Source organism: Methanosarcina acetivorans C2A (assembly GCF_000007345.1).
GTDB classification, from domain to species: Archaea; Halobacteriota; Methanosarcinia; order Methanosarcinales; family Methanosarcinaceae; genus Methanosarcina; species Methanosarcina acetivorans.
Genome location: NC_003552.1, coordinates 3863988 through 3921658, shown reverse-complemented (window position 1 = coordinate 3921658; position 57671 = coordinate 3863988). Strand labels below are relative to the sequence as shown.

The 57671-nt window shown below is 41.4% G+C and carries 52 protein-coding genes and 3 tRNA genes (1 of these 55 only partly in view); 29 read left to right on the top strand and 26 right to left on the bottom strand.

Annotated features, from left to right (window positions below):
- The first annotated feature begins 20 nt into the window (after positions 1–20).
- The 7 genes from MA_RS16530 to MA_RS16505 all read left to right on the top strand — a co-directional run bounded on the left by MA_RS16530 (position 21) and on the right by MA_RS16505 (position 4027).
- Complete coding sequence (locus MA_RS16530; protein WP_048065624.1) at positions 21–365, top strand: CGGC domain-containing protein; 345 nt, start codon at positions 21–23, stop codon at positions 363–365.
- 234 nt (positions 366–599) lie between these two features.
- Positions 600–1055 carry a hypothetical protein gene (locus tag MA_RS16525; protein WP_048065623.1) on the top strand — a complete coding sequence of 152 codons (456 nt, stop codon included), beginning with the start codon at positions 600–602 and terminating at the stop codon, positions 1053–1055.
- Between the two features lie 147 nt (positions 1056–1202).
- Entirely contained in the window at positions 1203–1571 is a 369-nt protein-coding gene (locus tag MA_RS16520) for an ATP-binding protein (protein WP_011023097.1), read from the top strand.
- 305 nt (positions 1572–1876) lie between these two features.
- Complete coding sequence (locus tag MA_RS28880) at positions 1877–2017, top strand: restriction endonuclease subunit S (RefSeq protein WP_011023096.1); 141 nt, start codon at positions 1877–1879, stop codon at positions 2015–2017.
- A gap of 224 nt (positions 2018–2241) precedes the next feature.
- Complete coding sequence (locus MA_RS16515) at positions 2242–3159, top strand: IS481-like element ISMac4 family transposase (protein WP_011020628.1); 918 nt, start codon at positions 2242–2244, stop codon at positions 3157–3159.
- Positions 3156–3422, top strand: a complete 267-nt coding sequence (locus tag MA_RS16510; protein ID WP_048065622.1) for a hypothetical protein — start codon at positions 3156–3158, stop codon at positions 3420–3422. The genes MA_RS16515 and MA_RS16510 overlap by 4 nt, the downstream gene beginning before the upstream one ends.
- An 80-nt stretch (positions 3423–3502) precedes the next feature.
- A complete protein-coding gene (locus MA_RS16505; protein ID WP_048065621.1) occupies positions 3503–4027 on the top strand; it encodes a hypothetical protein in 525 nt (174 codons plus the stop codon).
- A 450-nt stretch (positions 4028–4477) separates the two neighbouring features.
- On the opposite strand, the gene MA_RS16500 is transcribed toward MA_RS16505, so the two are convergent.
- From MA_RS16500 to MA_RS16490, 3 genes are all read right to left on the bottom strand, one after another.
- Positions 4478–5236, bottom strand: coding sequence for a hypothetical protein (locus MA_RS16500; RefSeq protein ID WP_011023093.1), 759 nt, complete (start codon positions 5234–5236; stop codon positions 4478–4480).
- Between the two features lie 52 nt (positions 5237–5288).
- Positions 5289–6152 carry a DUF488 domain-containing protein gene (locus MA_RS16495; RefSeq protein ID WP_011023092.1) on the bottom strand — a complete coding sequence of 288 codons (864 nt, stop codon included), beginning with the start codon at positions 6150–6152 and terminating at the stop codon, positions 5289–5291.
- A 209-nt stretch (positions 6153–6361) separates the two neighbouring features.
- Positions 6362–7699: an ATP-binding protein gene (locus MA_RS16490; protein ID WP_011023091.1), complete on the bottom strand. Its 1338-nt coding sequence runs from the start codon at positions 7697–7699 to the stop codon at positions 6362–6364.
- Positions 7700–8198: 499 nt separating this feature from the next.
- Here MA_RS16490 and MA_RS16485 point away from each other — a divergent pair, with 499 nt between their 5' ends.
- The 8 genes from MA_RS16485 to MA_RS16450 all read left to right on the top strand — a co-directional run bounded on the left by MA_RS16485 (position 8199) and on the right by MA_RS16450 (position 18577).
- Positions 8199–8546 (top strand): carboxymuconolactone decarboxylase family protein, encoded by a 348-nt coding sequence (locus MA_RS16485; protein ID WP_011023090.1) that lies wholly within the window; start codon positions 8199–8201, stop codon positions 8544–8546.
- 153 nt (positions 8547–8699) lie between these two features.
- Positions 8700–9572: a TrmB family transcriptional regulator gene (locus MA_RS16480; protein WP_011023089.1), complete on the top strand. Its 873-nt coding sequence runs from the start codon at positions 8700–8702 to the stop codon at positions 9570–9572.
- Between the two features lie 172 nt (positions 9573–9744).
- Positions 9745–10701, top strand: coding sequence for a prephenate dehydratase (gene pheA / locus MA_RS16475; RefSeq protein WP_048066451.1), 957 nt, complete (start codon positions 9745–9747; stop codon positions 10699–10701).
- Positions 10702–11007: 306 nt separating this feature from the next.
- Positions 11008–11901 (top strand): DUF7502 family protein, encoded by an 894-nt coding sequence (locus tag MA_RS16470; RefSeq protein ID WP_157860288.1) that lies wholly within the window; start codon positions 11008–11010, stop codon positions 11899–11901.
- Positions 11902–12184: 283 nt separating this feature from the next.
- Positions 12185–13159 carry an AAA family ATPase gene (locus tag MA_RS16465; RefSeq protein WP_011023086.1) on the top strand — a complete coding sequence of 325 codons (975 nt, stop codon included), beginning with the start codon at positions 12185–12187 and terminating at the stop codon, positions 13157–13159.
- Between the two features lie 178 nt (positions 13160–13337).
- Positions 13338–14219, top strand: a complete 882-nt coding sequence (locus MA_RS16460) for a DUF58 domain-containing protein (protein WP_011023085.1) — start codon at positions 13338–13340, stop codon at positions 14217–14219.
- A 3-nt stretch (positions 14220–14222) separates the two neighbouring features.
- A complete protein-coding gene (locus tag MA_RS16455) occupies positions 14223–16100 on the top strand; it encodes a vWA domain-containing protein (RefSeq protein WP_011023084.1) in 1878 nt (625 codons plus the stop codon).
- A complete protein-coding gene (locus tag MA_RS16450) occupies positions 16097–18577 on the top strand; it encodes a VWA domain-containing protein (protein WP_011023083.1) in 2481 nt (826 codons plus the stop codon). Before MA_RS16455 ends, MA_RS16450 begins: the two co-directional genes overlap by 4 nt.
- Positions 18578–19197: 620 nt before the next feature.
- On the opposite strand, the gene MA_RS16440 is transcribed toward MA_RS16450, so the two are convergent.
- The 9 genes from MA_RS16440 to MA_RS16400 all read right to left on the bottom strand — a co-directional run bounded on the left by MA_RS16440 (position 19198) and on the right by MA_RS16400 (position 26977).
- The gene (locus tag MA_RS16440) at positions 19198–19794 is read right to left on the bottom strand and encodes a diacylglycerol/polyprenol kinase family protein (RefSeq protein ID WP_011023081.1); all 597 of its coding nucleotides are present in this window, start codon (positions 19792–19794) and stop codon (positions 19198–19200) included.
- Between the two features lie 103 nt (positions 19795–19897).
- Positions 19898–20953 (bottom strand): lysylphosphatidylglycerol synthase transmembrane domain-containing protein, encoded by a 1056-nt coding sequence (locus MA_RS16435; RefSeq protein WP_011023080.1) that lies wholly within the window; start codon positions 20951–20953, stop codon positions 19898–19900.
- Between the two features lie 701 nt (positions 20954–21654).
- Positions 21655–22833, bottom strand: a complete 1179-nt coding sequence (locus tag MA_RS16430; RefSeq protein ID WP_011023078.1) for a nucleotidyltransferase family protein — start codon at positions 22831–22833, stop codon at positions 21655–21657.
- 139 nt (positions 22834–22972) lie between these two features.
- Entirely contained in the window at positions 22973–23371 is a 399-nt protein-coding gene (locus MA_RS16425; protein WP_048065620.1) for an OB-fold nucleic acid binding domain-containing protein, read from the bottom strand.
- A gap of 196 nt (positions 23372–23567) precedes the next feature.
- Complete coding sequence (locus MA_RS16420; RefSeq protein WP_011023076.1) at positions 23568–24056, bottom strand: FKBP-type peptidyl-prolyl cis-trans isomerase; 489 nt, start codon at positions 24054–24056, stop codon at positions 23568–23570.
- A 144-nt stretch (positions 24057–24200) separates the two neighbouring features.
- A complete protein-coding gene (locus MA_RS16415) occupies positions 24201–24746 on the bottom strand; it encodes an FKBP-type peptidyl-prolyl cis-trans isomerase (RefSeq protein WP_011023075.1) in 546 nt (181 codons plus the stop codon).
- A gap of 3 nt (positions 24747–24749) precedes the next feature.
- On the bottom strand, positions 24750–25232 hold the full coding sequence (locus tag MA_RS16410; RefSeq protein WP_011023074.1) for an FKBP-type peptidyl-prolyl cis-trans isomerase: 483 nt from the start codon (positions 25230–25232) through the stop codon (positions 24750–24752).
- 180 nt (positions 25233–25412) lie between these two features.
- The gene (locus MA_RS16405) at positions 25413–26075 is read right to left on the bottom strand and encodes an SdpI family protein (RefSeq protein WP_048065619.1); all 663 of its coding nucleotides are present in this window, start codon (positions 26073–26075) and stop codon (positions 25413–25415) included.
- 332 nt (positions 26076–26407) lie between these two features.
- The gene (locus MA_RS16400; protein ID WP_048065618.1) at positions 26408–26977 is read right to left on the bottom strand and encodes an HdeD family acid-resistance protein; all 570 of its coding nucleotides are present in this window, start codon (positions 26975–26977) and stop codon (positions 26408–26410) included.
- Between the two features lie 726 nt (positions 26978–27703).
- Between MA_RS16400 and MA_RS28875 the strand changes: the two genes are divergently transcribed.
- Complete coding sequence (locus MA_RS28875) at positions 27704–30574, top strand: PGF-pre-PGF domain-containing protein (protein ID WP_226990888.1); 2871 nt, start codon at positions 27704–27706, stop codon at positions 30572–30574.
- A 57-nt stretch (positions 30575–30631) separates the two neighbouring features.
- Here MA_RS28875 and MA_RS16390 read toward each other — a convergent pair whose 3' ends face one another.
- Complete coding sequence (locus MA_RS16390) at positions 30632–31126, bottom strand: hypothetical protein (protein WP_011023070.1); 495 nt, start codon at positions 31124–31126, stop codon at positions 30632–30634.
- Positions 31127–31237: 111 nt separating this feature from the next.
- Positions 31238–31309, bottom strand: a tRNA-Ala gene (locus MA_RS16385).
- A gap of 227 nt (positions 31310–31536) precedes the next feature.
- Here MA_RS16385 and MA_RS16380 point away from each other — a divergent pair.
- A tRNA-Ile gene (locus tag MA_RS16380) sits at positions 31537–31613 on the top strand.
- A 61-nt stretch (positions 31614–31674) separates the two neighbouring features.
- A tRNA-Ile gene (locus tag MA_RS16375) sits at positions 31675–31751 on the top strand.
- Between the two features lie 110 nt (positions 31752–31861).
- Here the strand turns inward: MA_RS16375 and MA_RS27325 are convergent.
- From MA_RS27325 to MA_RS16360, 3 genes are all read right to left on the bottom strand, one after another.
- Positions 31862–32032 (bottom strand): hypothetical protein, encoded by a 171-nt coding sequence (locus MA_RS27325; protein ID WP_157860287.1) that lies wholly within the window; start codon positions 32030–32032, stop codon positions 31862–31864.
- Between the two features lie 274 nt (positions 32033–32306).
- Positions 32307–32717, bottom strand: coding sequence for a transcriptional regulator (locus tag MA_RS16370; protein ID WP_011023068.1), 411 nt, complete (start codon positions 32715–32717; stop codon positions 32307–32309).
- Between the two features lie 722 nt (positions 32718–33439).
- Positions 33440–33841, bottom strand: a complete 402-nt coding sequence (locus MA_RS16360; RefSeq protein WP_011023067.1) for a transcriptional regulator — start codon at positions 33839–33841, stop codon at positions 33440–33442.
- Positions 33842–34432: 591 nt separating this feature from the next.
- On the opposite strand from MA_RS16360, the gene hdrA reads away from it, so the two are divergent.
- Genes hdrA through hdrB form a run of 3 tightly spaced genes read left to right on the top strand, consistent with a single transcriptional unit; the run spans position 34433 to position 38488 of the window.
- On the top strand, positions 34433–36850 hold the full coding sequence (hdrA, locus tag MA_RS16355) for a ferredoxin:CoB-CoM heterodisulfide reductase subunit HdrA (RefSeq protein ID WP_048065616.1): 2418 nt from the start codon (positions 34433–34435) through the stop codon (positions 36848–36850).
- Complete coding sequence (gene hdrC, locus MA_RS16350) at positions 36847–37590, top strand: ferredoxin:CoB-CoM heterodisulfide reductase subunit HdrC (RefSeq protein ID WP_011023065.1); 744 nt, start codon at positions 36847–36849, stop codon at positions 37588–37590. The genes hdrA and hdrC overlap by 4 nt, the downstream gene beginning before the upstream one ends.
- Complete coding sequence (gene hdrB / locus MA_RS16345; RefSeq protein ID WP_011023064.1) at positions 37544–38488, top strand: ferredoxin:CoB-CoM heterodisulfide reductase subunit HdrB; 945 nt, start codon at positions 37544–37546, stop codon at positions 38486–38488. Before hdrC ends, hdrB begins: the two co-directional genes overlap by 47 nt.
- Positions 38489–38582: 94 nt before the next feature.
- On the opposite strand, the gene MA_RS16340 is transcribed toward hdrB, so the two are convergent.
- Complete coding sequence (locus MA_RS16340) at positions 38583–39050, bottom strand: UPF0228 family protein (protein ID WP_226990632.1); 468 nt, start codon at positions 39048–39050, stop codon at positions 38583–38585.
- A 307-nt stretch (positions 39051–39357) separates the two neighbouring features.
- Here MA_RS16340 and istA point away from each other — a divergent pair, with 307 nt between their 5' ends.
- Complete coding sequence (istA, locus tag MA_RS16335) at positions 39358–40602, top strand: IS21-like element ISMac9 family transposase (RefSeq protein ID WP_011023062.1); 1245 nt, start codon at positions 39358–39360, stop codon at positions 40600–40602.
- Positions 40599–41372 (top strand): IS21-like element ISMac9 family helper ATPase IstB, encoded by a 774-nt coding sequence (gene istB, locus MA_RS16330; RefSeq protein ID WP_011023061.1) that lies wholly within the window; start codon positions 40599–40601, stop codon positions 41370–41372. Before istA ends, istB begins: the two co-directional genes overlap by 4 nt.
- Before the next feature lie 151 nt (positions 41373–41523).
- Here istB and MA_RS16325 read toward each other — a convergent pair whose 3' ends face one another.
- The 7 genes from MA_RS16325 to MA_RS16295 all read right to left on the bottom strand — a co-directional run bounded on the left by MA_RS16325 (position 41524) and on the right by MA_RS16295 (position 51912).
- A complete protein-coding gene (locus tag MA_RS16325) occupies positions 41524–42783 on the bottom strand; it encodes a beta-propeller fold lactonase family protein (protein ID WP_048066448.1) in 1260 nt (419 codons plus the stop codon).
- A 493-nt stretch (positions 42784–43276) separates the two neighbouring features.
- Complete coding sequence (locus MA_RS16320; RefSeq protein ID WP_011023059.1) at positions 43277–44494, bottom strand: C39 family peptidase; 1218 nt, start codon at positions 44492–44494, stop codon at positions 43277–43279.
- A gap of 725 nt (positions 44495–45219) precedes the next feature.
- Complete coding sequence (locus MA_RS16315; protein ID WP_085984853.1) at positions 45220–46671, bottom strand: beta-propeller fold lactonase family protein; 1452 nt, start codon at positions 46669–46671, stop codon at positions 45220–45222.
- Positions 46672–46844: 173 nt separating this feature from the next.
- A complete protein-coding gene (locus MA_RS16310; RefSeq protein WP_226990631.1) occupies positions 46845–47525 on the bottom strand; it encodes a UPF0228 family protein in 681 nt (226 codons plus the stop codon).
- A gap of 315 nt (positions 47526–47840) precedes the next feature.
- The gene (locus MA_RS16305; protein ID WP_048065615.1) at positions 47841–48863 is read right to left on the bottom strand and encodes a beta-propeller fold lactonase family protein; all 1023 of its coding nucleotides are present in this window, start codon (positions 48861–48863) and stop codon (positions 47841–47843) included.
- A 289-nt stretch (positions 48864–49152) separates the two neighbouring features.
- Positions 49153–49689, bottom strand: coding sequence for a UPF0228 family protein (locus MA_RS16300; protein ID WP_048066446.1), 537 nt, complete (start codon positions 49687–49689; stop codon positions 49153–49155).
- Between the two features lie 936 nt (positions 49690–50625).
- Positions 50626–51912, bottom strand: coding sequence for a transposase (locus tag MA_RS16295; RefSeq protein ID WP_011021898.1), 1287 nt, complete (start codon positions 51910–51912; stop codon positions 50626–50628).
- Positions 51913–52050: 138 nt separating this feature from the next.
- Between MA_RS16295 and MA_RS16290 the strand changes: the two genes are divergently transcribed.
- Entirely contained in the window at positions 52051–52551 is a 501-nt protein-coding gene (locus MA_RS16290) for a GNAT family N-acetyltransferase (RefSeq protein ID WP_011023053.1), read from the top strand.
- 115 nt (positions 52552–52666) lie between these two features.
- Here MA_RS16290 and MA_RS16285 read toward each other — a convergent pair whose 3' ends face one another.
- Positions 52667–53086, bottom strand: coding sequence for a pyridoxamine 5'-phosphate oxidase family protein (locus tag MA_RS16285; protein WP_011023052.1), 420 nt, complete (start codon positions 53084–53086; stop codon positions 52667–52669).
- Between the two features lie 283 nt (positions 53087–53369).
- Here MA_RS16285 and MA_RS16275 point away from each other — a divergent pair, with 283 nt between their 5' ends.
- From MA_RS16275 to MA_RS16260, 5 genes are all read left to right on the top strand, one after another.
- Entirely contained in the window at positions 53370–53849 is a 480-nt protein-coding gene (locus tag MA_RS16275) for a metal-dependent hydrolase (RefSeq protein WP_157860286.1), read from the top strand.
- 100 nt (positions 53850–53949) lie between these two features.
- Positions 53950–54204 (top strand): hypothetical protein, encoded by a 255-nt coding sequence (locus tag MA_RS16270; protein ID WP_011023049.1) that lies wholly within the window; start codon positions 53950–53952, stop codon positions 54202–54204.
- Positions 54205–54854: 650 nt separating this feature from the next.
- Positions 54855–56444 (top strand): hypothetical protein, encoded by a 1590-nt coding sequence (locus tag MA_RS16265; protein ID WP_048065614.1) that lies wholly within the window; start codon positions 54855–54857, stop codon positions 56442–56444.
- A 24-nt stretch (positions 56445–56468) separates the two neighbouring features.
- Positions 56469–56600 (top strand): hypothetical protein, encoded by a 132-nt coding sequence (locus MA_RS29495; protein WP_281085521.1) that lies wholly within the window; start codon positions 56469–56471, stop codon positions 56598–56600.
- A gap of 195 nt (positions 56601–56795) precedes the next feature.
- On the top strand, positions 56796–57671 hold the beginning of the coding sequence (locus MA_RS16260; protein WP_011023047.1) for a cation:proton antiporter. It continues 1110 nt past the right edge of the window; 876 of the gene's 1986 nt are visible here — the first part of the coding sequence; it begins with the start codon at positions 56796–56798; the stop codon falls past the right edge of the window.

Sequence of the window (57671 nt, the reverse complement as noted above, 5' to 3'; positions counted from 1 at the left end):
TGTGAGCAGGACTGTTAATCTTGACTGACGAAACAAAACCCACAAAAATCGCAGTTGTCCGATGCGATATCGTCTCTGAAACCTGTCCTGGAGTGGGCTGCTTCAAAGCCTTCAATGAGAGGAAGTCCCACTTTGAGGCATACGGTAAAGATGCGCAGATAATTGCTTTCTTCACATGCGGCGGCTGCTCTGGCAGGAGGGTTTACAGGCTGCTAAAAGCTCTGAAACAGTATGAGCTTGATGCAGTACACCTCAGTTCCTGCATGCTCATGGAGGACAGCTATCCGAAATGCCCTCATCTGGATACCATCCGAAAGACGATTCGGGACGCTGGAATAAAGGTAGTCGAAGGCACACACCACTGAAAAACTCAATGCAGATTCAAACCCAATGCTGAGTACGAAAGACAAGCAATTACAGAAAAACGGACAATTCCGAAAAAGAAACTAGTTCGGAAAAAGAGACTAGTTCGGAAAAAAGACCAGTTCGGAAAAAAGGTAACTTATTACTAAAATCTGAAGGAGGTTTCAGATTACAACTTCACTGGCTAAAATTCGATTTGTAGAACATTTGGTTTGCAAATATAGCAGGTGATAAAAATGGATCACGATACAACCCGGGACAAAGATACGGAAGAAAACGAAATCTATGAAGGTGCGCATCCTGAGCTTCAGGATCTTCCCCTTCCTGCAACCGATAACATGCTGTACTCGATTTTGAACTCTTTAAATCAGAATATAGCAGACTTTCATGCGTACCTGAAATTCAAGAACTATATCTCTGATGAGACTTTAAAGACGGAGCTCCTGAAAAGAAGCATGGGTATTCACAGGGACTTTTCTGCTCTTTTTTTGCACACTAAAGAAGAACTGGTATTTATCCATCCGGAACTTCTTGAGAAGGCGGAAAGAATCCTGTTCAAAGGGGAAGCAGGTACGGATTTTATAAAGTATACCTGTAAAATGGGCAAGTTAATAGATGATTATAAAACAACGCTCTACAGGGAAGGGTACTTGCCGGATTTCAAATGGAACTTTATGTCCTCCGATATCTGATCTCTTCCTGGTCATGCACTCTGGCAAATTGGCCATTTCAACGTCAGTCTACCAGATCAACCAGTCTGACAGGCCAGATGCTTCTACAAATAAAATAATATCTTTCCAGAAAAGGAATAAGACCTAAAGGGAAGGGGTTTAATCTTCATGGTAAAACGAACAATTATAAAAATTGATGAGGAAAAATGCACAGGCTGCGGAAAATGTGTCGCACCCTGTGCTGAAGGTGCTATTCAAATCATTAACGGCAAAGCAAAAGTCGTATCCGAAGAACTCTGCGACGGTATGGGCTTCTGTATAGGGGTCTGCCCCGAAGGTGCCCTTTCCATTGAAGAAAGGCACACAGTCGAATTTAACAGGGAAAAAACCGAAGCCCAGCCTAAAAAGAAAGACATCTCAATTCGCTGCTTCCAATGCGGAGCCGGAGAAGACACCCACTACCTCCTTCCCCTCAGACACAAAATGGAGAGTATCTGGGTCTGTACTCGCTGTTTGCCCAGATTGATCCACGGTTAATTTCCATCCTTTACCAAAAATTCGTCCTCCTGAGTGAAGTGAAAAGGCTGCGTACTGTTGAGATTACATCGCAACTCCCATGAAATCCCCGATTTCCTGCGATTCCGAGGCGCAATTCGGGATGGAAAGCATCTGGGTCCGTACTCCCTGTCTTCCCTTCATCAGAATCATATAATTAAAATACGTTTTTCTTACGATATTTATAACAAGTATGTACTTTATTGGCTTTTATCGTCTATTGGAAGAGAAAATATAACTTTATCATCTAGTTAACATCGGGGCTAAATACACTAAGTATTTCAAAAGTGGGTAATTTACCAATCCCTCTTCCTCCACTCCCCGAACAGCAAGAAATTATCCGGCGTGTTGATGCCCTCTGTGCCTTTGCTGACTCGATTGAAGCAAAAGTTGCAGCGGCAAGAGAAAAAACAGAAAAACTCAGGTAGTCCATTCTTGCAAAGGCATTTTCCTGTCAACTTGTTTAGACAGAGGCTGAGATTGCAAGAAGGAAGGGAGGGATTATGAGACGGCAGAGGTTTTGATTGAGAGGATAAAGAGGGAAAAAGGTGAGAATAAACAATAATTATTACATTTTAGAGATCAATATCTTTTCTGTTTTATCCCGAAATTATTTCGCGCTAAATATGTCGGTTGTAATCCCTTATCTTTTGTGAAACTTAATGGAAAAAAGATACGTTGGATCATTGCTCAAAAATCGAAAGGTGAATCTACCTCGACGATAGCTGAGATCCAGGGGATCTCAGCCCGTCGAGTTCAGCAGATCTACAAAGAATACGTTGAAACTGGTCAGCTTCCTCAAGTTGGCATTAATCTTGGAAGACCAAAGAACCCCTTATCCTCCTCTGATCAGGAATTGATTGACCAAACTTACTCTGATTATAAGTTTGGAGCCTGTTACCTTGAGATTCTCATCGAAGGCAAATATAATCGTAAGATATCTCATAACAGAATCCATAACTACCTACTTAGCATGGACCTTGCCAAGGAAAACCGAAAAAAGAAACAGAGAAGAAAATGGTGTAGATACGAACGCGAACACAGCATGTCTGCTGCACACATCGATTGGCATGAGAATCCCCTGTTAGGACTGCAAGTCTGTGCCATTCTTGATGATTCATCAAGAATGATAATTGCAGGTGGAGAGTACGTTCATTGCAACACGGAGAACACCATTAAAGTGATTGATGAACTTGTCAAAGAGTACTGGGACATATACCCTTTAAGAGAGCTCATTATGGATCATGGAAGTGAATTCGGGGCTCACAGGATTAATAAGGATGGTTCATGGGATAGTGACTTTAAAAGATGCATTGAAGAACTTGGAATCAAACCAATACTTGCAAGGGTAAGACATCCTCAGACAAACGGAAAAATAGAGAAATGGTTCGATACATATCAAAGGTTTAGAGGAGAGTTTGAATCATTTGAAGAATTCGTACAGTGGTATAACAAGAGGCCACATGGAGCTTTGAAACTTGAACAGTTAGAATCGCCACAGGAAGCATTCTGGAATAGATTACCAGTTGAGGCAAAGTTCAGAATAGGAGTGAGATTGTTTGGGTGGTGAAAACATGGACAAGAGGAAAAAAGTTTCAAAACGAAATTATTTCAGGACAAAACAGATCAATATCTTTTCTTTTGGAGATATATATGATAAATATCGACGTTGAAAGAGAAGTTGTTGCGGAAGTCGAGAAATCTATCTTATGTAAAAATTATGAAGATATTTGCTATGAGATTGGTAAATTCATTGAGAATATTACAAGTGATATTTATATGATAATACTAACTCTCAGCCAAAGAATGCAAAGATTGCAATTGATTTTTTAATCAACAAAGAAATTATTTCACGTCCCTTAGGTTTCAAGCTACATGTTGTTCGTGAGTTAAGAAATGTAGTGGTACATAATTTGCCGTACAAAATTACGTTAATAGATGCAAGAGCATCTGTCGATACTCTTAACCAAACAATAGAATGGTTACATCAAGGATATTTAGCTCAGAAATGGTATATGATTGTTAAACGATTTGATGAAGCTGAAAAACTGCTTCTTTCAGACAATTCTAACTCTGATGAGAATCAAATACATCCTAATATTAATAATGCGATTATAATGGTTTATAGTGCATTGGAGGAAGCTTTGAGTCTAAAGAAAATAAGTCTCAACTTGCAGAGCAATGATTGTGAGAATGTTTTTTCCAATGTAGAGTTACTAGCAGCGCACGGAATAAACGTTAGGAGCAATGCTTGGGAAAAATTGACAAGTATGAGAAATCGTATGGTTCATGGAACCAATTTAGGAAATACTAATACTAAAATTGAATCTCTAAACTTCTTGTTACCAGATTTACGAACTGTTCTAAAAATGCTCAATCCATTAGATTTAGAAATAGAAGAGATAAGTTACGCTAAAGTTTCTATTGACGTAGTATAAAAATCGTAATATCAATTTAATTTCATTGGTCATCGGTTAAGGATTTATTTCCTTCTCTTGTTACTCTTTTTTGAGTCCAATCTATCACTTTTTATTCAAACCATTCTTCTCTGAACCTTTCTCTGTTTACATGTGTATCTACCCAGAGTCGGGACAAGGGAGAAAAAGATTTGGAACTTTGAATCGTCATATTGGATATAAGGGGTGAAGTTGAGAATATCTTCAATAATTTTTTTCTCTAGCCAACCCCTTCAGATGAGGAAAAATTCTGTTGCTGCTTTTTGAATTCAAGCTCTTTTTCTTTTTTATTTTTCGGGAAAGATCGGCCTCCTTCGTCGGCCGGTGAGAACGCCGGTACCCCAACTCAAAAATCGTCTATCCTTATTTAAACAAGAAAAATGCGTAGGTGTGGTTCTTAAGGCCACTATCAGAATAGAAAAGCCCGCAATTTTAAAAATCAAAAATATTCTTTTGCTTCTCATCTTTCTTCTTTAAGTAGAAAATTCCTATAATCATCCAGGTTTTGAAACGGAAGTGAGTTCCCATTACAAAATAGAGGTCTCTTTCCTGCATGGAATCAAAAAATTTATACCTGATCTTTTCTTCTATGGATGCCGGATCTGTGTCTATCCGCATAACATTTCTTGCAAGCTCGTTAAGTTCCCAGTCGAGCAGAATAATCTGATGTCCTTTGCAGGCAGGATCATTTTTGCACCTGAAATGATATCTCAGTTCGACAGGCATTTTGACTTTTTCTCTTTTCTCGACCAGATAATCGCCCATCAAGTTGAAGTACTGCTGCTTGTCGTATATTTCAGTGCTATTTATGTCGATCTTTACGTCTAAAAGTTCAGGCTTTACTACTCCAAGACTTGCATTTTCTTCAGTTAGTTTTTCTATTGAACTTACTTTCGACCGGAGTAAATTTCTTAGCTCTTCGTCCTCAACAGGGGAATGCAGGTTCTTGTAACGGATTTGCTTTCTGCTTTCTCTTCTTTGATCGTTGTCCGGTTCTGTCAGGACAACTTCTATCCGGTCTTTCTTCTTAAAATTGATTAACTTTTCCCCATAGCTAAATTCGAAAGGATAAACTCTCCTGAATTCTCCCTCCTCATTTATTCCGGCAACACATACAAGATATCCATGCTTTTTACTTTCCTCTGGTGTAGCCCTCACCAGAACTACGATTTTCTCGGTTTCCTGTCTCAATCAGGAATACCTCCAAAAAATAAAACAATAGTTTACATGGCTTTTATGTGTTTCAGATATTTAAAACTTCCACATTTTCTTTCTGAACTATATTTCTTGCAATAACTCCACGATGGCACATGTTTACATCGGCTTCGAAACACATTAGAGCAACACGGTGGCTTCGGCTTAATTCCGCAATATTATCTAAAAGCCTGGGATTGTCTTTTATTGTCGTTTTTTCGTATTCTTCAAAGAGTTTTTCGTAATCTTTGAGTGTGCGAAGGTCTTTTCTTTTTTCCCCTTTTATACCAAGTTCGGGGATGTGGAGATATCGAATCTCCGAGTTTTCGAGATAATTTTTAAGGCTATTTTTTGTGAAATCGAATTTCATGCTGAAAGGATTTTTCCTGACATCAACAAGAACATCTATGGAATTCTGAATTAAAATATTAAGGAAAAGGTCAATGTCTCTTCCTTCGTAACCGATAGTGAAAAGGCCAGGCTCTTGTATTATCACTTCCTGGCAGGGGAGAAGTTTACTTTTTATCGTATAATCAGGAAACTTTCGGTATACGTATTCCATAATTTCTTTTTCAGAATTAAATTTCTTCACAACTCTATTTATCTTCAAAGTTGCTTTTGGATCAATCCCTTTTAAAGCTATTTTCCCTTTTTCGATTAATTCAAACTTTTTTTCTTTTTCGATAATATAACCTTCTTTTTGTAACCTGGAAATATCAGTATAATAAGCGTTGGAAAAAGGGCCGTAGTGGTGAGGGAAAAAATGATAGAATTTAATTAATCTGTCTATTTTTTCTACTTGAGATGACAAAAAAAGACTCTTCACTATCATGAGTCTCGAAGATAAGTCCCTCTCATGGAGTTTGTCTATGGTGTAAAGAAGAGCTCTTTGTCTATGATTCAGATTTTTCATTCAATTACCATCTATCAAGTGTGTTTATGTTCAAAATATTTCCGTTTAGCGATTTTACATGATTTCTTAAATGGCATATCTTTATGAGCTTTGATAGGACGAATTTAAAATTACTTTATTTATTAAATAGGATTCTACTGGAACTATAAATCTTTACATTGGGATTAAATTTTAGAATGTTCAACAGGATTTAATGTCCATATCATTGATCATATTGAATAATCATTCATCATATTGAATTCACCCTCAAGCAGCCAGTACCACAAAGGCACATACCTTATCTTCTTCCCGTCAACGACCTCCTCGTCAAAAAGATCTGATGTGATAATCGTCCCTTCTTTCATTTTAAAGTTCTTCATCCCGGCCAGTAGTCCGTTCACTTCGCGTTCTTTTGTTTTCGGGTCGGAAAAATCCGAGCAGACCTGCATCAATCGGGAGGGCTCAAGTCCTTTCTTTGTTACAAAATCGACCTCAAGGCCCTTCCGGTCCTGCCAGTAGTAGATCTCGTTTCCGGAACGTAAGAGCTGGATGAAGACGAGGTTCTCGTATAATCTCCCGGTATCGGAGGATAGCTTGAAGGAAACGGCATTGATCATGCCTGTATCGATACAATATAATTTCCTGGGTTTGTTTATCTGTTGTTTTAGGGATTCATCGTAATGGTTGACGCTGAAGAGCAGGAGTGCATCCTCAAGGTATGCAATGTAATTGATTATCGCATCCGTGCTGAGGGAAGAGTAATTGGCAAACAGCCTTCGGAGAGAGTTATAGGTGTGCGGTTTTGCGATGTTCGATATGCAGAATAGCGCCAGGTCCTTGAATATCAGGGGATTGCGTATTCCGTGCCTTGAAATAATATCCCGGTAGATGATGTCGTCAAAGTATGACTGCAATGTTTCCCGATGCTGCACCGACGGATAGACTATGGTCTCGGGAAATCCTCCTTTTTCCAGGTATTCGTTGAATCTGCGTTTGACAACTGGCCTGTCTTCCGAGTAAGGGAGTGTTTTCACATCAAAGGTTATCGAATGATAATCCAGGAGTTCCGCAAAACTGAAAGGGAACATCCTGGTGCTCAGATGTCTGCCTGTTAATAAGGTGGAAATTTCCTGTGAAAGCAGGGATGCATTCGAGCCGCTTATTACTAACTTCACATTCTGTTTTCTATCGTAGATGCCTTTAACCCATCGTTCCCATGAAGGGAAGTTCTGGATTTCGTCAAGGAAAAGATACAAACGGTCTTCTGCGGATACCTCCTGAATTTCCCTGAAAGCTTCTACCAGTAGCTGCAGTTCGTCCCCATTTAACGGCTGCAAGCGGTCATCATCAAGGTTCAGGTACAATATATTGCTCTTTGGCACGCCCCTCTCAAGCAGTTCTGATATCAGTTGATACATATAGTATGTTTTGCCGCATCTCCTCACACCCACTATGTCATTTATGTGCGGAGCATCGATGTTCGCCTCATAGCTACGCTTCTGCAATGGTGGTAATGCTCTTCCCTGCCATTCGATAATGGCACTTTTCAGTTTCTCCCTTGTCTCCACAAAGAATAATCAGGAATTTCTTATTTATATACTTATCTAGTATAATCGATAAAATTTATTAATTTTGTCGTGTATAGACGATAAATTTATGAGATTACATTTTAGATGTAAGTAGCGACAGCTAAACAGGAAATAAAAATTGTTGGCTTCATAAAGTAAATCAATAAATTTCATAGCAAAAATGCAGGACGTTTCGTTTCTATAGGCAAGAGGAAGAGTCGGCCAGTGTTCTTATATAATCAAAATTGAGCTGTACACCATGCTGCAATTTTCGTCGTGTTTTAAACCTCCTTAAAGTACAGAAAACATTATACTGTGCAAGTAAAAATTTAATTCAATATATAGTCAAGTTTATGAAGTAAGCTATTTTTGAGAAAGTTATTGGAAAATACAATCCCATAAACTGGTCAAGGGGAATAAATTTTGGGTTTAGCAAACCTTAATATTAATAATATGCAATCTAATTAACAATAATTATACAAAAATTGGGGTTAGCTATATGGGAGAACATGAAGAGTTAATCGAAAAAATGAGTGAGAAGCTGGGTTTTACCCCGCAGATTCTGGAAACCCTTGGGGAATTGGACCCGGAGTTCCTGCACAAATACAAGAGATGTGACCACAAACTGCTTTCAGATGGGGCCCTGCCTGCAAAGGTCAAGATCATGATAGCTCTTGCAGTCGTTGCATCCAAACAGTGTGAAAGGTGTACTGTAGTACAGATGCAGAGTGCCCTCAAGAACGGCGCTACCAAAGAGGAAATAATGGAAGTTATGGATGTCATATTCATAACCTCGGGTGCGCCTGCCGTAGCAGCCTGCAGAGATGCCCTTAAATTGCTCAAATAAAGTCGAAATTCAGGTAAATTTTTCAGGTCACGAATATTTTTTCTGGTACTTTCCAATACCAGAAACCTTTTTTGCATTAAATATCGGTATTTTTCAGGTATCACCCTGCAGATTTTCGAAACTGCTTTAAGAGATTAAAGCCCAAATTTCGGCATGCCGAATGAAAGGTTCCTGCAGGATGTCGGTCTTAATGCCTATGAAGCAGCTGTCTATCTTTCTTTGTTGAAACTGGGTGTTTCAGAGGCAAGCGCCATCTATAGGGATGCGGAGGTGCCCTATGGAAAAATCTACTCCGTCCTTGAGTCCCTGGCCGGGAAAGGGTTTGTGGAAGTCCAGGCTTCAAGGCCAAAAAAATATCGGGCAGTAGATCCTGAGATCTCTCTTGACGCTATTTTTGAACGGAGAAAAGCAGAAGTTGAAAGGGAGATCGCGGTTTTGAAAGGCTCTATCGAAGAAGCAAAGCAGGTCCTGAAAGCTATCCCCAATCAAAAAAGAAAGGATGAAATCTTCTGGACGACCGCTATCACCGAATCCGAAATCAAAAAATTTGCCGTATCCGTTTATAGTGAAGTAAAAAAATCGGTCTGCATCATTCCTCCAGTCTTCGGAGTCTACATTGTTTTCCACGCGCTTCCGGAAATAACAAAGGCTATTGACAGGGGAGTCCATATTCGGTTGCTGGCTTCCCCGCGTTTCAAAGCTCTTACTTCCATACTCTCCAATCAGGAAGAAGAAGTTCTTGAAAAAATGAAAAAAAGCCTTGATATCAGGCTGGTCCAGAATTTTTATTCCTGTTTCGGAATAGTTGACGACACCATAGTTGTCCTTTTCCAGCCCCATCCCATAGACCGGGATCGTGTCCTTTCAGTCGTAAAAATCCGGGACACCGGGTTTGCAAAAAACCTCAAAGAAGAATTTGAACTCCTCTGGAACACAGGAGAAAAGCTTGACCTTCAAGAAGAACTGGAAAGAACAGAAAACCCGGGAAGTTTTTATCTCAGAAAAAGTCCTTTTGAAATAAATTAACTTAGATTGCTCAAATTAGCCCTCTTTAACGAAACTAATTGTTAAAACCCTAAATTAGTCCGCTTGAGCGAGCAAAGCGAGTGAAACGGACAGCGCACTGTAGAGCCGCAACTCTGCTGGCCCAGCTATGCCATCAAAACTTTTTATTACCTTCCCTCCAATTAAGCTTCAGATGATCATAGGTGTAATGGGGCCGGAAGGCTCGTATTCGGAAAGGGCTGCAAAGCTGTGGATTCAGAAAAATAGCTTGAAGGATGCCGAGTTTCGGTATTTTGGAGACATAGAGGATGCTTTCCTGGCTGCAGTTAAAGGAAACGCAGACGTCTCTGTAATTCCTGTGGAAAACTCCATAGAAGGTTCCGTAGGAGTTACCCTCGACCTCCTACTTGAAAATGAGGCTGTTATTATCGGGGAAATTGTTGTTAAAATCGAGCACTGCCTGCTCTCTAAAGGCGGGCCTGATAAGATCCGGGTCATTCTTTCCCATCCTCAGGGGCTTGCCCAGTGCAGGCATTTCCTGAAAAGGCATTTTCCTGAAGCGGAACTCAGGAGCACGGGCAGCACTTCCCACGCGGCCAGGCTGGCAGGGGAATTTGAGGAAATGGCAGCAATAGCGTCCCCAGAGGCAGCAGAGCGTTACGGGCTCAAAATCCTGCTCTCAAATATCCAGGACAGAAAGGAAAACCACACCCGTTTTATTATTATCCGGGCAGGGCAAAAGACTTCATCGGAGCAGACCATGGACGCCGCGGGTGTTGAAGGCAAATCTATCCCTGAGCCCTGCCGGAGGGAAGAGCCTGAGTTCCATCCCGAAACCTCAAGGGAAAAGGTCAGCCATTCGGCCTGTAAGACATCTCTTATCGTATACCTGGAAAAAGACCGCCCTGGGGCATTATACGAACTTCTGGGAGCTTTTGCAAAAAGGGGAATCAACCTTACTAAAATCGAGTCGAGGCCTTCCAAAAAGGAACTTGGAGATTACTACTTCTACATCGACTTCGAAGGCTGTACAAGCGATGCACTTATAAAAGGTGCCTTAGAAGATATAAAATCAAAAGCTGGTACAAAGTCAAAAGCGAATACTCTAAAAGTACTGGGTTCCTATCCTGCCTTCAGGAATTTCGTATAAGCAGAAGCCTGCAGGTTCGGAAAAAGGCTTTCGGGTTCAGAAAAGAATTCCGGGTTCAGAACATTCAGAATGTAGTTCTTACATGGGTGTATTTCCGGTAAGAGCATACGGAAGGAACTTGCGAAGCGACTTACAGGAGGACGTACAGAAAGAATTTGCAGCTGGAACGTGTATCTTTATATAGTACCTTTATATAGTATCTTTCTATAATATCTCCCTATAGTATCTTTATCTGTCTTTGTGCATCTTTATATAACATTCTTAAGAATAATTACACCGGGATCTCCGGTTGCAGAAGGGAGCGGGATGGCTCTGGAGCTTGAAAAAATCATAAACAAACACGAATCGGTTCTGAAAAAATATAGAGGGCTCTATGCTTTTGCAGACCTGCTTGCAACGTTTCTGGTTCTCTATGCCCTTTTTGTGCTCTTCAACATGAGAGATATATTTTTAATGTTCCCCGCTTTCGAGCCCTATACCGGTTCCAAATATAGTATTCTTGGTTCTGAAATTGTCTTTGAGACACTGGGGCTGATTGTTCTTTCCTTTGCCCTCTCGCTTATTCTCACGGCAGTCAGGTATTACAGGGCTGAAAAGAAAGATGCCATTACCCTGATTGAAGAAAAGTATCCTGTACTCAGGGAGAGGATGAGGACAGCCTATGACAACCGGGATATGGATAATATAATCGTCCGCGACCTTATAGGCAGTGTCGTAATCGATTCTAAGCCTGTGCAGTCTTCTGCTTTCCTTAACAGGAAAAAGCTTGCAAAAGATGTCCTGCTAACCGTGTTCGCTGTTGCGGTTCTGGCATATGTCGTCCATACCGGGTATCAGTCAACTATCAGTCCTACCGACCTGGATGAAGTAATCGATAACATTCCCTTTCCGGGTGGTTCGGACCTTGTTTCCCTGGAGGAAAACGGCGGGACGTCGGGAGAACAGCAGAGCAATGAAGATCTTCTTGGAGAGCCGGCCGTTATCATAATTGAAGGCACGGAAGTGGACTTGCAGATCCCTCCTGGTGCAGGGGAGGGTTTTACGAGCCAGGAAGAAGGGGAAGAGAGGAGCAACGAATCATTCATTCAGTCGGATATCTACAACCCGGAAGCCATTGCTTCTCAGTCTTATTATGAGAACCTGCCCGAAGGGTACAGGAGTGTCATCCAGACTTACTTTGAACAACTTGCAGAAGAATAATATGAAAAATTTACACTACGATCATGAAACATTTATATCAAAATTGATATCAAGATTGTAAAATATTCATATTAAGTTGGACTTAGCCATATTCGGTTTAATCGAAGGTTATTGAGCACAGTTTTGGAAATTACAGGATTTAATTACAGGCTGTATTAGACTTACAGACTATATTTGGAACAACAGGCTGTTTTGAATGACATTCTGTTGCAGAAACGGATAATGTTAGCAGGAAAGGGCATCGGAACCCGTGAAAAACAGCGATTCAAAGGGTGTATCAAATATGACTGAGGACAATATCGATTCAGGGCAGGCCGGCACGACCTACCAGAACGCGGGCAGGATTTTTAAAAGTTTCTTTGAAGAAATAGGGAATGTCATAGTGGGCCAGAACAGGGTAGTAGAACAGATTATAATTTCAATTCTCTGTGAAGGGCATGCCCTCGTGGAAAGCAACCCCGGGCTTGGAAAGACCCTTATGATCTCCACGATTGCAAAGGCGATGAACCTGAAGTTCAGCAGAATTCAGTGTACCCCTGACCTGATGCCCTCTGACATCACAGGAACCAACGTGATTGAAGAGAAGGGCGACAAAAAAGAATTCAGGTTTGAACCCGGGCCTGTTTTTGCAAACATCGTGCTTGCAGATGAGATCAACCGTGCATCCCCCAAAACCCAGTCCGCCCTGCTCGAAGCCATGCAGGAAAAACAGGTAACGGTCGGAAACGATACTTTTCTGCTTGACCGCCCCTTCTTTATCCTTGCTACCCAGAACCCAATTGAAATGGAAGGTACATACCCTCTTCCCGAAGCCCAGCTGGACCGTTTCCTCTTAAAGATCCTTGTAGACTATCCCTCCTTTGAAGAGGAAATGGAGATCATCAACCGTTATACAAAGTCCGAAACCCCACAGATCACAAGGGGCCTGGAAAAGTCTACACTTCTTGATTTACAGAAGCTTACCCGGCAGGTTCCGATCTCTGAAGAACTCCAGCAGCGCGTCCTTTCTATTGTGTCAATGACCCGCAAAGATAAGGAACACATCGAATACGGGGCATCTCCCCGTGCATCCATCGGCCTTATCCTTGCAGCAAAGGCAAGAGCCCTGATCCAGGGCAGGAACTTCGTGAGTAAGGAGGACATCGATTACATGGCTTACCCGGTTCTCCGCCACAGACTGATCCTGACTTTCGAAGCCGAAAGAAGCGGAATGACCCCGGATGAAGCCGTTGAGGAAATTCTAAAAAAGGTCAAATGAAAAGAGTAGCGATTCGACAAGTAGATTCGATAAATGAAATCCGAAAGGCCTGTAACCGGGCAGGTCCTGAGGACTGAGTTGTGTGAAATGTAATATGAGGTTAAAATCCCCCTGAGGTTAAAACCTTACCAGGCTTTTCAGGTTCGGCAGAACCGGGCTTTTCAGTTGAAGATCAGGAATGACTCGCACAAATCAAAAAATCGAAACGGATTTTTTCAGGCAGCTTGACCGCTTTACCTTTTCGGTCCGGAAAAGGGTATCGACGGTCTATGCCGGGAACCGTCCATCAACCCGAAGCGGACACGGTATCGATACTATCGGGTTCAGGGAGTATGACTCAAGCGACGCTTTGAAAGATGTAGATTGGAAGGCTTATGCGAGGACTGAAAAGCTCTATGTGAGGCAGTTTGAGGAAGAAAAGACACTTACAACCCACATCCTTCTGGACGCCAGCAAAAGCATGGACTACCCCGAAAAGGGGACCTCGAAGTTTGAGTATTCTGCCATGCTTGCTGCAGGTTTTGCTTACATGGTAACAAAATATAACGACAGGTTTGCCATATCCACTTTTACGGAAGAAATTGATATCAATAGACCCCGCAGAGGCAGGAAGAACCTTATGCGGACAATCGACAGGCTCAGCGCACTTGAACTCTCAGGGGGCACTTCCATAAGTGAAGCCGTTATGAAGTACAGCCAGGTGATCAAGTCAAGGTCTCTTGTAATCCTTATTTCCGACTTCATGCAGGACCCGAAGGCAATAGAAACAGCTCTGTACAGGCTCTCCGACCATGACCTTATCGTTATACAGGTGCTTGACCCCACGGAAAAAGTACTCCCCCTCCAGGGAAATAGCAAGCTTATAGACCTTGAAACAGGGGAAGATATAAGGACATATATCAGTGAAAAGTTCAAGGAACGCTATACTCAGAAGCTGGACGACCACACTGCAAGTATTAAAAAAACCTGCATGAAGGTCGGAGCCGAGTTTTACACCTTCACAACCGACACCCCTATCTTTAATGCTTTTTACCATACGATCAGGAGAAGGAGACGCTGAAAAATGCCTTTTGAAAACCCCCTTGCTCTTGCCGCCCTCCTGAGTATCATTCCGCTTATAATCATTTACATGCTCCGCCCGAAACCAGCGGTGCTTTCGATTCCCTCCCTGATGTTTGTCCTCAAACTTGAAAGGGAACGAAAAAGGGTTTATGCTTCGCTTACGAAAATTGTGCGAGATCCCCTTTTCCTGATCCAGCTCCTTATGCTGATCCTGCTCTCCATCGGGGCTGCAGGCTATTATTACACCTCAAACGAGCCTCTCAGTGGAGAGCATACGGTGCTCATCCTTGATACTTCGGCAAGCATGCAGGTTGAGTCCCGTTTTGAGGATGCGGTCGAAATTGCTGAAGGCTATGTGAGTAAGAAGAACAGCATAATCCTTGCTTCCAGCACTCCCCTGCTTACCCTTGAGGGTGAAAGCGCGTCAGCTGCCGGAGAAATCCTCGGAAAAGTTAAACCGGGAGCCAGCACTGCCGACCTCTCTGCGGCCATTTCCACAGGTATGCGCCTCCTCGCTGATGAAGGGGGCAGGATCATTGTTATATCGGATTTTACAAACTGGAACGGAGACGACCCCGTAGCTTCCAAGAACCTGGCGGAGTCCTACGGGCTTGAGGTCAATTTCGTAAAGGTCGGAAAACCGGCGGATAATATAGGAATTATTAACGGCTGGATTGAAGCCACGGACGGGGAATACAGCTACACAGGCGTGGTCAAGAACTACGAAAGTGAAAGTGCAAATATTGAGATTGGGACCGGGAGAGGAATTTCGGGAAACACTTCAAAGTCTTTCACTCTCTCTGTTCCTGCAGGCGGTACGAACCAGTTCACACTGGAAAACCTGAACCCCGGAATTACCACGATCAGTCTCAATGTTAAAGACGACCTGTCCGTTGACAATAAGGCTTACATCTCAATTCCGGATACCTCCGGGCAGCAGATCCTCTATGTCACGGATAACGGAAAGCTGCCTTCTAAAACAGCGCTTTCCCTGCTCCCCAACAGTGACCTGAAAATCCGGGATTCCTTGCCAGCTTCTCTTGACAACTATACGCTTGTCGTGCTTGCCCAGAAAGAAACTCCGATTGCCAACGGTTCGGTGGATAATATTGAAAATTACGTGCGAAACGGAGGAAATGCGGTTTTCATTGCAAGCGAAGCCCTTGAACCCAATAAAACCGAGGTCGACCTTGTTAAGCTCCTGCCTGTAAAACCTCTCGGAGTTGAGGTAGCAGAAGACGGGCTCGAGGTTGAAGAAGTCCTTCAGAGCAGCATCACGGAAGACGTGAAGACCGACGAGATCTCTGTCCGCAAATACCTGAACGCAACTGAAAGGACGGGTTCCACAACCCTCGTAGCCACGGAAGACGGGATTCCTATGCTCAGCTACTGGCAGGTAGGGAAAGGCACTATCTTCTATATGGGTCTTAACGACGAGCTCGGGGAAGGAGCCTGGAACAATTTCCACAACCTGCCTGAGTACCCGGTGTTCTGGATAAAACTCGTTGAATGGCTCGGAGGCATAGGGGACATTTCGGAATATAACCTTGAAACCGGAACCCTGACTTCCCTGGCAAAGACCGAAGAAGTCCAGACGCCGTCAAAAACCCTGACAACAAGCCGTTTGCTCTTTGACGAGGTGGGGATATACAGGGTTTCGGACAAGGAGATTGCAGTTAACCTCTATGATGACCGGGAATCGAATACTACAATAGACGCCTCGGAACTTATCAGCCGGGCAGTCGAAAAAGACGGCTCAAGGCTTGTCCGGTCTGACACCTATATCGCAAAAAACGATATTACCAACTACCTTATAGGAGTCATGTTCCTGCTTATGCTGCTCGAGATTCTGATCGTCCGCGGGAGGGGTGAACTGTGAACATAGCCCTTGAGAGCCCTGAGATGCTCCTTCTCATTATTCCCGTAATTATTGCGGGTTTTTATCTCCTGCGGAAGACAAAAACAAAACTTGTGGAATGGAGAATGCTTGTTGCTTTCCTCCTTGTCCTTGCCCTGGCTGCCCCCTATACAACGGTTACCCAGACCATCAATGAAGAAGATCCTTCACTTGTGCTTGTCCAGGACATGACCACAAGTATGGGCCTTTTCCCCGAAGACACAGGGACAGGCCTGTATGAAGCCCTTACTGCTGATACTCCTACCACTCTCGTGCAGCTGACCGGGGAGAAGACCTCGCTCGGGGATGCCGTGGTCCAGTATTCCGGGCTTGGCAATCAGATCGTGCTTGTTACCGATGGAAACAATAATGCAGGAAAGGATCTTACGGAAGCTCTGAGGTTTGCAAAGGACGCAAACACTCCTGTCTATCTTGTCCAGCCCGAGCTTGAGACAAACGACCTCAGCGTCGAGATGCTCGGGGACAAGACAGTGGTCGTGGACAACCAGAACGAGTTTGATATCGTCGTCCGCCAGGCTTCGGAACAGAGTGTCAGTTATTTCCTTGAAGTTTATGTGGACGGGGAAATTTCTCAGAGCAGGCAGTTCTCTCAGGATACCCGGAATAATACCATTTCGATTAATCAGGCTTTTACCACGCTCGGCGCCCACAATCTGAGTGTAAAGATTACTCCGTCCGACGAGGACTTCAATAAATCAAATAACGAGTTTTACAAGTCTCTTTACGTAATCCCCAAGCCAAAAATCACACTTGTTACCGCTGACTCCAGTTCTCCTCTCGCCAGTATTCTGAGAAACCTCTATGAGGTTTCGGTTGTAAATGACTATTCCGGAGCAGGGAATATTACGGAGAGTAAGGCTCTTGTGCTTGACAACCAGATCATAGGCAATTTTTCCGAGGCTGAGATGAAGGAAATCAAAAATTATGTCAGCAACGGGGGGGGGCTTATTGTCGTCGGAGGAGATAAGGCCTATAACTATGGAAAATACCTTAATTCCTCCCTGGAAGATGTCTTGCCTGTAATTTCAAAACCTTCCGAGTTTCAAGGGGGGAGAAATCTGGTCCTGGTCCTTGATATCTCTCCAAGCACGGCTGCTCACGGTACTCTGGGAGATATCCTGTCAAATGCCATCTCTATCCTCAGGAATGATAACCTGAAAGATGCAAACGTTGGAGTAATCGCATTCGGAAGTGTTGGATATGATGTTTCGGGCGGGTTTTTGTACATGGGGCTCCCGCAGAACCTTGCCCTTCTGGAAGATAAAATCTCGCAGCTGACCCCCAGCGAAGAGTCCGAAACCTCTCTGGACCAGGGGCTTGCTGTCACAAAGGAGATGCTGGAAGGCGAAGACGGTGAGCTTGATGCTATTATTATCTCCGACGGAGGGATTGAGGACTCGTATGACGCAAGCCTGGAGGCCGCAAAAGAACTGCAGGATATGGGTGTAAACCTGTATTTTGTCCATATCCGATCTTCAGCTCCTTCCCAGGCCGATCAGACCAGAACCCTTTATGCCGAGAAGCTGATGCAGGAACTGGGACTTCAAAACAACTATAAACATATCGATATGGGAGAGCGGGCAAACATCGAGTTTGAAGATACGGTTGTGACTCCTGAGGATGAAGAAGATGAACCGGAGGATCTCGGTACCTACCTGCTTCTTGAGTACTCCCCGGACCACTTCATCACGAAGAGTGTGAACCTTACCTCCACCAGTATCACAGGATATAACCAGGTTACTCCAAAAGCCGGAGCTGAACGTCTGGTCATTACGGTTACAGGGCAGCCTGTGCTCACCACCTGGCGCTTCGGGCTCGGGCGCGTTGCAGCCTTTTCCACGGATAACGGAGACGGAGCTACTCGCTGGGCTTCGGCTGTTTACAACGGGTCAAACAGCAGACTTATTTCAGGCATGGCTAACTGGGCAATTGCAAATCCCCAGGCCGAAGAAGGAGCTGTAGTTGAAGCTCTGGATACATGGCTTGGTACCCCTTCCGACCTCACCCTGATAATGTACGATGAAGGAATCCCGCAGCTCAAACTGGACGGAACCCAGATTGACCTTGCTCTTACGGGCAGGAACACTTATGAAGCAAGTGTAAATCCGGATGAAATAGGAATTCACAATATTTCCGGTTACCCGCTAGCTGTAAACTACCCGCTTGAGTACCGTGACGTCGGGCTTAATAATGATATCAACCCCCTTATTCTTGCAACCGGAGGGGAAATTTATACTGAAAAGGAAGCAAGAGCCTTTCTCCTGAAGGACGCAAGGCAGAATTCCGAAAGGGAAGCAACCGAGCCAGTGAGCCTGAAAGTTTATGTGCTTCTTGCAGCCCTTGTCCTTTACCTCGGAGAAGTCCTGGTCAGGCGTATAAGGGAGATGAGAAGGCTTAAGCAGGCCCAGGGTGAAACCGGAGCAGAAGAGGCAGCCTAATTGTCTGCCTCCTTTTTCTCTTTAGGAATTTCACTTGCTTCTTTTACTGCGTTTTTGTTATCCTTCTATTTTTTTCGCTGGCTATTTTTTCAACTTCATTTTCTCTTTTCTGACCGCCTACCTATAGGTTTTTGATTTTTTTAGTTCAAATGTTGTTTTCTGGCTCTAAGTTTGGTTTCTAACCTGCACAATCATATTCACTATACCGAGTCGTTCCTGTCCCGCTCGACGCAGGAGAGCGGTCTTTCCTGTGAAAATGAAGAAAAATATCGAATAAAAACGCAGAATAAAGTAGGGAAATTAGCTAGAACTGCCGTAATAACAAACAAAATGGAATTGCTTTACCTGAAAAATAACCTTTCAAAATCTCCTCTTTCACAAGTTTCTTCTGTCTTTTTCTGCCTTCCTCTTCGTCTTCGTTTTGGAAACGGCCGCCAGAAAAGCTGGCGGGGATGTCTGATATTTCCCCGGAATTCAAATACGGTTTCCGGGGTCAATAAAAACATTTCTCCAACCGGCAACTGGCTACAATATTTTGTGGCGCAGTGAATATTGAAAAATACTTTTTTGTGTCCCGGGACGGATCAACCGATTGAAAGGGCATCTTTTTTCGATTTGCATTATAAATAAACCAATAGAAAGAGGGTTATCTGCCCGAAAAAGCCGGAAAAAATCGGGATTACGAGGTTATCGTCTATCTGGTTTACTGCGGTTTCCGTAAGAGTTGCAAAAAAGGCCATGACGAGAGCTACAAAAGGATCTCCGACTATTACGAGTCCGATCAGCAGGTCAATAATGAATTCGGAAGCTGAGCCTTCGAGGGATTTATCATTTTTGAAGATTTGTTTGAAAATTCTTTTTTTTCCGTAGAATTTACCTATGAGGGCTGCAGCCAGATCTCCGAAGGTGGTCATAAGAATTGCAGCGTAGGCGATTTCCTTGTTGAAGAGGGAAATTGCTGCAATTGCGCCCAGGGCAAAGTAGATGTGCCCTCCGCAGCTATCGGCTTCGTGTTCCCTGTACATCATATAGAAAAAGGGAATTTTCATGCCCTGCTCGAGCCGGAAGTATTCAAGGATAAGGACGGTTACAAGGAAAAGCATGAGCACCCAGAGGATCGCCTCTTTTCCGTAAAATTCGTAGATAAGTACTATCAGGACTGAGACCAGATGTACACTTTTTCTGAGGACTTCAAAGATGACGTCTCTGGAAGGCATAGCATAAGTTTTGTGAGAATTGAATATAAATTTATACTGGTCTGCAGGTTTTCTTTCTGGATTTCCTCTGCTGTAGATATGTTTTGCCCCGTTCAGGAGCTTTTCAGGCGCTGCGTCGGGGCTCGGCAGTGTCTCCTATCCATTTTTGTACTATTTCGGTATCCTTGATCACTTTCAGGCTCATGAGCCCACCTACTAAAAGGTTCAGGTGGTAGGTCAGGGCTCTCCAGGCAAGCACGGTAATTCCCAGAATGGACGAATCTACAAAAATAGAGAAGATGGATGCTGCTCCCAGTTCGGCAACTCCGCTTGCACCGGGAGTTGCGGGTATTATCATTATAACAGCCAGGAGTACCTGGGCTGCAAAGGCGGTGATGATTGACGGTGTCCTCGAAAGGCCCATCAGGATCAGAATGAGCAGTGAAAAGTCTACGATCCAGAAAATAAAAGTATAGACGATTCCCCAGAGGAGCCCTTTTCTTCCTTCCGAAAAGAAGACCCGGACACTGTCGTGAAAATGGTCTATTTCCCCGTCGATCTGTTCCATGAGGTGTAAAACTGCAGCATCGGTCTTTTTACCTATGTAAGGGGCAAGCCGGTCTGTCAGCTTACGCATTAAGTATTTTACTTTTTCGGGTCTCCAGACCCCATAAACAAAGCAGAAGAGGAGTACAAAGACCAGGGAATTTGCTACTAAAAAAGCTGCGTCAAATTCATAATTCGAAACAATATCCCCAAGGACATAAAGGGCAAAAGGAAGGCAGGAAAAGATAAATATGGCATCAAGCAGGCGTTCTCCTACAACGATTGCTGTAGCTCTGCCCAGAGGAATTTTGTTCCTGTTCAGGCTGTGTACTCTCAAAAACTCCCCTCCTGCGGAAGAAGGCGTAATTCCTGCCACAAAACTGCTTGAGATGACTATCTCTGTCACCTTCAGGATACCTATCCTGTGCCCCAGGGCTTTGCAGAGAACCCGGGTCCGCAGTCCCCAGATTACGTATGAAAAGATGTGAAGGAGGGCAGCTACCAGAATGTACTCCAGCCTGATCCTTTTCAGGGCTTCAACGGTCTCCGAGTCAAAAGTCAGATATGTAACCAGAGCAATTGATACTGCGCTAATTACCAGCGACCCGAAGAGCCATTTTTTATACCTGGTCATTTAAATCTCTGAATTTTTTTATTTATTGGGTGCGTTTGTTCTATTTAAGGAAACCCCTTTATCCAATATATAATGAACGGCACAAGAAAAGTTTGATAGGTCGGATTAAACTGTTTTTGCATACAAAATCAATCGTTTTAAAGAGTTTCCCGGTCCTTATAAGATCTTCACTTATTCTTAACAGATATGTGCGCCTATTAAACGGCTTTGGGATAATACCCGGAAAAAACCCTGCTGAGAGCCGTGAAGGCTTAGAATTCATTAAGTCAGAGAACCCGAAAAGAATCACTAAAGCAAAAATTAGGATCCTCATGATAAATTAGGATCCTCATGATAAATTAGGATCCTCATGAACAATCAGGATTCTCATGAAAAATTAGGATTCTCACGAAAAATTAGGATTCTCACGAAAAATTAGGATTCTCATGAAAAATTAGGATTCTCATGAAAAATACGGTTCTTCACTGAAAAAAAATTCAGACCTCATTGAAAATTCGGATTGGCGTTGAAAACTCAATTTTTATAGGAAACCCGTATTTCCAGGTCATGAATTTCTTTTATTTGAGTCCGGATAAAGCCGGAACATTCATTTTGACCGGGAGTTATGCGTTTGACCTGGAATACGAGTTTCGATTTAATCTTCCATATGCAGATTTTTGGCTCTTCGCTATTTTATACGGGCAAAGCTTTTTTAACCCTTTTCAGGAGCCTTCATACGTAGTATCATAAGCTGGGTTGACGACAGTTTCCTTTATGCTGGAATTCTTTTCGATCACAACTTCGGGCCAGATCTTTATCCCCGAATGTATGGTCGAATTGTCCCCTATCACGACTTTATGCCCGATTACTGTCCCATTCTCAAGGTTGCACTCTTCTCCTACAGCTGTTTCATCTGCAACTACAGCTCCGGAGATGTTGGAGTTTTTACCTATGGATACCCCATCAAAAAGGTAAGAAGAAAGAATCTTTGCATTATTTTCGATAGTGCAGTTTGCCCCTATCACACTGTAAGGCCCGATAAGGACGCTATCGCCGATTACGGTGTTTTCCCCTATGACAATGGGCCCGACGAGTGAAGAATTCGAACCTATTGATACGTTGTTTCCTATGGAGAGGGGGCCTCGTATTCTTGCGTTTCTTGTTGTGAAGTTTCCTTCGATTGTGGTTCCGGGAAGAGCATCAAGCATCCAGCGCTGGGCCTGCCTGTAAGCCGCCGAACTCCCTACATCAGTCCATTTTCCCCGGACAAGCATGCCGTTAATTTTCTTATCTGCTGCAAGCAGGGCAGGGAATAGGTCTTTTGCAAAATCATACTTTTTATTTTCAGGGATCCAGTTGAAGATTTCGGGGTCACAGATATAAATGCCTGTGCTTGCAAGATTACTGAAAATCTGGCCTGATTTGGGTTTCTCCAGAAAACGGTGGATTCGGTTATTTATATCCATATCGGCAATCCCGAATTCCCTCGGGTCGTCAATGGAAAGGAGGCCTATAGTTATCAGGGCGTCGTTTGCTTCGTGGAAGCGGTACATCTCCCTCAGGTCGAGGTTAAGGACGTGGTCTCCCCCAAGCACAATGAAAGGCTCGTTCTTCAAATACTTTTCAGCATTTTTTACCCCGCCGGCTGTCCCCAGCTTTTCTTTCTCATACACGTAATCGATGTGTACCCCAAACATATGCCCGTCTCCAAGCTGTTCTTCTATGCGTTCTCCCATATATCCGAGGGTCATGACTATCTCATTGAACCCTTCCCTTGAAAGGTGCTCTATCAGGTGCCGGACTGATGGTTTATTGAGAATCGGTATGCTCGGTTTCGGGTGCTTGAAGGTCAGCGGCCTGAGCCTTGTCCCTGCGCCTCCGCACATGATACATGCTTTCATATTTTCCCAAATGTTATTCATAAATATATGGTTAACGATCTGTTCTTCCGCTTTCAAGGTTATTGATAACGGTTATTCCTGAATAATATTTCCTATCTTCTACTTTTGTTTCAGGTTAATATCCTCTCGCCTTTCTACTTTATTTCAGGGTAACATCTTCTTTTCTTTCCACTTTTATCTCTTTCTCTCCCTCATACTCGGAGACGATGCCTTTTATGCTGATGACGTCTCCCTCATTGATCAGGTCATCCAGGACTTCAGCCCCTGCTGTATTCGGAATAAACACGCTCAGGACTTCGGAGTCAAAGTCCACTTCCAGAAGCAGGTGATCTCCGGTATAAGTAATTCTTTTGCTCAGGACTTCTGCTTCAAGAGACACTTTTTCCCCGACTCCGGACTCGTGGGTGTACTGCAGGACTTTTCCTCCTGAAGCCTGCCCAGCCCCAGATGTTTCCTGTCCGAAGAACATGTATGCTGTCGAAAGCGAGCACAATGCCATTACAAGCAGCACTACCACGACTTTCTCTTCCTTTTCCATCCCCAACTCCTTCAAATTTTGGTTTTTGAAATTAACTTTTAATGAATTTCATTAAAGATTAATTTATCTTCGGTTATGTTTGAAGGATCAGGTTAAGTTTGAAGGATCTGTTAAGTTTGAAGGATCTGTTAAGTTTGAAGGATCTGTTAGGTTTGAAGGATCTGTTAGGTTTGAAGGATCTGTTGAGTTTGAAGGATCAGGTTAAGTTTGAAGCTCCGGTAACAATGGAGACAAGTTTTATTTCCAGGATCAGGGTTTTGCCTGCAAGCTCATGGTTGAAGTCGAGGGTCGCGTAAGTTTCCGTAGAATCGAGTACTTTGACTTCCCTTCCCCCAGGAGTTATTATTTTTTCCCCCACTTCTGGAGGTTCCTTGAGTTCAAGCCTTGCAAGAGGAATTTTCTGAACCAGGTAATCCTTATATTCTCCGTAAGCCTCTTCAGGTGCGATTTTAAGGGTTTTTTCTTCTCCTTCGTGCATCCCAAGAACCCCCGCATCGATACCTCTTATCACCTGTCGGGCATCAGCCCTGAAAAAGAAAGGTCTGTATTCCTTTTCCTCAATGTAGATTCCGGCTTCAAGAGCTTTCTCTTTTAAGGTGGTATCGAAGACTGTTCCGTCCTCAAGCTTTCCGATGTAATCTATAAGGAGATAATCTCCCTTTTCCACGGTACGAGAGTTCTCCATTGTTCCTTCTCCTGTTATTTTTTTTCTTTGCTGTTTTGCCGGCAGTCTTCAGTCTTTTCCCGGCTGCCGGAGGGCTGATTCTTTTGCTGATTCTTTTTAATGAAATATAAGCCGGATTTTAAGCCGGTTTAACTTACTCATACTTTACTGTATTGAGATAAGCTTTATATCGAAAACAAGAGTCTTGCCTGCAAGTTCGTGGTTGAAATCCAGAGTAGCATGTGTCTCATTTACATCAATTACTTTGAACTTGCCATACGGGCTGGAGAATGTCTGCCCTATTTCAGGCGGTTCCGAAAGTCCCAGTCCATCAAGAGGGACTGCCAGGATCAGAGTTTCGTTGTACTCCCCGTAAGCTTCTTCAGGGGGGATAGTTACGGTTTTTTCTTCTCCTACTTCCATCCCGATTACCGCATTATCAAAACCTTCGATCACCTGGCCCGCACCTACTGTAAAGGTTAAGGGGACATAGTTTTTCTGTTCTGTGTATATGCCCGCCTCTTTTGCGGTTTCTTCTACAGAAGTATCGAAAACAGTACCGTTTTCAAACTTTCCAGTGTAGTCTACTTTAACGATGTTTCCGGTTTTTGCAACCTTTCCTTCTCCACTGTCTGCGCATCCGCTTCCGAAAAGGATGCTTCCAAAGAGCAAAATGCATATTATTAAAGTTTCCCCCCTCCCGGCCCTCATTTCTTATGCCTCCAATGATATGACTTTTATTTTGAATATCAGGGTCTTTCCAGCAAGCTCATGGTTGAAGTCCACTACGAAGTTTTCCTCGCCTACTTCAGTGACCTTTCCCCGAAGCCCGTTTTCCGTAGCAAGTTGCATCCCGGTTTCGGGAGTAAAATTGACTGCGTTTCGTGGGAGTTCCCTTACGTACTCTTCCATGTATTCTCCGTATGCTTCCTCTGGAGGGATTTCAAGAGTTTTTTCCTCTCCTACTTTCATTCCGACTACGCCCTCGTCAAAGCCTTTTATCATCTGCCCCGCTCCCACAGTGAACGTCAGAGGTTTGTAGTCCCTCATTTCGTTGTATATCCCTGCCTCGCTCGCTGCTTCTTTTTCCGATGTGTCGAAAACAGTGCCGTCTTCCAGTTTTCCAACATAATCAACGGAAATAGTATCTCCGTTTTCGATTGTTTTGTCTGGGTTTTTAATTGTCTCTTCAGTCATAACGATCAATATGACAAAATGTGAGCATGTTAGATAAACATACTGATAAAAAGAGCGTCAGAAACCGGTTAACTTGATTTCGGGCAATGGAAAACAAAGGAATCTTTAAACCTTATCTTTTAAGTTTTGATTCCGAATTTCAATTTCTCCAAGCTCTCTTTTTCAGCTTTTTCCCTTTCTTCACTCACTAATTTGCTCCCTTTCATTTTCTTTAAGTTCCTTTTGGTATTCAAAATATGAATAAACAACAGTAAACCCGGCTACCGAAATTATGGGGACGAAGATGAAATAGATTGCAAATTCCGGGAAAAGGGTCCCTAAAGCTGCGGTTATCCCTGCTATCCTGAAGAGTTTCCCCCCAAGCCGGTTAGTCCCTTTCCAGACTCTTTCGCTGCTGAGAGTCCAGGGTGTCCTGATGCCGATAAACCAGTTCCTCTCCGCGTTTTCCGTAAGAATCCCCATATAATAAAACAGGAGCCCTATCCCAAGAGGGAGCACGGCATTGGGGCTGATCCGAATTCCTGTGTTCCAGAGCAGTACTTGGAGATGGACAGCAATCATAAACAAAACCAGTATCACTATAAACCAGTCGTAATACTTCCTAAATTTTACAATATTCTCTTTCCTGGGGTCGATTCTCGGAAGTACCAGAAACATAATTACAAGCCCTGTTATCAGTAAAGGAATGAAAAAGAGTCCCCAGAGTTTCGACATATAACCGTTCACTTCTCCCTGAGAGTTCCAGTGGGTTGCCATCTGCTCCGGGACCTGTGGGTAAAAATATATTGAAAGGATGAAGGAAAGAAGGACCAGTCCTGTTGTTACGAATATGGCTTTGCGCATGTAAATTCTCTTTATTTTCAAGATATTTATTAATGTGGGATATTTGAAGGTCTGCCAATTCTTATGGACCGACTACGTGTCCAACACTGCATCTTGAACTGAATCTTTCCTTGCATCCTCCCCTGCATCTTACGTTACATCTTGACTTGCATCTTGCCGTATTTCTCGTCTTAAATCTCTCCTTTATCCTGCCTTACCTCTCGTCTTAAATCTCTCCTTTATCCTGCTTTACCTCTCGTCTTAAATCTTGTTTTTCATCTTTCTTTGCCCTTTCACTGTATCTCTATGGCGAGAATATTTCTCAGGTTTCAGTTTTTCTGTTTCTGGAATCCTTATCCTGCGTATGGATTATTTTTCCCGGATTTCATTTTTAACCCGCCAATCAGTGCTGCAATCCCGCCTATAACAAGGAAAATCCCATATATCCAGGGCAGGATAGCAGCACCTGCCAGGGGGTTGACCAGCAGGAGTATCCCGAGGATAATTGTCAGGATTCCGAGAATTGCCACTCCTATTCCTCCTCCTTTGAGGGCCCAAAAAAGTCTGATTGCCCCATATACAATACTCAGGATCCCCAGTATGATTACGAAAAGTGACAGAATTACAAAGGGGCTGTATGGGTATACAAATACCACAATTCCGATAAGTATACCTATGACACCGGAAAGCAGTTTCCAGCCCATGTCCTCTCTGTCTACCAGCAGTGAAATGATTGAAATAACTCCTCCCAGAAACCAGAAGATTCCAAGTATCTGAACCAGTGTTATGGTTGTTGCTACAGGTGAAAATAAAAGAAATAAGCCAATGATGACGGAAATAATCCCTTCAAGTACAACCAGCCACCAGGGGACCTGCAGTACCTCATACTCCACGGCACGGTATTCTGTAGCTGCCTGTTCCATATATTTACCTCCAGAGTTGTTTTGAATCTCAAATCTGATGCTATCGGCTACCCGATAAAAAATCACAGGTATCGAAGATATGTCCAGCTTAAGTATGGAGTCCTGTTCAGCTTAATTCCGAATTTTTGTATAGCTGAAGCACGAATTTTTGCATGGCTTAAGTCCGAATTTTTGTCTAAACTTAAGGCCGAAGTTTCCTGACTCTTCCGCACACCCCACTCAGGTAAGAAGAGCAATCTTTACTATGAATTATATATCAAATATTATATAAATTCTTGATTATTTCTTTATTTTCTAATGTTTCTTGCCATATTCAGGCCTACAACGAATTCTGCTTATGGCTTGCTGGATCTTTTTGAATGTCCCTGAGAACTTCTATCTTCAGTTTCTCAGTATACTGAAAAGTGGGGCTCAACCAATTCGAAACTTTTCTGAACAAAATTATGTGAATTATAAGAAAATTTCAACTTATTCCCGATTGGATACATAAAAAATTACAAATTATTAATATAATGAGGAACAATTTAGTTAATTTTATATCGAATTGTCAGCTTCGTAAAATAAATCATTCTTAAAAATAATAAAGTCCGGCTCAAGATACTTTTCGCTTTTTAATCGAGTATCGCAGCCATAGAATGCGTCTTATGAAGTTTAAAATGGGGATTTGCGGTAACTATTGATCTTGAAATCTTAAAGTAGTGTGTAGGGGTTTTTCTTGTGTGGAAAATGAAAAGAGAATTATCTAGTTTATTTATACTGATCCTTTCACTTCAGGTTTTTTCCGGAAGTGCAGCAGCTGCAATAATTTACGTTGATAGTGACGGGTCCGGAAATTACGCGACAGTTCAGGCTGCGTTAGATAATGCGGTTGACGGAGACACCATAATCGTGAGGCCTGGAAATTATAATGAAGATCTTGCTGTTGATGTCTCTGTAACCCTTAATGGTTCATCCGGGTATCCTACTGTAGGCAAAATCGAAGTTAATCGGCAGTCGCAAATCTCCGGACTCACGATCACAGGGGGAGTCCGTTTTGAGCAGGCTGGCATGTCCTGTATAATCAGGAACAATAAATTCGATGAATGTGGCGTAAGTATAGGCAATAACTACGCTTATGGGAATCAAACAATAATTGATAATCTTTTTACAGACAGCCCGACTGGTGTATTTACATATGACAGTATTTATAACAAAATTACCGGAAACACGTTTCAGAACTGCCACACAGGGATAGAACTTACGTACGGTGGAGGCCTCCATGTTGTCAAAGATAACACTTTCCAGGACTGCGATGTAGGTGTACGCTTAATCGATGACTCTGCTACAATATATAATAATTATTTTAGTAGTGATATCAACCTGGAGCTGGAGGACGACGGAGATGCCCGGTTAAATACTACAAAGACCACAGGTACGAACATTATAGACGGCCCATACATCGGGGGGAATTTCTGGGGCTCTCCCTCAGGAGACGGTTTCTCTCAAATCCACCTGGACACAAACGGCGACGGGATTGCAGAAGAGGAATACCAGGTCGATGAAGGTGTAATTGACTACCTGCCTCTGGTAACTCCCCGGACGGAACCCGAACCGGTTCTTCCGGTCGCAAATTTCCAGGCAAATACAACTCGTGGACATGCCCCTCTTTCGGTTCTCTTTACCGACCTTTCGGAGAATGCAGATTCATGGAACTGGGACTTTGACAACAACGGACAGCCTGACTCTACTGTCCAAAATCCGATATATGTGTATGAAGTTCCGGGAGCTTATACCGTTAACCTGACGGTTAGCAATGCAAACGGCACGGATACCGAAACTGCTGTGATTACCGTGCTGGAAGAAGAACTTCCTGTTCTTCCCGTAGCAAACTTCACATTGAATAAAACCAGCGGTTACTACCCCCTTACGGTCCTCTTCACCGACACTTCACAGAATGCAACTTCGAGAAGCTGGGATGTTAATGGTGACGGAGTCGAGGACTCTAATGAAACAAGCTTTGCTTATATTTACAATTCCAAAGGGACTTACGAAGCCAAACTGACGGTTAGCAATGCAAATGGCACGGATACCGAAACTGCTGTGATTACCGTGCTGGAAGAAGAAATTCCTATTCTTCCCGTAGCAAACTTCACATTGAATAAAACCAGTGGTTACTACCCGCTTGCTGTTCTCTTTACCGACCTTTCGGAGAATGCAACCTCGAGAATCTGGGATGTTAATGGTGACGGAGTCGAGGACTCTGATGAAACAAGCTTTGCTTATATTTACAATTCCAGAGGGACTTACGAAGCCAAACTGACCGTTAGCAATGCAAACGGCACGGATACCGAAACTGCTGTGATTACCGTGCTGGAAGAAGAACTTCCTGTTCTTCCCGTAGCAAACTTCACATTGAATAAAACCAGCGGTTACTACCCCCTTACGGTTCTCTTTACCGACCTTTCGGAGAATGCAGATTCATGGAGCTGGGACTTTGACAACAACGGACAGCCTGACTCTACTGTCCAAAATCCGATATATGTGTATGAAGTTCCGGGAGCTTATACCGTTAACCTGACGGTTAGCAATGCAAACGGCACGGATACCGAAACCGCTGTGATTACCGTGCTGGATGAAGAAATTCCTATTCTTCCCGTAGCAAACTTCACATTGAATAAAACCAGCGGCTATTACCCCCTTACGGTCCTCTTCACCGACACTTCACAGAATGCAACTTCGAGAAGCTGGGATGTTAATGGTGACGGAGTCGAGGACTCTAATGAAACAAGCTTTGCTTATATTTACAATTCCAGAGGGACTTATGAAGCCAAACTGACCGTTAGCAATGCAAACGGCACGGATACCGAAACTGCAACTATAGATGTTGTGAAAAAAAGTAGTAGTGGAAGCAGCGGAGGGGGCGGAGGAGGCGGGGGCTCTCCTGAACCTGCAAAGAATGTTAAAGTAAAGGAGCTTGCCCAGGTCTTCATCACAAATGGAAAGGCTATAAAATTTGATTTTAAGAATAATGCAACCTGTGTCGTGTATGTGAGTTTCGATGCAAAGAAGAATGCAGGCAAGACCACAACCATTGTTGAGGAATTAAAGGGTAAATCCTCACTTGTTTCCGCACTTCCTGCCGGAGAGGTCTACAAATCCTTTAATGTCTGGGTAGGAAATTCCGGATACGCAACCTCAAAGAATATCGAAAACCCTGTCATCTGTTTCAAGGTTGAAAAGGCCTGGATGGAAGATAAAAGCGTGGATCAGGCTTCAATTACCCTCAACAGGTACAATGACAAAAAGTGGGAGCAACTGCCCGCCAAAATCTCAGATGAAGATGATACGTATTTATATTTCGCATCCGACGTCCTGGGCTTCTCTTCCTTTGTAATAACAGGGACTTCAGAAGCTGTTTCTGAAAATGTAATTGAAAACGGGACTTCTCTGGAAACCCGGGCCCTGCAGGATGACGGGAATGAAAGTAAGGGTCCGGAAACGGAGGACGAGCAGGAAGGGAGTACAACATTCTCTGATATCCCTCCGGTCTATGGGATAATCGGTATACTCGTTTTAGGCCTGATATGTGTGATCATTTATCTAAAGCTCCCAAAATAAGGACGTGAAAATGGAACGCCTCAAAGCGTTTCATTTTATATAATTTTTTGTGAGAGCTTATACGCGATAATATTTGCCAATTAATTGATAGATGATTGTTGCTATTCCGAAGTAGCCTATTATCAGGCAGATATAAACGAGGCCGTTTGAAAGAGGGGTATTCCAGTATATGAACGGAATCATTGAAATTTCGGTTATGATAAGGATAAAGGGCAAAATAATGTCCAGAACTGCTATAATTGTATAACAGATCAGAATCCGGGGAAAACTCGGAATGGCTTTAAGGCGATCAGGAATCAGAGCCGGTGGAGCAAGAACAACCATTGGTACTGCAAAAAACAGGGTTTCTATTATCAGCCAGGATACATCGTTCGTGTTCTTTAATAGGGCAAAATTGAGTACTATCCCCGCAAGGATAATAGCTCCATAGGATAGCTTATTCTTGACTTGGCGCAGGATAGTATATGTAATCGTAAGGGTTGTATAACCCGCCAGAATTATAAAAAAACTGATAAATAGAATTATATACAGAAACCCTTCCTCATTAGTCATAAAATCCTCATTTCCAGAAACAAACCTCTAATATCTTTATAGAGGGTACAGGATTAAAAATTATAAAAGTTTCTGTTTAGATTACTCCTTTCATTGAAATAAAAAAAAGAATGGACCGGTCGGGAATTGAACCCGAGGCCTCTACCATGCCAAGGTAGCGATCTTCCCCTGATCTACCGGCCCATGTTACATCTTGCTTCGCCAGCACTCCCTCATACACTCAGTATCGTATATAAAACTGTCGCCACATAGGCTCAGCTTCCTGTAAATAAAATTTAGAGTATGAAATATCCTGAATATCCGAGCAAAAGTTATAAGTAGTAAATCGAGTATTAGAAGTGTTGTCGGATTGGGATGCTTTCCCGAAAAAAGCCTTTCAACTCCGGTAATTCTAAATAAACCTGACATTCGGGCCCGTAGCTTAGCCTGGTGGAGCGCACGGCTGATAACCGTGAGGTCCTGCGTTCGAATCGCAGCGGGCCCACCATAAATAAAAAATCTCTTTTCGGAGAATTTCAGGTTTTTCAGAACTAATTTACTTTCATTTCGGGCCCGTAGCTTAGCCTGGTGGAGCGCACGGCTGATAACCGTGAGGTCCTGCGTTCGAATCGCAGCGGGCCCACCATACTTTCTCTTAACTTTTTTTGTTAAAGCTGTCCTTTTTTGTTTGTATAATTACATTTTCTCGTAGACTTATCCGGGATGTTTGTTACTTGTCTGTTTCTTATTGAGTTTTTATGGCTTCTTTATCGCTTTTACTCTCTGGGTTTCTTCCGGGTCTTTTTCGTCTTCTCCTTCTTTTTTCTGTCTTCTCTTCTTTTCCGTGGGAAAGACCGCTCTCCTGCGTCGAGCGGGATAAGAACGACCCGGCATGGCTAATAAGGTTGTACAGGTCAGAGAATTCATAATTTAGTTCAACTTGAGCGAAACTAACTGTAAAAATCCATCTAGTAGTCTGCTTGAGCGAAGTTAACTGCTAAAACCGACAAAGTAGTCCTCTTGAGCGAAACGAAGTGGAGCGAAAAGGACCTCGTGCTCCCGAAGCGAAATTCGGGTGAATAAAAAAAGTGAGGGTGGGGTTTTAATCCCCTTTAAGACAGAACGGCTTTTTGATAATAGAAGTCTATACAATTGGCGTCTGCACCGGACTTCAGTGCCATTCTATCCCCTATCACAAATTTCAGGCAATGTGCTTCAGGCGTTCGATGTTCCTCAGCACAAGTTTGCTTTCGGCTATGATTTCTTCTTCGATCTTGCTGACTATGCAGTCCATGGGGACTGTAAGCCTGTACAGCTTGATCGGTCTGCCTTTACCTTTTGATTTCTTTTCTTCCCGGATGTCAACCCAGTTGTTTTCGCGGAGGTACCGCATCGCAACACTGACTTCCGGCTGTCTCAGGCCAGATACCATCTCGATGCTCTGGGAAGAGATTTCTCTCCCTTTTGCAAGGCAGGCAAGGGTAAGAGCAATTGGCCTGCTGACGTTGATCTTTCTAAACAATTCAATCATTTCATATTCGTTTGATCCCATGATGGGGATCTCGGTCGTTATGTCAGTAGTTTCTAAAGCTAAACCACTTTCATCTACCATTTAATCACCCGAAGAACCATTATAGAGTGAATTAATATAAATATTTACTTATCTTTTAGTTTTAATATATGTTTATATATAATTAAAATTTCAACTGTGGGCATGGTTAACGTTCTTCTTAACGAGGCTAATGCTTTCATTTCTCTTTTCTGAGCTTGGTTTACTTTTCCGGCTCTTCTTATATATAAAATCTCAAAAGTGCCCTGACTGCTTTCTTCATAAATTAATTTCATCTTATGCTGGGATATTTTCCAGAAGTCGTGTTATTTTACTTCAACAAAAAGTCTTTTTGGACTTAAAAGAGTATTAAAAAACCTTAATAACTATTTAAAATCTATATTCTTTTTTTGTTGTCTTAAAAAGTAGTATTTACTGCATTTAAATAAAAATAAAATAAGAATCCTGAGTTTTTATCTTTGGATACATAATTGAAAAATTATAAAATGTGGGCTGCAGAATGCAATTATTTGTAGAAAGAACGGTTCCCTATTTATAAAAAATTGGGTGCCAGAGATGTTGGGTCATTGATGAAATGATTTTAGGAATCTCCACGCAGGATCTGAACAAAAAAGCAAAAAGAGAGGATGGTAAACCTTTGATTATACTGTTCAGGTTGTGGAGAGTTATTCCCTGATCACATTCTCAGGTTTTTAATTTGAGACTGAACCCTGGATGTGAGCCTGTAAGGGGAAAAATGTTTAAGCTCAACTTTTTCCGATCCTTCAGGAAAGGCTCTTGAGACGTTCTATGTTCTGAAGTATGGTCTTGCTCTCAGCGATGACGTTTTCTTCTATTGTGTCAATAATTGTTTCCATCTGGACCGTCAGTTTGTAGAGCTTGACCGGTCTGCCTTTACCGTGGTTTTTCTTTTCTTCCCTCATATCTACCCATTCATTCTCACGCAGGTAGCGCATTGCAATGCTGACTTCCGGTTGTCTCAGCCCTGATACCATTTCTATACGCTGGGAAGAGATCTCGTCTCCTTTTGAGAGGCACGCAAGAGTTAAGGCTACGGGTCTGTTTATATTAAGCCTCCTCAAAAGCTCAACCATTTCGTATTCAACCTCTCCCATTTTAAAATCATTTTCTTCTGATATTAGCCCATTATCTGCCACAACTATCATCTGCCGTTTATACCGGTAGAGTGCCTCACATTCGGCACAGGTATCATGTTTTATCCAGTATCATCAGATCATGGAAATATATTATTTTCAAATAAAACAATTTCAATGAATTTTATCAAGCATTCAAATGTCTTTTTTACTTTTCCACTTCTTTCGTATAATATATTTCTATTTGTTTAAATTTAAAATCTGAGGAAGTGTCTGATCAATCTGCCGCTTCAGTCGATTTTAATAATAATACTCTCTCCCTATATATAATTATATGCATATAAAAACTTTCTAACAAAAATAGGCAATAAATTTATTTACGGAATTTCCGGAACAGCAGGCGAAGAGATGAGCTGTAAAATATGATTTTTTGTAGTTCTTCATTCAGGTATATATAGGATTAAAACTTAGTTTGTATAATATTCTCAAATATTCTCAACGTGAAGATGCAACTTAACTCAGGCAGAAGAACGTTGAAATCTCTTTTACTCTGATGTTTTTATCCCATTCAGGTAATTACTTTTCAAAAACTATCCTTTTTGGGAAAATTTCCAGGGACTTTCCGGCAAGTCTTAAATACGAATCCCTGAAAGATTTAGTATAATGACTGATGGGATGACTGACGGGCTGAACAAAGCTGCCGTATTTATCTGCCACTGCAGCGGGAATATTTCCGAACATGTTGATATTGATGCCGTGAAAAAAACCCTTAAGGCAGAAGGGATTTCGGTTTTTGATTATGAGTACATGTGCTCAAGTCAGGGACAGGCTCTTATTAAAAAGAAGATTGTGGAGGGGAGCCTGGACAGGGTGGTAATAGGTTCATGCACTCCATCCAAACACGGTACTCTCTTTAAAAAGTGCATACAGGAAACCGGTTTGAACAGGGCAGGGCTTGAAATTGCAAATCTCAGGGAACAATGTGCCTGGGTGCACCCTGACCGGACCGGAGCTACAGAAAAAGCTCTTTCCCTCCTGAGGGCCAAACTCAAACGCCTGGAAAATGTAGAGCCCCTGGATGAAATCAAAGTCGATATCGCTCAGCAGGCCCTTGTTATCGGTGGGGGAATAGCAGGAATTACGGCTGCACTGAACCTTGCAGATAACGGAGTTTCCACTGTTCTTGTTGAGAATAACTCAAGCATAGGCGGGCAGATGGCAAAAATCGGGAAGATATTTTCCCCGGACAAGCTTGCTGAAGAATGTGCAATGTGCTCTCTCAGTCCTCTGATGAATGAGGTTGCAGCCCACCCGAAAATTACACTTTTGACCCGGACCGAAGTTGAAAGCCTGAGCGGGAGCGCAGGAAACTTTACGATCAGGCTAAGGAAAAAGCCAAGATACGTCAAAGACAGCTGTACGGCATGCGGGAGGTGCAGCCGGGTCTGTCCAGTCCAGGTTGAAGACGAGTTCAACTGCGGACATATGGACAAAAAGGCAATTTCTCTTCGCTTCTCCCAGTCAGTCCCCAAGATCTACTGTATTGATCCCGATTATTGCCTTCAGCTGAATGGTGAAGCCTGCGGAAAATGTGCGGATGCCTGTAAAAACGAAGCAATTGACTTTTCCCAGAAGGAAGAGATCGTTGAACTTAACGTGGGGGCAGTTGTTGTTGCCACCGGGTTTGAGGAGTATGACGTCTCCCAGAAACCCCAGTACGGATACGGGATTTTCGAAAACGTGCTGACCCAGATGGAACTTGCCAGAGTTCTTGGCATCAATGGCCCTACAAAAGGAGAACTCCTGAGAGTCTCAGATTTCAGCAAAGCTTCCAGCGATCCTACCCCTGCAACCTGTGATTCAAGGTGCGAAGATTCATCTGATGAATCCCAAGGTACCGACACGCCAAAAAGAATAGTCATGATCCAGTGTGTGGGATCAAGGGATGAAAAAGAAGGGGGAAACCGCTACTGTTCCAGATACTGCTGCATGGCAGCTCTGAAACATGCAAGCCTGATTAAGAAAAAACATCCGGAAACGGAAATCACGATTTGCTACATTGATGTCAGGGCTTTTGGTTTCTATGAAAATTATTACCGCGCAGTTCAGGAGACCGGAGTCAACTTTGTGCGGGGAAGGCCTGCCGAAGTTATTGAAAAGCCGGATAAGAGCCTTGTTGTAAGAGTCGAGGATACCCTTGACCAGAAAATGAGGGAACTTCCTGCCGACCTTGTTGTGCTTTCCGCAGCAATGGTGCCTTCTCCCGGGACCAGGAAAATTGCCAGTGTGCTGAACCTGAGCCAGGATGAAAGCGGCTTTATCAAGGAAAGGCACTCCAAGCTGAAACCCGTGGACAGTTCCCTTGACGGAATCTTTGTCTGCGGCACTGCCCAGAGCCCCAAGGACGTTACCGATACCATTGCCCAGGCAGGACTTGCAGCCGTAAGGGCAAGGGCTTTCATTACGGACAGCCCGAAGGTGCTGGATAATGAAATTGCGACCATTAACCAGTTGCTCTGCACGCGCTGCGGAGAATGCCTTAAATGCCCCTTCGATGCCCTCTCCGTAAATGAGAGCGGAAGGGTAGTGCTTGACCCGCTTATCTGCACAGGCTGCGGATACTGTACCAAGCTCTGCGGAGAAGGAGCCGTCCAGATCGCAGGCTTTACGAAACTCCAGCTGAAAGCCGAGATGGAGGGTGTGCTCGAAGAAGGGGATGTGCTCGGCTTTGTAAACAGCGGGATTGCTTCCCTTACCTGTGACAATATCGGTAACAGTGTGCTTACTTACCCTTCGAATGTCAAATTGATAAAGGTCCCGACCGGCCTTGTAGTGGACAGAGACCTGGTGCTGCACGCCTTCAGGCACGGGGCGTCTTCTGTCCTTTTTGTAGAGGACCCACCAGACAACCCGAGGGCTGAGGTGATATATCCTCTTACTGTCAGCCACTTTGAGGAACTCAAAGAGGAACTTGGAGATTCAGGAAACCGGATCTATTTCAAAAAAGCATATGTTCCGAACACAAAAGGGCTTGCAGGAACTTTCACCAGCCTTGCCCGGGAAGGAGAGATGATAAGATGATACCATATGTAAAGATGATGCCATATGTAAACGAATACGATACCCCGGAGTGTAAAACTCTTGCAGAGACCGCAAAGAAAAGTATCCGAACCCCTGAGTCCCTCGGACTGGACCGCTGTATCCAGTGCGGAGCCTGCACTGCTTCCTGTCCTGCAGCCCGGTTTACGGACTACAGCCCCCGACAGATCGTAAAAAAAGTGCTCGAAAATGATCGCAGTGTGCTTGAATCCGAAATGATCTGGTCCTGCTTCTACTGCTATTCCTGCAATTTGCGCTGTCCCAGGAACAACAGCCCCGTAACAATCGTGCAGGTTCTCCGGCAGATGGCTATCAACGAAGGAATCAGGGTTGAAAAGCTTGCCTATTTCCTTGAGATCGGAGAGCACCTCGGAGAAAACGGAGCCAGCAAGGTTCCGGGCGCTGGCATCAAAAACATGGAAAAAGACCTTGGAGAACGCTGGATTGGAATTAAAAGGAAGCTGGAACCAATACGTTCCGAACTTGGGCTCAGTGCCAGGGATGTCAGGAACACCCATGGAGAGGTTCAGGCTATTCTTGAGAGCACGGGCTATTTCGAAAGGGAAAAGTGGATCAAAGCAAGGGTCCAGGAAAAGGGAATCCGGGGTTTTCTGAAGACGGACCGCACAGGGACATCCTGCACTGAAAAGAAGAAAAACAGCGGAGACTTAGGCTTTGAAAGCGATAGAGAGTATACCGGACAGGAAGCTCTTACTGTTTAAGAGCTGCATGGTCGGGCAGGAATACCCCGGAATCGAAACAGCCACCAGTTACGTGTTTGACCGGCTTGGGGTAGATTACTGCATAAACGACGAGCAGTCCTGCTGTACAGGAATAGGCCACTATACCGATGTCTTTGAAGGGCTCACAACAGCCGCCATTGCAGCCCGGAACTTTGCCGTCGCCAGAAAGTGCGGGTACCCGAACATTACCTGCCTCTGTTCAACCTGTTATGCCATAAACAAGGACGCATGCGAACTCCTTAACACCAACGATGGGGTCCGGGAAAAAGTCAACTCCATCTTCCGGGAAAAAGGCTTTGATGACCTTGTCTATGAAAAGGACTCCATGAACCCCAGAACCAATATCTATCACGCAGTCGAGGTCCTCCTGAGCAAAGTCGAAAAGATCCGGGAAGAGATAAAGTTCGATTTCCCCGGCGTTAAAGCAGCCTCTCATCACGCCTGCCACTATTATAAAGTCAAATACCTTGACGTAATCGGAAACCCCGAAAACCCCCAGCTTATAGACACGATAGCCGAAGCCTGCGGGGCATCCCCTGTGCGCTGGTACGAAGATCGAACCCTCACCTGCGGAATGGGCTTTTCCCAGCTCCACCTCAATAAAAGCACCTCTCTCCAGGTTACCAAAACAAAACTTGACAGCCTCCAGAGAGCCGGTGTGGAGCTAATGATCCATATGTGCCCGAACTGCCATATCCAGTACGACCGCTACCAGCCCGTTATCGAAAAAGAGTTCGGGGTTGAGTACGACATGGTGCACATGAACATTGCCCAGTTCGTAGCCCTCTCAATGGGAGCAGACCCCTACAAAGTATGCGGTTTCCAGACTCACTCCGTGCCTCTGGAAGGATTTCTTGAAAAGACCGGAATAATATAATGTCCAGTTTCAAAGTAGAACTGGCTACCTTTTTTATTACATCGGGAGTGAAGAGGGTCACGGCTTGAAACGTTTTTAAAAATGTGTATCTAAATTACTGATCATTAATGTAGTCAATAGATACGGTAAAAATACTTTCATTATTTTCGAGCTCATTTTTCATTTTGACTGCATCTTCCTCTGGAATCCAATACCTGGATCCATCCGGCTTTTCAAAGCTAATATAGCACCAGACGAACTTTTTCACCTTAGTGTCATATTTATTCAGTATCGAAAGAAACTTTTCATCATTGACAGCCTGTTCGGATACCGCGATTACGTAAGAATCTCCTTTTCTGATGCCAGTAGCAGAAGAAGATATAATCCAATCTTTATTCTCTTTCTCCATCCCTTTTCTCAATTCGCGTCTTATATCCAGATTATCTTTGTCTACCATAATGTAGTATTTGTTTCCCACAGAACCCGTGTTGCAATCTATGCTATAGTTCGTAGTCATGTTATGGTTTTCAAGAACAGCTTTAACTTCCGATTCGGAAGCTCCGTCTTCGAATCGGATGTTCATACCACCCACCTTTAGCTCATTGTTAGCTGGCGTTCTAATATCACTTAGTGGGTTTGTAAACAATCCCAAAAGCACTACGAGAGTTAGAAATACAATAAAAATAGTTATTTCCTTGCTGATTTTCATACCAACACCTAAAAAAGATGTGAGGTTTTAATCCCTTTTATATATGGTTAATTTCAGAACTAGTGGCTTACAACTGCTTGTGTATCAATCCGGTGTCAACGGCGGTTAAGAATTCCCCATTTTCGGCGGATTAAAATTCCCCAATTCTCAATCCTTGAGAAAAGTTCGAGGATTGTGAATCATGCTGAAAAAGGAGGATTTATTCTTGATTCGAGATTTAAGTTCACAAAACTTGAGCATTAGTGAAATCGCCAGACAAACCGGTTTTGACAGGAAAACTGTGAGGAAATATCTCCTGCTGAAAACCTTACCTGAACCCCAGAAACGTCCCGGAAGAAAGAGCAAGCTTGATCCATATAAACCTTATATACTTAAAAAGCTTGAAGAAGGCTCCTACACTGCTGCTCGGCTCTATCGGGAAATCAAAGAAATGGGTTTTGATGGAGGAATGACCATCGTCAAGGACTTTGTAAGAAAAGTCCGACCTCAGCAGGGAGTCCCTGCTGTACTCCGCTATGAAACAAAACCAGGTGTACAGGCTCAGGTTGACTGGGCAGAGATGGGAACAGTTGAGGTTGATGGAAAGATAAAGAAACTCTTTTGCTTCAACATGATTCTTGGATATTCCAGGATGAAATATGTTGAATTTACACTGGGCATAGACACTTCCACTCTTATCCAGTGTCATCTGAACGCCTTTGAGTACTTTGGAGGATTTACACAGGAGATTCTCTATGATAACATGAAACAGGTTGTTATCAAAAGAGCCTTAAAATCATCAGATTCTGAATGGAACTCACAGTTTGAGGATTTCTTCAAATGCTTTGGTTTTATTCCACGGTTATGCAGGCCTTACAGGCCTCAGACAAAAGGTAAAATTGAAAAAACGGTAGGCTATGTCAAGAGGGATTTCTTCCTTGGAAGACGATTTACCTCTCTCGAAGACCTGAACGGCCAAGTTCACAGGTGGTTGGAAAGGGTAAATTCAACTGTCCACGGAACAACCTATCAAATCCCCCTTGAACGTTTTAAGGAGGAGAAACTGATCCCTCTGGATCAGGTTCCTCCTTACAAAGTTGTCCATAAGGAGACCAGAAAGGTCTCCAGAGACTGTTATATTTCGTTCCTTGGAAATAAGTATTCTGTTCCTTACAGGTTTGCAGGAAGAACTGCAGAGCTTCAGATTTTTGAAGGAATATTCGAGGTCTATGTTGATTATGAGAAGGTTTGTGAACATGAAATTCTTTCAGGTAATTGTAGGGTTTCCAGAAAAAAGGAACATTTTCAGGGTCTCCTGAGTGAGATTCTTAAAGAGAATTCAAAATGCAAGAAAGAATTACAGATTCCGTTGAAGTTCTCAGGTCCTGAAGTTGAAAAGAGGTCTCTTGACATCTATGAAACATTCAGTGACGGTGATTTTGAATGAACAATTTCAGCTATGAGAGACTTCACAGTAACCTGCAATACCTCAAACTGAATACTATTGAAGAGGTTCTGGACAACTATCTTGAAATTGCTGCAAGAGATAGCAAGACAACAATGGAAGTACTTGATTATCTGTTTGAACAGGAAAAGAAGTACAGAGAAGCTGCTGCAATTGAGAGAAAAATGAAAAGTGCAGCATTTCCTGTGAAAAAGACTCTTGAGGAATTCGATTTTGAATTTCAGAAATCCATTGATAAAAAAGCAATCGAAGACCTTGCAACCTTGAGATTTGTTCATAATTTAGAGAATGTCGTTTTCCTTGGTCCTCCCGGAGTTGGAAAGTCTCATCTTGCAATCGCTCTTGGGATTGAAGTAGCAAAAGCAGGGATTTCGGTTTACTTTACCAATACAGGAAACCTTATCGAGAAGTTGAAAATAGCAAATCGAGAAGGAATGCTTGAAAAGAAACTCAAAGGCTTTATGAAATTTAAAGTTCTGATCATTGATGAAATGGGTTATCTCCCATTTGATGAGGAAGGAGCTCACTGTTTATTTCAGTTGATTTCCAGACGTTATGAAAAGAGTTCGACCATCTTTACGTCAAATAAATCATATGGAGAATGGGGAGAGATATTCAAAGACCAGGTAATAGCGGCTGCTGTACTTGATAGAATTCTCCATCACTGTACTACAATTAACATCAGAGGAGAAAGTTACAGGCTGAAAGAAAGGAAGAAACATGGTATAAAATCAGGAAATATCTACCAGTAATTTCTAACAAGTTTATGAAAAATTGAGTAAAATTTATATCAAAAGATGGGGAAATTTAAACCGACCAATGTGGGGAAAATTAAACCGCTGTTGACATCCGGATAGGAAATGAACAAACGTCGCCAAGGACTTTTGAGTATCCGACTCTCTGTTACTTCTTCCTGAACTTCCACCCTACATACAGGCAGGTCAGGCTTCCCAATAATCCGAAGCCTGGAGCAGAGTTATTTTTTCTCGATTCATTTTCATTTGAGCCATTATCATTATCAGATTCTGAATTATTATTGTTTGAGTTATTGAGTTTGATATCGTTTATTTTTTCAGAGGATGATAAATTAGTTTCTTCAACTCCCATATCTTCAGTTGAACTGGGGGTTGCCCTTATACTTTGATCAGTCATATCAGAATTTGTAAGAGGCCCAATGGCAACTTTAGTAGGATAGTTTATAGTATATTTTCCTGCATTCACAGTCGCTGTAACTTTGTTTGTTGCCGTGTCAATCACTGAGACATTACCACTTTCAGCATTTGCCACATATGCCTTTTTTCCATCTGGTGTGATTGCAATTCCCATTGGCTGTTTTCCTACAGGCACAGTGGCTGTAACATTGTTAGTTGTTGTATCAATTACAGAAACATTGTTGCTGTGAGAATTCGCTACATATACCTTTTTTCCATAAGGACTGATTGCAATATCACTGGGGCTATCTCCTACGTGCACGGTGGCTGTGACATTGTCTATAGCTGTGTCGATTACAGAAACAGTGTTGCTACCTGAATTAGTCACGTACACCTTATTTCCATTAGGACTAACTGCAACTTCATAAGGACTGTCTCCTACAGGTATAGTGGCTGTAATTTTGTTTGTAATCGCATCAATTACAGAAGTAGTATTGTTGAAACTGTTAGTGACATAGATTTTTTCCCCATCCGGTGTAAATGCAACATTACGGGTAATCAGCCCCACATTAATCGGTTCCATTAAAGTGTTTGTTGCTGTGTTAATTATAGAGATATTGGTGCTGTCACGATCTGTCACATAAACCTTTGTTCCTGCAGGGTTAACTGCAACTCCCATAGGATAACTTCCTGCATCCACCCTGGAACTAACTGTATTTGTTGCGGTGTCAATTACAGAGACAGTTGTGCTGACCGGACTTGGGGTTGCCACATATACCTTTGTTCCTACCGGGTTGACTACAACATCTCTAGGCCAGCCTCCTACAGGCACCACATCTGTAAGATTATCAGTTGCAGTGTCAATTACAAAAACGGTTCCTGTATCGATTCCCGGACTCGTCACATATGCAAACGGAGCTGCACCTGCTAAACCAGCCAATATTAAAATCGCAAGTGAAGTTATTCCAAAAGCTCTTATGAGGGTATATCCTCTGCATGCTTTATTAGACATTGCCACAAATGGAAATGGAATAGAAAAGGTGTCAATATGTATTGTTGAGATAGTTTTACTTTTCATCTTTTTCACCAAGCAGTGTTTGTTTTCATGCCAGTGCCATTATCAAAAAATTTGGACGTAGGATATTTTTCTAAAATCTTCGAAAAGGTGTCAATATGTATTGTTGAGATAGTTTTACTTTTCATCTTTCTCACCAAGCAGTGTTTGTTTTCATGCCAGTGCCATTATCAAAAAATTTGGACGTAGGATATTTTTCTAAAATCTTCATTAGTTTAGTCAATTTCAGGATAAAAACAAACGAATTACAAAAAGAAACAATTTCTGATAAAAGTATATTTTTATTGTCTAATTGGGTTTTGCATCTTGACTTAATAAATAGATTAAAATAGTGAGAATTTCGATAAACTCTATTTTTTGATTAATCACATCTCAGATTTACATCTACAACCGTTGGAAACCAAATGTTTATCGAAATTCTCTGAGGAATTTAGTGTATGTATACACGTTTTCTTTCTGTCCCGCTGCCAATTCGTTCTATTTTTGGTGTACCATTCGATCCAACAGGCATTGGATCATTAATATACATATAGTAATATCCGTTTTGAATTAGGTATCCTTGGCAAACTCTAAAATGATCTATAGTCAAACTGTAAAATGGTCTGTTATTGTTTATTTCTGTAGTAACGCCAGTAGTAGTACAAGTATTAGTGTAAGTTCCCGTTTTTCCCCATTTATCTTCAGCCCATATTATCACGTCATTAGCTGCGAGTCCAGAACTGGGTTCTTCGTCAGGATCGAAAGGGAAATAGTAATAAATAGAGTTTTGTGTCGGAGTTGGATATCCATAGTACAAGGAAATCATTTGAATACATGCTGGACCACACCAATATGGGTCTTCTTGTCCACGAAGGGGAACACCAAGTGTTACACTTGTGCTTTTTGGCGTTATCGTTGCATCGCCACTGAGTTTTTCAATATTTTCTTCCGTGACTGCCGCATTAATATTAACTCCTTTATTAGCCGCAGCTTGTTCTATAGATTTTGTGAATTGATCACTTTTCTCCCACTCTTTTAAATTCTCTTCCACTCCATTCTCCAATTTCATCTCATACATTGACCAAACTCCAGGCTCGGTTTCAGTTGCAGGTTTATCTTCTACCTCTTTAAGAGTATATGCATCTACAAATATCCGGTGTTTAACTCCAGTGACTTTATCTTTTATAACGGTCATTGCCCCGATACTTGGATAGCTGTATACAACCATTTTAGTTGATTTGATTTCCCCATCTGGGTATTCATTTTTAGCGATTTCTTTTGACTTCTTCATGGCTTCAGCCACTTTATAAGTTTCAGGATCAAATGTAATGTCGTTGAATGAGTTTCCCAGCGTTTTATTGGCATAAATGTCAATTGTACCTATCAATTTTTTTTCTTTGTATACTGAGAATTGATAAAATAATTTCTGACCATTTATGTCATAAAGCTCAACCGGTTTGGGATCAACAGATGCACCGGTCCAGTTTTCAAAGCCTGGTGCATCGGCTGCTATGAAACTTATCATGTTTGCATTGGCATGCTTAAAAGCTTCCTCAACAGTTACAGAATAATTTTTTTCTTCCTGTGCACTTACTGCCGGCATTAACACCATACCAATCAGCAGTGTTGCTAAAACAAGTATACTTACTCCAATTTTATTACGGTTCATTATTTTATCTCCTGTGTATCTTATACCCAGGAGGCAGAATCAGACAAGCTAAACCTTAAATACAGACAAAGCTAACATAACTCATGCCTTTAGGGCGTGTTTTGTGGAGTTCGGGCGGTACCTGGAAAGCACTTCTGAACTCCATAAATCCCTTTTATCTAACTCCTTATAAGTTTTCTGTGTAAATTCTCAAACAATTCGATTTTCGAACTGATTTTGAGTCTGTAATTGCCTGTAATAGTTCCTTGACCTTGACAGTTTGATGATTTGGCCAGAAATTATATAAATATGTATATTATCTCATTATATATTCAAGTACTTCTCTATAAACTTCCTAATTCCACTGAATATTCTCATATACTGATTTTTGGTTAAATCTCACAGTTTTACTATATAGAATCAGTGTTTGTATCTTATAAGAGTCTTTATATATTGTAATCCTTCTAATTTTTGGCATATTTAGTTATGCATTAGGTAACCTGTATTTTAGACAAATTATGACAAAATATCGCTCACACCCTTACCTGCGGAATGGGCTTTTCTCAGCTCCACCTTAACAAAATACCTTTCTCCAGGTTACCAAAACTAAATTCGACAGTCTCCAGAGAGCCGGCGTGGAGTTAATGCTCCATATGCGCCCGAACTGCTATTAGTACGACCGCTATCATCCCGTGCTGCAATACAATCATTGCTGCAATAATCAAAAAATAGAATACGGCGGGTAATTACCTTTTCCCAAGTTTCCACCCTACATACAGGCCGGCTAGGCTTTCCAATAACCCGAAGCCTGGAGTAGAGTTATTTTTGCTCGAATCATTTGCATTTGAGCCATTATCATTATCAGATTCTGGATTATTTTCATCGCTGTAATTATTTAATTCGACAGCGTTTATTTCTTCAGATGAAGAAATATTAGTTACTTCAATCCCTCTGTCTTCAGTTGAACTGGAGATTGCCCCTGTGCTTTGGGAAGTCATATCAGAATCTGTAAGAGGTACTATTACAACTCCAGTAGGAAGAATTCCTGCATTTACCGTAGCCGCAACAGTATCTGTGGCTGTGTCAATCACTGAGACATTGCTGCTTCTGGAGTTTGTCACGTATACTCTTTTTCCATCTGGTGTGACTGCAATTCCCATAGGTTGTTCTCCAACAGGCACGTTGGCTATTACATTATCTGTGGCCGTGTCAATTACAGAGACGCTATTGCTACCAAAGTTCACTAAATATACCCTATTTCCATCTGGGTTGATTACAATTTTACGAGAAGAAGTTCCTACAGGTATAGTGGCTATTACATTATTCGTAGCTGTGTCAATTACGGAAACAGTGTTATTGTTAGCTACATATACTTTATTTCCATTAGAAGTTACTGCAACAAGATTGGGCGAGTTTCCTACAGGCACAGTGGCTATTACATTATCCGTGGCTGTGTTAATTACAGAGACAGTGTTGCTGTCATAGTTGAGTACGTATACCTTTTTTCCGTCCGGTGTGACTGCAATTCCACAAGGGGAGTCTCCTACAGATATATTGGCTGTAACTTTATTTGTAGCTGCATCAATTACATAGATAGTGTTGTTGTTACAATTTGCAGCATAGATTTTTTTTCCATCCGGGGTAAATGCAATACCATAAGTACTCGGCCCCACAATAATCGGTGCCATTAAAGTGTTTGTCGCTGGATTAATTACAAAGATGTCAGTGTAGTCATGCTGTTTCGTTACATAAACTCTTGTTCCTGCAGGGTTAAATGTAATTCTTGCAGGATAACTACTTCCTAAATTTACTTTGGCACTAACCTTATTTGTGGCTGTGTCAATTACATATACAGTGGAGTCGGAAGGCGAGTCCACCACATATATCTTTGTTCCTGCAGGGTTGACTGCAACTCCTACAGGCCATCCTCCGCCGAGAGGCACTCTGGCTGTAACATTGTTAGTTGCTGTGTCAATTACAGCGACATTAGGACCTCTCTGATCATAATCTCCTATATTTGTCACATATGCAAATGGAGCTGCACCTGCTATGCCCACCAGTATTAAAATCGCAAGTGCAGTTATTCCAAAAGCTCTTATGAGGGTATATCCTCTGCATACTTTATTAGACATTGCCACAAATGGGAATGGAATAGAAAAGGTGTCAATATGTATTGTTGAGATAGTTTTACTTTTCATCTTTTTCACCAAGCAGTGTTTGTTTTCATGCCAGTGCCATTATCAAAAAATTTGGACGTAGGATATTTTTCTAAAATCTTCATTAGTTTAGTCAATTTCAGGATAAAAACAAACGAGTTACAAGACAAAACAATTTCAGGTGAAACAGTTAAATCTAATTTTCAGGCAGCCTCTTAGGTCGTGGGGTCATATGGAGGATAAAGGTAATCAAATCGTATAGTAAAAATATTTTCATTTTGTTCAAGTTCATTCTTTAACCTTATTGCATCTTCTTTCGAAATCCAGTACGTCAGAGGTCCATCACTATAAAGAAAACGGATATCACACCAAACAAACTTTTCCAATTGAAGATTATATTTACTTAACATCATAATAAAATTTTTATTATGAATAACTCGTTCAGATATTGTAATTATGTAATAATTTCCTTTTTCGATAGCTGGAATAGGTTCAGTCCAAGTTTTCTCTTTTTCAAGTTTACCTTTTACATCTGTTATATTTTCTTTGTTCACCATTATGTAATATTCCGGATAATGATTAGCGTCAAATGTTATTCTATAGTTCTGAGTCATGTTATAGTTTTGAAGAGTAGATTTTACTTCAGACTCAGAAGTTCCATTTTTAAATTGAATAGCCATACCAGCTACTTGAGATTCAGGATCTATAGTAGATGTACTAACTGGTGTAGATGTATTAACTGGAGTAGATGTATTAACTGGAGTAGATGTATTAACTGGAGTAGATGTATTAACTGGAGTAGATGTATTAATTGGAGCTTGTGTAAATAGTGTCCATAAGAGTAAGAGACTCAGCAAAACAATAAAGGCAACAATTTCCTTTCTAACATTACTCATTTCTACCACACCGCAAGTGATGATGTGTTTTAGTTATTCATCGTTTTGATTACGTGGATATAGTAACGAGTATCTTTTGTGATTTTGAAAAATTTACAATGAGGATCTAGATAAACCCAATTTTTAGCTGGCTATATGTAAAAACTATAATCAACAGTTAAAACCGAGTTTTGTCAAACTCCTCTGAGGAATTTCAAGGCTTCACATATATACGTGCGATTTCTCCATTAGCGCCACTGCGTTCAATTATATGTGAACCATATCAAACAGACAATGGATGATTGATGCAAGCGGTCCGATAACTCAAATCCTGTATTACTTCTTCCTGAACTTCCAACCTCCATAAATGCAGGTCAGGCTTACTAATAATCCAAAACCTGGAGTAGAGTTATTTTTGCTTGAATCATTTTCATTTGAGCCATTATCATTATCAGATTCTGAATTCTTTTCATCGCTGTAATTATTTAATTCGACAGCGTTTATTTCTTCAGATGATAAGTTAGTTTCTTCAACCCCTATGTCTTCAGTTACGTTGGAGTTTGTCCCTGTGCTTTGGGCAGTCATATCAGAATCTGTAAGAGGTACAATTACAACATTAGTAGGGTAGACTCCTGCATTCACCGTAGCCGTAACAGTGTCTGTGGCTGTGTCAATCACTGAGACATTATCGCTTTCAGCGTTTGCCACATATACCTTTTTTCCGTCCGGTGTGACTACAAGTTCATAAGGACTGTCTCCTACAGATATATTGGCTGTAACTTTGTTTGTAGTCGCATCAATTACATAGATAGTGTTGTTGTTACAATTTGCAGCATAGATTTTTTTTCCATCCGGGGTAAATGCAATACTATAAGTACTCGGCCCCACAATAATCGGTGCCATTAAAGTGTTTGTCGCTGGATTAATTACAAAGATGTCAGGGTAGTCGTGCTGTTTCGTTACATAAACTCTTGTTCCTGCAGGGTTAAATGTAATTCTTGCAGGATAACTACTTCCTAAATTCACTTTGGCACTAACCTTATTTGTGGCTGTGTCAATTACATAGACAGTGGAGTCGGAAGGCGAGTCCACCACATATATCTTTGTTCCTGCAGGGTTGACTGCAACTCCTACAGGCCATCCTCCGCCGAGAGGCACTCTGACTGTAACATTGTTAGTTGCTGTGTCAATTACAGCGACATTAGGACCTCTCTGATCATAATCTCCTATATTTGTCACATATGCAAACGGAGCCGCACCTGCTACACCAGCGAATGTTAAAATCGTAAGTGAAATGATTCCCAAAACTTTTATGAGAGTGTGCTCTTGATATTTTTTATTACATGTTATTTCTTCCATTTTAAACCCCAACTTATGAACTTATGAAAAAGTAACGACATGTAACGACATCATCGATTCCTCATGGATTCTATTCATACCAGTACTTTAAAAATGAGGGGAGCATAAATTCCACTTATGCACGGTTGATTTTTGAAGCAGCGACTTCAATTGTTTTTATTTCGAACCGGAATCTAAATGCATATACTTTTCCAACGACTTTTGGTTATCCAATCCACCGTAACTTTTTTTTGAACTTCCACTTCCATATTGGCAAGCCAAGCTTCCCAATGACCTGAAGCTTAGAATATTACCCTTCAATATCATCCAGGCCTACAATCAAAACTTTCTCATTTGTTTCGAGCTCATTTTTTATCCTGATTGCATCCCTCTCCAGAATACAATTCTTTCCCACAACCCAGTCCGCTGGTCCATCTCCAAAATGGATATAACACACGACTACCTTTTTTAACTGTAGATTATTTTTTTCCAGTATTGTAAGAAAATTTTCATCCGGAACAAATTCTTCAGATAATATAATTATGTTATAATTCCCTTTTTTGAGTTCAATTTCAGAAATCAGATTTTCATTTTTCCTCAATTCATTTATCTTATCTTCATCTACTTTTACGTAGTACACTCCTCGTCCAATATTAGAATTATAGTCTATGGTATAATTCACAGGTATATCGTAATTTTCAAGAATGGCTGTAACTTCCGGCTCAGTAGTTTCATTTTCAAATTGAATAAGTAAACCAGCTACTTTAACTTCTTGAGATTGCATCATCAGTACTAAGAAAGTTAGAAGAACAATAAAAACAACTACTACTTTGCTAATTTTATTCAGGTCAATCACCGTAAAAAATGGGGAGTTTTAATTCCTCACATATATACGATTAATTTCAGAACCATATGCTCCCCAATATGGTATACGGAAATACACAGGGTTAGGATCACCTATACGCAAATATTCATCCGAACCACTTATTTTGTATCCACGACACATTCGAGCATGATCCTCAACTCCACTCTTGAAAGGTCTTCCATTGTCAATTTCATTAGTAGCTCCTGCAAAAGTCACATACAGACAAAGCTAACGTAACTCATGCCTTCAAGGCGTGTTTTGTGGAGTTCGGGCGGTACCTGGAAAGCACTTCTGAACTCCATAAATTCCTCTTATATAACTCCTTATAAGTTTTCTGACCATATCCTTTAACTATTCGTTCTTCATACCTGTTTTGAATCTAGAATTATCCCTTGACCGTTGATAGTTCGATGGTCTGGCCAGAAACTATATTTATAAGTATTCGACTGCAATCATATCCAGTATATTTATAAAAATCCGAAGTAACACGAAATAAAGTTTACTAAGCCAATACTTGCATTGGCTCATAATATGCTTGAACTTCTTTGCAGTCCCAGGAACCTCGGTATTTCCATCAGGACAAAAAGTAATATGCAGCTACACTACATCTTTTGCCATCGTGCGGTTCCTAAAACATGCAGAATTTCGAAATCTGGCACTAAGTTTTGTTAACTTTATAAATCAGGTGGATAAAAATAGGAGTCTTTTTAATTTTTTCTGGTTTTTCTTCAATTTCAAGACAACCACAAAATTTCATCCCAATTTGAGCAAATCAATTCACTCATTTAAAAATGTTGATTCATTTACACAAGCATTCACCAAAATTTTCCAAATTGTGGAACTATTTTTGTGGGAATTTCCGACAGCTACAGCTATAAGCCATCAAGTTTAAGAACTAATTATTCTCCAATTCTAGCATTATCCATATTGGAATCTTGCTCTCATTAAAGGTGAGAAACCTTTCCATTTTCCAGTGCTGAAACACCGTTTGTTGAAAAAAGTAAATAGATTGTAACAAAAATTAGTTAGTCCATTATCGGTTTTGAATGACCTTGCTTTGTCTACGATATCACATATCAAAGAAAATATTTGTTCCATTGTATTATCTGTCTCAGGTGTAAAACCTTTTTTCAAGAAGCTCACATTCTTGCTGAAAATCTCTTCGGCATAAGAAATCGCTTTATGAGACGCTTCAGAAAGTTCAAGATCAGAGTTAAATTCTCGTATCTTCTGAATATGCGCAACAGCACTGATAACCGTATCAGAAAGTATCAATTGAGATATCTCATTGTAGGTAATCTTATCGTTATCTGGAATCTCTTCAATAGAACTGAATTCCTCATAATACCTCTTACTAACGTTTTTTAATTGATGAAACACACAAAAAGAATGAGTCACTTCAGGAAAGACCATTTTTACGGCTCCAATGATCGCTTTATCCTCATCAGAAACAATCTTTTTGATTTTATCTTCAGGAAATCGGTTCTTTATTCGTATAAAAAGAGGCATCAGAGCCTCAATTGTTGGTAACCTCTCAGTTACTTCAAAATCTAAAATGACCTTCTCTTTGGTAGCAACAACGTAAACAGATTTATATCGCATTTTTTTCCATTCTTTCTTTGTGAGTTTCGTTCCAATAAATTCTTCAAGCTTTTTTTTCCATCCATTCTTGATCCAATTCCCATCAACATACAATGTTTCTTCAAAGCTAACTCCTTGGTTCAAAAGTTCTTGCTTTGAAAGTTTTGCTAGTTTCTGTTCATATAACCACAATGAAGTGGGACAAGGAGCTCTTCCACAGACATTTATTACTCCTTCTGTATATGTTTCCCCAATTCGCCGAGAATTGTGCAGACTGCATCGTCCATCGTATCTGACATTTATTTGTGTATCATAATATTCAGAACTGTAATTTGCAGAACCCTGAACACCAATAACCTGATCATGATAATGTTTCTTACAAGTGGGACAAAGCCAGTATGTAACATTGAGAGATATAGTGCCGTAACGTGATATAATAAAACGAGTGTGATGAGAGTTAACATGTAATTTACTTCCACAACTATCACACTGAGTAGGGGAGAATATAGAGAACATAGGATAGTATCGATTTTCAACCAAAACTTTTGGCAAAGGAATTATTATTTTGCCGTCAACTATTGTTTTTATCATTGATTTATCTATTGCAATGTTTCCTTTTCCCATAAATAGAAAAAATATATCAATATAATTAAAATTTTATTGTTTTGCACGATATAGAGGGAAAACGAAAAACCAGAAAATAATAAAAAGTCTCAAAAATAGAGGGAAGAATAAGAGGATTGGAATAGGAGGATTAGAAATATGGCGGAACAAATTGAAATTTCCCAGGCAGTTTTCGAAGACGCAATTCAAATCCTGGCCCTTCAGAAACTGGCATACCAGAGCGAGGCTCGGATTTACAATGACTGGACCATACCTCCTTTGCTGCAGACCGTCGAAGAGATCCGGGACGAATTCGCTACCCATAAGTTCCTTAAAGCCGTCAGCGAAAGTTCAATTATAGGATCCGTACGAACTCGTGTAATGGATAACACTTGCCATATAGGCAGGCTGATTGTGCACCCTGAATGGCAGAACCTGGGGATAGGCACTCGTTTGGTGACAGAGGTTGAACTTATGCACCGGGATGTAGCCCGATTTGAACTCTTCACCGGATCGAATAGTATCAGAAATCTTCACCTCTATCATAAATTGGGGTATAAGGAGTTCAGACGGGAGCCGCTGGGCAGCAAAGTTGAACTTGTATATTTGGAGAAGATAGTGATTGGAAAAAAGAAAAGTATCGGATATAAAAATCTTTGATTTTTAATAGCCGCTATAACCGGAGCAGTGGCGCGATACCCGTTACTTACAGCCGGGTGCGCCACAACAACTTTGATTTTGATTTGTTATTTCTATCTCTATGACTTTTGAAAACTCAGATCGATTTCTCCCAGCCCTGTCCCATATCAACGAGAGGTCTCAGCTCAATAATCTCGAAGGTGGCAGTTGCGTATATCATCTTTCCTGCCTCCTCCCCGGCCATTTTTGCGATCTCGTTTCTGATCATGTCAAGCATCTCGCCCGACGTTGCAGATTCTTTCAACTTCATATAAACCCTGATCCCTTTCCAGCTCATAATATCTGCTCCCGGCTCCATTATCAGGAACATTGCGTAAGGGTTTTCCTGAAGGTTTGCAAACGTGCGGTTATTACCTGTTGCAACTACAACGGTCTTTTCATCGGTCATTTGAGGTGATCCGAAAACAGCCGAATCTACCTTTCCGTCTTTACTCGCTGTGCTGAGAACCCCAATCCTCGGTTGCTTGTTAAAGTAGTCCATCAGTTTTGACGTCATATTTAATCCCCTTTCATAAACTTATTTTTCTCGCCCTTCCCCTGAAAAACTGAGTGAGCAGGCTGCCTGGTCATAAAGTACTGCCCGGAAAAGAGCTTTCTCAGATATGCAGGCTGCGATAAATATGAGTCGTGAGTATGTTTAAAACTTCGCCTGACGGAGGGTGAGAAGTCCATTCTGAATTCAATGGGGGATTTTTCTATCTCAGAATATTCATTTGAGATTTTTCCGAACATCTTATAAAATAAATTAATATAGATTCAGACTTATGTTTTTTTATATATTGGGTAAAGATCATGTTTCCATAACACTTGGAACAGTATTTCCATTTACGATTCCACTGATATTTTCAGATAACTCGCAACCGGTATACGCTTTCTGTGTACTTGTGGCTGCGATCATAGGCTCGTTGACACCTGATGCAGACAGTGGCGGAAAGCCCAAATTACACTATGATTTCAAAATCGTTTATGATATCATGGTTCCTCTTCATAAGCTGATAGTTTTTTCTTTCAGTTTCTTCAATTTAAAAGAAAAAATGAATCTTGAATACGTTGTAGAGGAACAGCATAGAGGCGTAATGCATTCTCCTATTGGAATTTTAATAAGCTCCTTTGTACTCACTTTGTTGACGACAACAGTTGGCTATTTCATTTACCATGGAATAAATGCTACTCTTATAGGTTTCTTGTTTTTAGGTTTAATATCTGGGCAATTCTTACACCTATTCGAAGATTCCTGCACGGTTTCCGGGATCAGATAGTTATTTCCGTTTGGAACCGGCGAATTAAAAGGTAGTATTTACACAGGTAACAAAATCGAGGGAAAAAAGATATCAGGTTTTTTTATACAGAACTTCTCTATTGTTTTTCTCTGCAATATTGTTGATACTTCATTCACTGAAAGTTATAAATGTAAATGACTCGAGCATTTACCTCATTATTTTTGGAGTTATTGTGATAATATGGGGTTTGATATTTCTTACCGCAAAGATAGATAATAACAGTCTATGGATGCAGGACGCTGAAAAGGTAAGGGAATTAGAGAGAGCAATAGAGAGAATTGGAAAGCAAGATGCTGTACGAAAAAGAAGGAATCTTGGAAATAAAAGATTGTGAGATCTAAATGAGATTGAGCTAGGATCTAAAAAAAATAAAGAAAAAGTGTTTTCCAGTAGAGTTCACACTGTCGAATTCTATGTGGCTCAGCTAAAAAATATAGGCATTGAAAATGTGATGCTGATGCGCTGAGGAAAGAGCGAAATTGAACCTGTTTTCCTTTCGAAAAACGAAATTCAAACAATAGATAAGGTCTCAAAAAAATTAAATGCCAATAGGACGAAGCCTTAAAGATTCTTATTTACGGAGATTAGAACTATTTCCTAAGGATCGGAAAAGGGGATAGGAGACGTGAAGAATATACTCCGGAAGGTCATTTTTGATCAACTTATTTATTTCTAAATTTATTTATCCTGCATAATAACTATTAATAGGACTTACGCACTTGAGTACAAAATCAAGCACATTCGGCGTTGTGACTTGGTTATTGTTTTATACCGTTGAAGGTTTAATGCCATTGATTTCTCGGTTCAACCGCGTAAGTCCTATATTAATTCGAATTCTAATTTCTAACCTAACTTTTTAATTTAAATAGTGATGCAAACTCAATGAACAAAATAATCTAGTTAGATGTTATCTACAAGTTAATTAATTGTATATGGGAAAATATGTCAAGAGAAAGTTACCCCAATTATTCAGATTGTAAGTATATGGAACAAAAATCATTCCTTGATTTTTGTAAAGATAATCTCGTTAAAATACCAGATTATCAATTAGATTATTTTGAAAAAGAAAAGTTAATCTATCCGATAAAGAGGAAAATTGTACCTGAGGAATATGCCATACTCCAGCAACAGGGAGAAGGTGATCAGAGCGTTATAAAGCGTATAAATGTCGAGCATCTACCCTTGATAAAACTAGAGGATGAATATTTTAAATTTCGAAATAATATTGGGGATACAATAACTCATCCTTTTGATAAAGTCAATGAAGAGTGGCAAAAATATTTGATAAACCCAAATGAGATTGATGAGTGGGAAAACTATGAAGTAAACTACATTGACGCTGATGGGAAATCTTGGAAGACATCGAAAGCTGAAAACTTCTATTCTTACTGGCAGATATATGATATTGATTCCATCAATGAGTTTAGAAAAAGGTTTCTTCAAATAAAATTAGATACAGAGACGAATAAATACTACTTGACATCAGGCAGTGAAAACGTAGAACGGTATAAATCGAAAAGAGAAAACATAGTAAAAATGTCGGCTTTTGAATGTCATCGTCGTTTTCTTTGTGACTTCATTGAATCCTATTATAGGATCAAGAGAATAGTGTATAGGCAATCAGCCGAGTATCTCACAGAAGATGAAGTAAATACTTTTAATGAGAAGATTACTGAAATGTCAAGACATATTCTGGATAAAAATGATATTTCAATAGATGAACTGTATAAATTTTTAAATAAACTTTGTAATCTTTATTTTGAGTATGGAAGTAAAGAAAAAAATAGGCTTCAAAAGCTTGTAAAATCTGATATCTGGCATACTGTCGAATTAATCTCTTATGTAAATGGAGAATCATGGCAAGATATAGCTTTAAAAATCGATAACATTACCCGTTTTGGTATTTATATCTACACAAAAGAACCTAAGAACGTGTTAGAAGCGATTTTTCCTTATGAAAGCAAAGAAATTAAAGAAAAAGCGATGTATCATCTTGATATTAGGTTAAAAAAATACAATGAAAATGTTCTCACAGATTATGAATTGAATAACAATGATCTTGATAATTTTATATTATTTTTAGAAAATAATGGTTTGTCTCACTTTTTAATTTTTGTAGTAGATGCTAATGAAGAGTATTTCAAATATACCTATAAGTCAAGAAGAAACATTATTTTTCTTCTTAGGAATCTAGGTATATTTGTTGAAGAAATTACCAAGATGATTAGTTTAAGTAGCAATAATTCTGGGATTGAGAATCAATCCAGCTTAAAAAACATTCTTAAAACAATATGTGGCGAAGAAGTTTGGTGGGGTAAATATTATGATTCTAAATTAGGGGGTATTAATGACAAAAACGTGGAATCCAGAATTAATGAGCAGTTAAACAAGTTAAATTCTTCCGGACAAGATGATTTTATTTTGATAAATCTGTCGATTTCTACGATACTTAGGAATTACTATGCACACAATTCTGGTCAAAAAGTGTACTTTGTGAAAGAATATAAAAGACTCCTTAGTTGTCTAATCAACTCAATTTTCATAATTTGGGCTTTAGGAAGGAAAAAAATTTAAGTCACTAAAGATATTTTTCGTTTTTTGACCGACGCCCTCTTCATGTCTCAGGTTTTAAAAACTTATATCCGGGTTCCCGGAATGGAGGAAATGAAAGAAAAAGAGGTAGGGGTCGGGGAGAAAGGAAAGGGGATAAAAAGAGGAGAATGTGTATAGTTGCTGAAAGGCCTTTTAGATTAATTCACAAATTAAATAACCAAAACAAAGTAGAAGTGGATCACTTCAGAAGCACAATTTTTGTATCTCCTGTATTATTAATTCAGCCCTGTTCTTTAAAAACCTGCCATAATTGTCCACTTTTCAGTGGCTGTTGGAATAATTCTTATACTATTTATTATTTTTACTTATCTAATGACATCAAATCTCCTGACCGACCTGCTGATTATTTTTGGCCTTTCTATTCCTGTAGTTTATATTTTTTTCAGGTTGAAGATATCTCCGCTGGTGGGTTTCTTGATTGCTGGCATCCTTGCGGGGCCGTATGGGCTTGGACTGATTCAGGAGACTGAGCATATCGAGGTTATGTCGGAAATTGGGGTCATCTTACTGCTCTTTACTATAGGAATAGAATTTTCCCTGCGCGAGCTCCTGAAAATAAAACGGATCGTACTCCTGGGAGGAGGGCTGCAGATGTCTATTACGACTGTTGTTGTTTCTTTCCTTTTATGGAGACTTGGCTATTCTCCCGAAACTGCCGTTTTCATGGGGCTTATCGTGGCGCTCAGCAGTACGGCTATTGTCCTTAAATTACTGCAGGAGAAGGGAGAGATTTACAGCGCTCACGGGAGAATCGCACTCGGGATACTTATCTTCCAGGACATAGCTGCGGTCTTGATAATTATCCTTGCTCCGCTGCTTGCAGGAGAGGCAGTGGTCGGAAGCGATCTCCTAGATCTTTTGTTCAGGGGGATAGGGCTTGTTCTGCTCACGCTTGTAAGTGCGCGTTACGTGGTCCCTTTTGTCTTATTCCATGTGGCAAAAACACGCAACAATGAGCTTTTCCTGCTGAGCATAGTGGTAATAGGGCTTGCTATTGCCTGGCTAACTTCCGTAGCCGGGCTTTCTCCTGCACTCGGGGCTTTTCTGGCAGGGCTTATCATTTCCGAGTCCGAGTATGCTGCCCAGGCGCTCGGGACGGTTATTCCTTTCAAGGACATGTTCATGAGCATCTTTTTTATTTCCACAGGGATGATGCTGAACCTTGGCCAGATGTCAACGCACCTGTCC

Bases quoted from the DNA above. Each gene is read 5' to 3' on its own strand.
- istB (WP_011023061.1), top strand. From the start codon at position 40,599: ATGAACAATTTCAGCTATGAGAGACTTCACAGTAACCTGCAATACCTC.
- MA_RS16430 (WP_011023078.1), bottom strand. From the start codon at position 22,833: ATGAAAGCATGTATCATGTGCGGAGGCGCAGGGACAAGGCTCAGGCCG.
- MA_RS16360 (WP_011023067.1), bottom strand. From the start codon at position 33,841: ATGATAGTTGTGGCAGATAATGGGCTAATATCAGAAGAAAATGATTTT.
- MA_RS16410 (WP_011023074.1), bottom strand. From the start codon at position 25,232: ATGACTGAAGAGACAATTAAAAACCCAGACAAAACAATCGAAAACGGA.
- MA_RS16325 (WP_048066448.1), bottom strand. From the start codon at position 42,783: ATGTCTAATAAAGCATGCAGAGGATATACCCTCATAAGAGCTTTTGGA.
- MA_RS16415 (WP_011023075.1), bottom strand. From the start codon at position 24,746: ATGAGGGCCGGGAGGGGGGAAACTTTAATAATATGCATTTTGCTCTTT.
- MA_RS16425 (WP_048065620.1), bottom strand. From the start codon at position 23,371: ATGGAAAAGGAAGAGAAAGTCGTGGTAGTGCTGCTTGTAATGGCATTG.
- MA_RS16495 (WP_011023092.1), bottom strand. From the start codon at position 6,152: ATGAAAAATCTGAATCATAGACAAAGAGCTCTTCTTTACACCATAGAC.
- MA_RS16480 (WP_011023089.1), top strand. From the start codon at position 8,700: ATGCCGAATGAAAGGTTCCTGCAGGATGTCGGTCTTAATGCCTATGAA.
- istA (WP_011023062.1), top strand. From the start codon at position 39,358: ATGCTGAAAAAGGAGGATTTATTCTTGATTCGAGATTTAAGTTCACAA.
- MA_RS16340 (WP_226990632.1), bottom strand. From the start codon at position 39,050: ATGAACATCCGATTCGAAGACGGAGCTTCCGAATCGGAAGTTAAAGCT.
- MA_RS16295 (WP_011021898.1), bottom strand. From the start codon at position 51,912: ATGGGAAAAGGAAACATTGCAATAGATAAATCAATGATAAAAACAATA.
- MA_RS16420 (WP_011023076.1), bottom strand. From the start codon at position 24,056: ATGGAGAACTCTCGTACCGTGGAAAAGGGAGATTATCTCCTTATAGAT.
- MA_RS16440 (WP_011023081.1), bottom strand. From the start codon at position 19,794: ATGCCTTCCAGAGACGTCATCTTTGAAGTCCTCAGAAAAAGTGTACAT.
- MA_RS16435 (WP_011023080.1), bottom strand. From the start codon at position 20,953: ATGACCAGGTATAAAAAATGGCTCTTCGGGTCGCTGGTAATTAGCGCA.
- pheA (WP_048066451.1), top strand. From the start codon at position 9,745: ATGATCATAGGTGTAATGGGGCCGGAAGGCTCGTATTCGGAAAGGGCT.
- MA_RS16520 (WP_011023097.1), top strand. From the start codon at position 1,203: ATGGTAAAACGAACAATTATAAAAATTGATGAGGAAAAATGCACAGGC.
- MA_RS16400 (WP_048065618.1), bottom strand. From the start codon at position 26,977: ATGGAACAGGCAGCTACAGAATACCGTGCCGTGGAGTATGAGGTACTG.
- MA_RS16405 (WP_048065619.1), bottom strand. From the start codon at position 26,075: ATGCGCAAAGCCATATTCGTAACAACAGGACTGGTCCTTCTTTCCTTC.
- hdrC (WP_011023065.1), top strand. From the start codon at position 36,847: ATGATACCATATGTAAAGATGATGCCATATGTAAACGAATACGATACC.
- MA_RS16315 (WP_085984853.1), bottom strand. From the start codon at position 46,671: ATGAAAAGTAAAACTATCTCAACAATACATATTGACACCTTTTCTATT.
- MA_RS16390 (WP_011023070.1), bottom strand. From the start codon at position 31,126: ATGACTAATGAGGAAGGGTTTCTGTATATAATTCTATTTATCAGTTTT.
- MA_RS16265 (WP_048065614.1), top strand. From the start codon at position 54,855: ATGGAACAAAAATCATTCCTTGATTTTTGTAAAGATAATCTCGTTAAA.
- MA_RS16320 (WP_011023059.1), bottom strand. From the start codon at position 44,494: ATGAACCGTAATAAAATTGGAGTAAGTATACTTGTTTTAGCAACACTG.
- MA_RS16525 (WP_048065623.1), top strand. From the start codon at position 600: ATGGATCACGATACAACCCGGGACAAAGATACGGAAGAAAACGAAATC.
- MA_RS16455 (WP_011023084.1), top strand. From the start codon at position 14,223: ATGCCTTTTGAAAACCCCCTTGCTCTTGCCGCCCTCCTGAGTATCATT.
- MA_RS16485 (WP_011023090.1), top strand. From the start codon at position 8,199: ATGGGAGAACATGAAGAGTTAATCGAAAAAATGAGTGAGAAGCTGGGT.
- MA_RS16370 (WP_011023068.1), bottom strand. From the start codon at position 32,717: ATGGTAGATGAAAGTGGTTTAGCTTTAGAAACTACTGACATAACGACC.
- MA_RS16285 (WP_011023052.1), bottom strand. From the start codon at position 53,086: ATGACGTCAAAACTGATGGACTACTTTAACAAGCAACCGAGGATTGGG.
- hdrA (WP_048065616.1), top strand. From the start codon at position 34,433: ATGACTGATGGGATGACTGACGGGCTGAACAAAGCTGCCGTATTTATC.
- MA_RS16460 (WP_011023085.1), top strand. From the start codon at position 13,338: ATGACTCGCACAAATCAAAAAATCGAAACGGATTTTTTCAGGCAGCTT.
- MA_RS16305 (WP_048065615.1), bottom strand. From the start codon at position 48,863: ATGGAAGAAATAACATGTAATAAAAAATATCAAGAGCACACTCTCATA.
- MA_RS16290 (WP_011023053.1), top strand. From the start codon at position 52,051: ATGGCGGAACAAATTGAAATTTCCCAGGCAGTTTTCGAAGACGCAATT.
- MA_RS28875 (WP_226990888.1), top strand. From the start codon at position 27,704: ATGAAAAGAGAATTATCTAGTTTATTTATACTGATCCTTTCACTTCAG.
- MA_RS16470 (WP_157860288.1), top strand. From the start codon at position 11,008: ATGGCTCTGGAGCTTGAAAAAATCATAAACAAACACGAATCGGTTCTG.
- MA_RS16310 (WP_226990631.1), bottom strand. From the start codon at position 47,525: ATGAGTAATGTTAGAAAGGAAATTGTTGCCTTTATTGTTTTGCTGAGT.
- MA_RS16465 (WP_011023086.1), top strand. From the start codon at position 12,185: ATGACTGAGGACAATATCGATTCAGGGCAGGCCGGCACGACCTACCAG.
- MA_RS27325 (WP_157860287.1), bottom strand. From the start codon at position 32,032: ATGAATTCTCTGACCTGTACAACCTTATTAGCCATGCCGGGTCGTTCT.